Origin of the sequence: Paenibacillus agricola (genome assembly GCF_011440305.1) — a bacterium.
In the GTDB taxonomy this organism is placed as follows: Bacteria; Bacillota; Bacilli; order Paenibacillales; family NBRC-103111; genus Paenibacillus_S; species Paenibacillus_S agricola.
The window spans coordinates 115343-173013 of the sequence record NZ_JAAOIW010000003.1 but is presented as its reverse complement, the minus strand read 5'-3'; the positions used below and the strand labels follow the sequence as shown (position 1 = coordinate 173013).

The 57671-nt window shown below is 44.3% G+C and carries 46 protein-coding genes (2 of these 46 running past the window's edge); 41 read left to right on the top strand and 5 right to left on the bottom strand.

Annotation, left to right across the window (positions count from 1 at the left end):
- From G9U52_RS08765 to G9U52_RS08745, 5 genes are all read left to right on the top strand, one after another.
- A protein-coding gene (locus tag G9U52_RS08765; protein ID WP_243767234.1) for a discoidin domain-containing protein crosses the window boundary here: on the top strand, positions 1–2173 show its 3' portion. It extends 449 nt beyond the left edge of the window; only the last 2173 of its 2622 coding nucleotides appear in the window; its start codon lies beyond the left edge, outside the window; the stop codon is at positions 2171–2173.
- A 359-nt stretch (positions 2174–2532) separates the two neighbouring features.
- The gene (locus tag G9U52_RS08760) at positions 2533–3474 is read left to right on the top strand and encodes an aldo/keto reductase family protein (RefSeq protein ID WP_166148497.1); all 942 of its coding nucleotides are present in this window, start codon (positions 2533–2535) and stop codon (positions 3472–3474) included.
- Between the two features lie 129 nt (positions 3475–3603).
- Positions 3604–4584 (top strand): Ldh family oxidoreductase, encoded by a 981-nt coding sequence (locus G9U52_RS08755; RefSeq protein WP_166148495.1) that lies wholly within the window; start codon positions 3604–3606, stop codon positions 4582–4584.
- 61 nt (positions 4585–4645) lie between these two features.
- The gene (locus tag G9U52_RS08750) at positions 4646–5188 is read left to right on the top strand and encodes a hypothetical protein (RefSeq protein WP_166148493.1); all 543 of its coding nucleotides are present in this window, start codon (positions 4646–4648) and stop codon (positions 5186–5188) included.
- A gap of 38 nt (positions 5189–5226) precedes the next feature.
- Positions 5227–5601: a hypothetical protein gene (locus G9U52_RS08745; protein ID WP_166148491.1), complete on the top strand. Its 375-nt coding sequence runs from the start codon at positions 5227–5229 to the stop codon at positions 5599–5601.
- A gap of 40 nt (positions 5602–5641) precedes the next feature.
- Here G9U52_RS08745 and G9U52_RS08740 read toward each other — a convergent pair whose 3' ends face one another.
- The gene (locus G9U52_RS08740; RefSeq protein ID WP_166148488.1) at positions 5642–6484 is read right to left on the bottom strand and encodes an AraC family transcriptional regulator; all 843 of its coding nucleotides are present in this window, start codon (positions 6482–6484) and stop codon (positions 5642–5644) included.
- A 740-nt stretch (positions 6485–7224) separates the two neighbouring features.
- Between G9U52_RS08740 and G9U52_RS08735 the strand changes: the two genes are divergently transcribed.
- The 7 genes from G9U52_RS08735 to G9U52_RS08705 all read left to right on the top strand — a co-directional run bounded on the left by G9U52_RS08735 (position 7225) and on the right by G9U52_RS08705 (position 15101).
- Positions 7225–8406, top strand: coding sequence for a Gfo/Idh/MocA family protein (locus G9U52_RS08735; protein WP_166148486.1), 1182 nt, complete (start codon positions 7225–7227; stop codon positions 8404–8406).
- A 38-nt stretch (positions 8407–8444) separates the two neighbouring features.
- A complete protein-coding gene (locus G9U52_RS08730) occupies positions 8445–10124 on the top strand; it encodes a type 2 periplasmic-binding domain-containing protein (RefSeq protein ID WP_166148484.1) in 1680 nt (559 codons plus the stop codon).
- A 148-nt stretch (positions 10125–10272) separates the two neighbouring features.
- Positions 10273–11247 carry an ABC transporter permease gene (locus tag G9U52_RS08725; protein ID WP_375790240.1) on the top strand — a complete coding sequence of 325 codons (975 nt, stop codon included), beginning with the start codon at positions 10273–10275 and terminating at the stop codon, positions 11245–11247.
- Between the two features lie 12 nt (positions 11248–11259).
- A complete protein-coding gene (locus G9U52_RS08720) occupies positions 11260–12138 on the top strand; it encodes a carbohydrate ABC transporter permease (protein ID WP_166148481.1) in 879 nt (292 codons plus the stop codon).
- A 142-nt stretch (positions 12139–12280) separates the two neighbouring features.
- Entirely contained in the window at positions 12281–13075 is a 795-nt protein-coding gene (locus G9U52_RS08715) for a phytanoyl-CoA dioxygenase family protein (RefSeq protein WP_166148479.1), read from the top strand.
- Between the two features lie 80 nt (positions 13076–13155).
- Entirely contained in the window at positions 13156–14061 is a 906-nt protein-coding gene (locus G9U52_RS08710; protein ID WP_166148476.1) for a helix-turn-helix domain-containing protein, read from the top strand.
- 413 nt (positions 14062–14474) lie between these two features.
- On the top strand, positions 14475–15101 hold the full coding sequence (locus G9U52_RS08705) for a C40 family peptidase (RefSeq protein ID WP_166148474.1): 627 nt from the start codon (positions 14475–14477) through the stop codon (positions 15099–15101).
- 67 nt (positions 15102–15168) lie between these two features.
- Here the strand turns inward: G9U52_RS08705 and G9U52_RS08700 are convergent, their stop codons facing one another.
- The gene (locus G9U52_RS08700) at positions 15169–16095 is read right to left on the bottom strand and encodes a S66 peptidase family protein (RefSeq protein WP_166148472.1); all 927 of its coding nucleotides are present in this window, start codon (positions 16093–16095) and stop codon (positions 15169–15171) included.
- A gap of 194 nt (positions 16096–16289) precedes the next feature.
- On the opposite strand from G9U52_RS08700, the gene G9U52_RS08695 reads away from it, so the two are divergent.
- The 22 genes from G9U52_RS08695 (at position 16290) to G9U52_RS39175 (ending at position 43324) form a co-directional block, all read left to right on the top strand.
- Complete coding sequence (locus G9U52_RS08695) at positions 16290–18122, top strand: cache domain-containing sensor histidine kinase (protein WP_243767232.1); 1833 nt, start codon at positions 16290–16292, stop codon at positions 18120–18122.
- A complete protein-coding gene (locus G9U52_RS08690) occupies positions 18109–19392 on the top strand; it encodes an ABC transporter substrate-binding protein (RefSeq protein ID WP_311764829.1) in 1284 nt (427 codons plus the stop codon). Before G9U52_RS08695 ends, G9U52_RS08690 begins: the two co-directional genes overlap by 14 nt.
- A gap of 2 nt (positions 19393–19394) precedes the next feature.
- On the top strand, positions 19395–20573 hold the full coding sequence (locus tag G9U52_RS08685; RefSeq protein ID WP_166148468.1) for a response regulator transcription factor: 1179 nt from the start codon (positions 19395–19397) through the stop codon (positions 20571–20573).
- Between the two features lie 107 nt (positions 20574–20680).
- Entirely contained in the window at positions 20681–21991 is a 1311-nt protein-coding gene (locus G9U52_RS08680; protein WP_166148466.1) for an ABC transporter substrate-binding protein, read from the top strand.
- Positions 21992–22085: 94 nt separating this feature from the next.
- A complete protein-coding gene (locus G9U52_RS08675; protein WP_166148463.1) occupies positions 22086–22967 on the top strand; it encodes a carbohydrate ABC transporter permease in 882 nt (293 codons plus the stop codon).
- 47 nt (positions 22968–23014) lie between these two features.
- On the top strand, positions 23015–23851 hold the full coding sequence (locus G9U52_RS08670) for a carbohydrate ABC transporter permease (protein ID WP_166149430.1): 837 nt from the start codon (positions 23015–23017) through the stop codon (positions 23849–23851).
- 543 nt (positions 23852–24394) lie between these two features.
- A complete protein-coding gene (locus G9U52_RS08665) occupies positions 24395–25285 on the top strand; it encodes a carbohydrate ABC transporter permease (protein WP_166149428.1) in 891 nt (296 codons plus the stop codon).
- On the top strand, positions 25282–26106 hold the full coding sequence (locus tag G9U52_RS08660; protein WP_166148461.1) for a carbohydrate ABC transporter permease: 825 nt from the start codon (positions 25282–25284) through the stop codon (positions 26104–26106). Before G9U52_RS08665 ends, G9U52_RS08660 begins: the two co-directional genes overlap by 4 nt.
- A 76-nt stretch (positions 26107–26182) precedes the next feature.
- The gene (locus G9U52_RS08655) at positions 26183–27556 is read left to right on the top strand and encodes an ABC transporter substrate-binding protein (protein WP_166148459.1); all 1374 of its coding nucleotides are present in this window, start codon (positions 26183–26185) and stop codon (positions 27554–27556) included.
- Positions 27557–27609: 53 nt separating this feature from the next.
- A complete protein-coding gene (locus G9U52_RS08650) occupies positions 27610–28356 on the top strand; it encodes a glycerophosphodiester phosphodiesterase (RefSeq protein WP_166148456.1) in 747 nt (248 codons plus the stop codon).
- Between the two features lie 193 nt (positions 28357–28549).
- Positions 28550–29263: an MgtC/SapB family protein gene (locus G9U52_RS08645; protein ID WP_207952899.1), complete on the top strand. Its 714-nt coding sequence runs from the start codon at positions 28550–28552 to the stop codon at positions 29261–29263.
- A gap of 994 nt (positions 29264–30257) precedes the next feature.
- Entirely contained in the window at positions 30258–32447 is a 2190-nt protein-coding gene (locus tag G9U52_RS08640; RefSeq protein WP_166148451.1) for a helix-turn-helix domain-containing protein, read from the top strand.
- Positions 32448–32722: 275 nt separating this feature from the next.
- A complete protein-coding gene (locus G9U52_RS08635) occupies positions 32723–33682 on the top strand; it encodes an ABC transporter permease (protein ID WP_166149426.1) in 960 nt (319 codons plus the stop codon).
- Between the two features lie 15 nt (positions 33683–33697).
- A complete protein-coding gene (locus G9U52_RS08630) occupies positions 33698–34582 on the top strand; it encodes a carbohydrate ABC transporter permease (RefSeq protein ID WP_207952864.1) in 885 nt (294 codons plus the stop codon).
- Between the two features lie 77 nt (positions 34583–34659).
- The gene (locus tag G9U52_RS08625; protein WP_166148446.1) at positions 34660–36267 is read left to right on the top strand and encodes a type 2 periplasmic-binding domain-containing protein; all 1608 of its coding nucleotides are present in this window, start codon (positions 34660–34662) and stop codon (positions 36265–36267) included.
- A gap of 119 nt (positions 36268–36386) precedes the next feature.
- Positions 36387–37214, top strand: coding sequence for a sugar phosphate isomerase/epimerase family protein (locus G9U52_RS08620; protein WP_166148444.1), 828 nt, complete (start codon positions 36387–36389; stop codon positions 37212–37214).
- Entirely contained in the window at positions 37211–38296 is a 1086-nt protein-coding gene (locus tag G9U52_RS08615; RefSeq protein WP_166148441.1) for a Gfo/Idh/MocA family protein, read from the top strand. Before G9U52_RS08620 ends, G9U52_RS08615 begins: the two co-directional genes overlap by 4 nt.
- A 118-nt stretch (positions 38297–38414) precedes the next feature.
- Positions 38415–39599: a Gfo/Idh/MocA family protein gene (locus G9U52_RS08610; RefSeq protein ID WP_166148439.1), complete on the top strand. Its 1185-nt coding sequence runs from the start codon at positions 38415–38417 to the stop codon at positions 39597–39599.
- A 37-nt stretch (positions 39600–39636) separates the two neighbouring features.
- On the top strand, positions 39637–40695 hold the full coding sequence (locus G9U52_RS08605; RefSeq protein WP_166148437.1) for a sugar phosphate isomerase/epimerase family protein: 1059 nt from the start codon (positions 39637–39639) through the stop codon (positions 40693–40695).
- Between the two features lie 218 nt (positions 40696–40913).
- Positions 40914–42104: a Gfo/Idh/MocA family protein gene (locus tag G9U52_RS08600; protein WP_166148435.1), complete on the top strand. Its 1191-nt coding sequence runs from the start codon at positions 40914–40916 to the stop codon at positions 42102–42104.
- 18 nt (positions 42105–42122) lie between these two features.
- Positions 42123–42950, top strand: coding sequence for a sugar phosphate isomerase/epimerase family protein (locus G9U52_RS08595; RefSeq protein ID WP_166148432.1), 828 nt, complete (start codon positions 42123–42125; stop codon positions 42948–42950).
- Between the two features lie 113 nt (positions 42951–43063).
- On the top strand, positions 43064–43324 hold the full coding sequence (locus tag G9U52_RS39175) for an ABC transporter permease family protein (protein WP_207952863.1): 261 nt from the start codon (positions 43064–43066) through the stop codon (positions 43322–43324).
- A 61-nt stretch (positions 43325–43385) separates the two neighbouring features.
- On the opposite strand, the gene G9U52_RS08585 is transcribed toward G9U52_RS39175, so the two are convergent.
- Genes G9U52_RS08585 through G9U52_RS08575 form a run of 3 tightly spaced genes read right to left on the bottom strand, consistent with a single transcriptional unit; the run spans position 43386 to position 45924 of the window.
- On the bottom strand, positions 43386–44285 hold the full coding sequence (locus tag G9U52_RS08585) for a sugar phosphate isomerase/epimerase family protein (protein WP_243767231.1): 900 nt from the start codon (positions 44283–44285) through the stop codon (positions 43386–43388).
- Positions 44282–45127 carry a helix-turn-helix transcriptional regulator gene (locus G9U52_RS08580; protein WP_166148428.1) on the bottom strand — a complete coding sequence of 282 codons (846 nt, stop codon included), beginning with the start codon at positions 45125–45127 and terminating at the stop codon, positions 44282–44284. The genes G9U52_RS08585 and G9U52_RS08580 overlap by 4 nt, the downstream gene beginning before the upstream one ends.
- A 38-nt stretch (positions 45128–45165) precedes the next feature.
- Positions 45166–45924 carry a phytanoyl-CoA dioxygenase family protein gene (locus tag G9U52_RS08575; RefSeq protein ID WP_166148425.1) on the bottom strand — a complete coding sequence of 253 codons (759 nt, stop codon included), beginning with the start codon at positions 45922–45924 and terminating at the stop codon, positions 45166–45168.
- 419 nt (positions 45925–46343) lie between these two features.
- On the opposite strand from G9U52_RS08575, the gene G9U52_RS08570 reads away from it, so the two are divergent.
- From G9U52_RS08570 to G9U52_RS08540, 7 genes are all read left to right on the top strand, one after another.
- The gene (locus tag G9U52_RS08570; protein ID WP_166148422.1) at positions 46344–48131 is read left to right on the top strand and encodes a sensor histidine kinase; all 1788 of its coding nucleotides are present in this window, start codon (positions 46344–46346) and stop codon (positions 48129–48131) included.
- 17 nt (positions 48132–48148) lie between these two features.
- Complete coding sequence (locus tag G9U52_RS08565) at positions 48149–49204, top strand: response regulator transcription factor (RefSeq protein WP_166148420.1); 1056 nt, start codon at positions 48149–48151, stop codon at positions 49202–49204.
- 213 nt (positions 49205–49417) lie between these two features.
- On the top strand, positions 49418–50380 hold the full coding sequence (locus G9U52_RS08560; RefSeq protein WP_243767267.1) for an ABC transporter permease: 963 nt from the start codon (positions 49418–49420) through the stop codon (positions 50378–50380).
- A gap of 23 nt (positions 50381–50403) precedes the next feature.
- Positions 50404–51273 (top strand): carbohydrate ABC transporter permease, encoded by an 870-nt coding sequence (locus G9U52_RS08555; protein WP_243767230.1) that lies wholly within the window; start codon positions 50404–50406, stop codon positions 51271–51273.
- A 38-nt stretch (positions 51274–51311) separates the two neighbouring features.
- Complete coding sequence (locus G9U52_RS08550) at positions 51312–52868, top strand: extracellular solute-binding protein (protein WP_166148418.1); 1557 nt, start codon at positions 51312–51314, stop codon at positions 52866–52868.
- 88 nt (positions 52869–52956) lie between these two features.
- A complete protein-coding gene (locus G9U52_RS08545; RefSeq protein WP_166148416.1) occupies positions 52957–55680 on the top strand; it encodes an MGH1-like glycoside hydrolase domain-containing protein in 2724 nt (907 codons plus the stop codon).
- 496 nt (positions 55681–56176) lie between these two features.
- Positions 56177–57671 carry the 5' portion of a sensor histidine kinase gene (locus G9U52_RS08540; protein ID WP_207952862.1) on the top strand. The gene runs 206 nt beyond the window's last position, so the window shows 1495 of its 1701 coding nt (coding positions 1–1495); it begins with the start codon at positions 56177–56179; its stop codon lies beyond the right edge, outside the window.

Genomic DNA, 57671 nt, shown 5'->3' with positions numbered 1-57671 from the left:
AAGCAATTATCCCTTCAAAAAAACGTATGAGCTTTACATTCCGAAGGAGCAGTTGCAGCTCGGGAACAACGAATTGAAGCTGAATGCTATAAGCTGCTTGTATTGTTCGCCCGCCGAGGACTCGTATCTTTGGTGGAAGTGGGATTATATCGGTATGAAAGCTCTATCTGCACCTGCGGAAGAACCCATTCACGGTAGCTATGTCGCGTCGGGCACGAGTGTCAATAATATGGAATTCTACTATGATGAAGGAGCCGTTCGGCATCTTCCGTACGTCCTCAAATGGATGGGCATTGCTTACAGCGGCAACGTGATGCGGACCGGCTGTGCTACGGATGTAAAAAACGCCTGTTCAGCAATTGGGGCTTATTACGAAACGCTGCGGGACTATAACACGCAAGCCGTATCGTTCCATCTGCATACAGGCAATATCAAGCTTAAGTCGGATGGGACTCTTCCTGATGATGCCAGAGATAAATTGTATAATTACGTGAAAAATTACGGCTCTCTTTTTCAATATTATGAGATTGATAACGAGCCTGGTCTATTTAACCGTTCCAAAGCAGTGAATTTGGCCATCGCTAAATGGTTAAATACTAATATCCCTATTCTGGCGCCCCATATGAAGACGGTTGCTCCGGGGTGGGCCTATGCTCCTCAATACCAGGTAAAAGCCTGCAAAAATCAACTGCCTAATGGAAAGCTCCAATGCGGGGAACCTGACGGGTGGGAAAGCGATCCGCTCCAACGCAAGGAGTTGGAGGATGTGACCGACCTAACCAATGGGCATTCCTATGGTTCCTCATATGTGGATAATGCCGGGGGGAGCTTTGTGGAAAATTTGAAGACGTTCGGGGGAGCCGAAGATGGCTTTCCGAAGCTGATGCTGAATACCGAATATGGAACATCGGATAATCATTTTGATGACAAAAAATTCGGGGCTATGGATTCCAAAGCGGCGGTGTTTGACCGGATCGTACGCGCTCACATCGGTTCTGCGGATATGTTCACCCATCATGCTGCCTTCTATCCCGGCTACTCTTTGTTTGAAACAGGTTATAATTTGAATAATCACAATCCTTCCACAACACGGATATACGGAAATTCGTCGGAAACGGCTACTCGCGCAGGGATTATGAGAAGGCTTAATCTGACTTATGCTACCCATGGCAAGCCTTTGGTTTACCAGGTAACGAATGCCGGCGAATTGCAGGATAAGCTGGTTTACTTCCGCGGGGTGGATACCTCTTCGTTAGAGCCTTTGCCTGGTTCGGGGGGGACGTCCGACAAAATATTGCTGAATATCATCAATTTTGAAACTAGCACACAAACGATGGCGGTCAAGGTGGTGATGCCTGAGCAGACGGTCTATGAAGGGGAAAGGTTCGGATTGGGTAGGACCTATGAGGAGGCACGAACCTATGTGTCGGGATTAGAGGCTTCTCCCGATCTTGAATTGAAGGAAACGCTCGGTCCCGGAGAAGCGGTTCAATATATCCTGACACGTTCTGAGGATGTTAAACCGCAAGCGCCAGCTTGGGTGAAGGCGGAGCCTGTACAGAGGCATTCCATAGAGCTCAATTGGATGGAATCGGCGGGAGCCAAAAGCTATGAGGTTTGGCGTAGCGGCAAGACGGACGAGAGCTATGAATTAATAGCCGCCAATGTGCCCCAAACCTATTTCATTGACAGCAGCACTTTAGCTGGGTTGAAATACAGGTATGTAATTAAGGTGTCGGGAACAACCGAGCCCTCCCAGGCTGTAGAGGCAACGGCTACGGATTATATGCCTTTAGACCGCATGAATTGGACGGTCTCCGGCAGCTCTGGGGGCAAACCGGGAGCTGCGATTGATGATAACAGCAATACAAGGTGGGATACGGGCATTGCGCAAACAAAGGGGCAATATTATCAAATCGATATGAAGGCTCCCTTAACGATCAATCGAATAGAGCTCCAGACGGAAGGCTCGCCTAACGATTACCTGCGGCAGTATGAGATTTACGTATCTAACAATGGCATAACATGGACGGGGCCCATCGCGGCAGGCGCCGGAAGTAGGGTGACGGAAATCGAATTCGCCCCACAGCAGGCCAGATATGTCAAAATCGTGCAAACCGGAAAAAGCGGGAATTACTGGTCCATTCATGAGCTGCAGATTTACGGTAAGTGACGATAAAGTAACAACAGTCAAACAGTCGGTGGTTTATGGGTAGGTATCATCATCATTAGCATTGCGTAATGTATGTAGGAACCTCATCTTTTGGTTTAGTTGTAAGTTATTAAGTTTTAATGAGTCTGTCATGATGGCAGGCTCTTATTGTTGTTGTCGTCATGGCGAGCTACTCCAAGTTGTTTTTTTAGGTTAATTTTATCATGATAGGATAGGACTACATAAGATATATTTATGGTGTCCAACATAACTTACTTTAAAGTTACTAATAGAATAAATTATCAGTACTTACTTAAATACGAACTTTAAACTACAATTTATAAGTAACATAAATTTCAAAACTATGGAGGTTTTAATAAGTGAAATATCGTAGACTTGGCGGTAGTGGTTTGAAAGTAAGTGAAATTAGTCTTGGCAGTTGGATGACGTATGGTGGTTACGTGGAAAATGAAAAAGCAATTAAATCGATTGAGCAGGCCTATGACCTTGGCGTCAATTTTTTTGACACGGCCAATGCTTATGAACGTGGCGAAGCTGAAAAAGTAGTAGGGAAAATATTGAATGCATATCCGCGCGACTCCTATGTTCTTGCGACCAAAGTGTTTTGGCCGATGGGCGATGGTCCTAACGACCGCGGTTTATCCCGCAAACACTTGATGGAACAATGCCATGCGAGCTTGAAACGTATGAACATGGACTATGTTGATATTTATTATTGCCACAGGTATGATACTCAAACTCCTGTAGAAGAAACGCTGCGGGCTATTGATGACCTTATTTCTCAAGGTAAAGTTCTGTATGCCGGCATCAGCGAATGGACGGCTGCCCAGATGCAGGAAGCATTGGCGATTGCGGATAAATATTTGTTAGACCGGATTATTGTTAACCAACCTGTCTATAACATGTTTAACCGTTATATTGAAAAAGAGATTATTCCGCTCGGTACGAAATCGGGTATCGGTCAAGTTGTGTTCTCACCGCTTGCGCAAGGCATATTGACAGGCAAATATCGTTCTGGCTCAGCCATACCTTCCGACAGCCGTGCAGCGAGCAAAAATTGGGGAGAAAACAATTTAAAAGAAGATCAATTAATCAAGGTAGAGCAATTGGAGAAAATTTCTGACGAATTAGGCATAAAAATTTCACAGTTAGCTTTGGCCTGGATTTTGAGGCAGGATAATGTTTCTAGCACCCTGGTTGGTGCGAGCCGTCCGGAACAGGTTGTTGAAAACTGTGCCGCTTCCGGGATCACTTTGGAAACCGAAGTGCTTGAGAAGATTGAAGCAATTTTGAACAGCTAATCATCATAAATAACTGCTAGGAAGAGTTGAACGCTATAAAGGACAGATAAATTAAACATTCGTCTGTCCTTTATAACGCTTGAAATTTGCTTTTGAAAGTAATTCCGGATTAATGGGGGAATCAAGTCAATGAATATAGATCGCAGTGAATTTGTAAAAGTCGATAAGGGCAAGATGATAAGCTTTGTTAGCGCTCTTGCAAAAGAAGCTGGAATGCCTGAAGAAAAAGCGGAATTTCTAGCTGAGCTTTTAGTCAAAAATGACCTTCGGGGTATATTTAGTCATGGCTCCAAACAGATAGCCACTTATGCTCGTATTATGCGTGACGGATTGATTAATCCGGATCCGCAGATAAGTACGGCAAATGAATCCTCGGCGACGATTGTTATAGACGGAGATGGGGGCCTCGGATATTTCGCCGCTTGCAGAGGAGCAGAGGAGATTATTGAACGATGCCGTAACATCGGTATAGCAGCCGCTGTTACCCGCAATCACGGGCATATCGGCGCAGCGGGGATCTACTCCCGTATATTGGCCGAGAATGGCCTCATTGGTTATGTTACATCCGGACATCAGTTATCTCTTCGTCCTGAGGATTCCATCATGAGGGCAGCGGGAGGTTCTCCGATGTCATTTGCCATACCCGGCGGAGAAGAGGTTCCGATGGTGCTTGACTTTGGCGCTATGCATGACTTGTATGAAACCTCTCCTCATGTATCAGAGCTGTTCAAACTGGCTCCCGGTCTTGTTTTTCGCAGCATGGGTCTCGGTTTTATATGTCAAGCATTAGGTGGCTTTCTGGCGGGTGTTCCGGTAGAAGAAGAGAGAGCCAAACGCCGGTATCAAGGTGCGAATCAAGGTTCGTTGATCATTGCGCTGGATCCCGGCCGCTTCGTAGACATTGGAGACTTGAAAAATGAAATGGATACGTACATGAAGCTAACAAGAGAAATGCAGCCTATGCCAGGGCATGACAAGGCGAGTTTACCCGGAGTTCTGGAATCTGGGCGTGAGGTGGACTGGGGAATCTCAGGTATTCCAGTAGACGAGAATCATAGAGCTATCCTATCCGATGCGGCAGCTGAATTTGGTGTAGAGCTGCCATTTTAGGCAGGACAGACAAGAAACACCCCTGAGAAGGGACAGTATATTCACAGTGAGGAGAATGGTGATGTCGATACCCCTATTGTTCGGTCCATACGGAAACGGGGAGTTACCCGCCAACATTAAAGATTATGGCGTCAACGCCAGATGGTTTCATGGGTTTAATGAAGCAGCTTTCGATGCTTGCGCGGAGCAAAAATTGGAAGCCTGTGTAGAATTCAAAACCTTTCGCGCCGATTTCCAAAAACATCCCGAGCTCATTCCTATCGGGGTAGACGGTAAACCGATTCGATACGGCCGATTGGTACAAGGAATATGTTTATCACAAAAGGACTATTTGGTCGAAATCGAAGAGCAACTGCTAGCTGGTATGAAACAATTTAAACCAAGAGGTATATGGCTCGATTACTTGACTTATGCAGGCTGGTTCGAAACTTCTGAGCCCGATCTGCAAGAAAGCTGCTTTTGCCGGGACTGTATCGCCGATTTCTGCAATTCTTCAGCTGTGGACGCCACAGCTCCGGAAGAAATATTAGCAAGCTATTCGGAGGAATGGAAGCACTATAAATGTCGAAAAATTGCCGATTTAGCGCTTCATATTCGAGACTGATCAAAGCTCACATACCTAATTGCATAGTCGGCGCCTATATGTGTCCATGGACACCCGATGAATTCAATGGCGCGTTGACCCGAATATTCGCCCAGAATTATCAATGGTTAGCAGAAGCTATTGATGTGTATACCCCGCTTATTTATTGTTCTAAGAGCGGATGCAGCCCTAGCTGGGGGCGGGGGTGGCTCGCGGAGTCGGCTGGATTTGTTCCAGGCGACCGCAAGGTTCAGCTGATTCTGGATGCTTTGGATTATTCAGAGAGCCTGACGGATACTGCGGCATCGGATGTACCATCATGGGGCATTCAGCTGTATGCAGGTGCCCCGCTATTTCATGATTTGGACAAAGCGCTCACATTCAAGCATTCGGTTGAGGCGATCCGGAATCGTTGCAGGAATGAAGGGGCCTAATATGAATCTTTTTGAATCCTTCAAAGTCTACCAGGTTAATTTATTGTATATTACCCAAATTACCCTTGTATTTTCCGGGAGAGGTACCAACGGTTCGTTTAAACATTTTTAAAAAATTGGAATAATCATTAAATCCACATTTTCCACAGGTATCTGTGACGCTATAGCCTTCAGAAAGAATTTCTTTTGCTTTGGAAATTCTTTTGAAAAGGATATATTCATGGATGTTACTGCCGATATTTTTCTTGAAAACTCTCCCCATATAAAATCTATCCACATAGAACTTCTTAGAAAGAGATTCAAGGGTAAGATCTTTTTCTAAATTCATGTCAATATAGTCCAACAGTGAAATCAATAATTCTGGCATAGTAGAAAGACTTTCTGAGCGATTAACATCCATAAATATAATATTAATCAAGACCAACACTTCAATGAGGTAATTCAGTTTTAAAATTTCATAGCCGGCATTGTTTTTAAGTTGCTCCATTTGATTAAAAAGACGCAGTATTTCTTTAATCTGACTTGGTTTAAGTGAAATCTTGTTTTGTAGACCTTTCGGTTTGTTTAGAAAGCAGCTCAGAAGATCGAGCCGTGGAGAATTAAAAGTGCGGACGATATGCGGTGCAAACTGTAACGTTATTCTTTCGTATAACTTATCATTACGAAAAGATGGTTTATGGATTTCTTGATTATTTGTAATTATTAAATCTCCATACTTTAAGGGATACATACTTTTTTCAACGAAGTAGTTCACATCACCTGATATTAAAAAGTAAATTTCAAACTCTTCATGCAAATGAAAGTTAACGTTACATATGTTAGGATTATGGAGTTTATGTTCATAACGAATGCATTCGTCTATACTTTCATAAGCTAAGTTCATTAATATTACCTCACTTTAAAAATACGAATGTTTCAGGCTGATTATAGATGTTCTTTAATCATCTGGCGAGATTCGTCGGCAGAGCATGTTGATCCCCTTTTTGTAACCGCTTTCATTTCCTCCTTTATTCGTGGTTGCTGAACGTGTGAAATAAAGACATCAGAACGTGAACCGTTTACGGTTTAATAAGTTCTCTTCATTTATCAACAAATGGCATTCTTATAGAATAGAGTATTATATAGTTTATGCAATTTCCTTGTAAATTTTGATGATAATATGGACTAAGTTGATATTTTAGTGGCAATTTGTGGTGTATACTGCTTTTTTATACCAAATCAAACATTTCATCCAATCTTTCCATGTGTAACGGAAAAGCCCTTCATGGAAACCTACATTTAAAACGTGGTCTCAAATTCTTTAGCCACAAATGTTACCCAAATATTTCTTCTCGTTGAAAGTGCACAAAAACCTATATTTTAATCACAAAAAACTATGATATATCTTTAATTATATTTTAAAATAGCAGAGTAAGGGATTTTATACTTTATCTACCTTATTTATACTTGTTTTTTGTATGCGCTTTCGTTTCTTGTGAAACATATAACAGCTGCGCAATCAAGGTGTTCCAAACCTTAGAATATGCATTTCCAAGTAACGGAGGTGATCCAAAGCATTCTCGTTCTTTTGTTTAGTAAGTTGAGCCTACAGGTCAAACTACATTCTACATGGAGGGTTATTGTATGAGTACATTAAGTAAAGTGAAAATAGGTTTAATTGGTGTAGGTGGAATGGGAAGCAGCCATCTCAAGTATCTGACTCAAATGGAAAATGTTGAAGTCGTAGCTGTATGTGATGTTGTTAAAGAAAAGGCCGATAAAGCTGCGGCTTTATATCATACAAAAGCATATTACAGCCATACGGAGCTTTTTGACAAATCTGGCATAGAGGCAGTATTAATAGCAGTACCCCATTACGATCATACGCCTATATCGATTGATGCCTTCAATAAGGGAATCCATGTACTTTGTGAAAAGCCTATTGCAGTGCATGTAAATGATGCAAAGAAAACCATCGCCGCATATGAAAAAGCAAAGGAACACAATCCCAATATTATTTTTGGTATTATGTTTCAAGAAAGGACATATCCATCTCACAAAAAAATAAAAGACATCCTTGATGGTGGTGAGCTGGGGAAATTAATAAGAGCTACCTGGATTAATACAAAATGGTTCAGATCCCAGCTTTACTTCGACAGTGGCGATTGGCGTGCAACCTGGGCTGGAGAAGGCGGAGGTATTTTGACAAACCAGTGCCCGCATAATCTTGATCTCTACCAGTGGTTATTTGGTGTTCCGGCACGTATCAATGGTTTTGCACATATTGGCAAATACCATGATATAGAAGTTGAGGATGAAGTGACGGCTTACTTTGAGCATGAAAACGGAATGGTTGGACATTTCATAGTAACCACCGCAGAAACTCCTGGTTCAAACCGTATGGAGATTGTGGGAGAGTTCGGAAAATTGATCTATGAAGATAATAAAATTGTTTTTTATAGAACCCGCAAGTCCATGCTTCGTTATATCAAAGATTCTCAAAGTAGGATGGGGAATGTTGAAAATTGGTACACCGAAATTCCTGTAAACGTGAATGCGCCAACAGGGCATAAAGTGGTTACTGAGAAGTTTATCGAAGCTATACAAAATGGCGGAGGAGAACTTATCGCGCATGGACCGGAGGGTATCAGCGGACTAACTATTGCAAATGCGATCATGCTTTCTTCATTTAACGACCAAACTATCAAGCTTCCTATAGATGCAGACGAATATGAAAAGAAGCTTAATGAACTTGCCAAAAGCTCCAAATACGAGAAGACGGTTAAGATGGATGGAGTTATGGATATCAGCTATTCCCAGAGTTAGGTCTGGATATCTCACAAATTTATAGGGGGGGACTATCAATGAATGGTAAATTCGGTAAGGCTTCATCTTTTGCCCTTTCTTTTGCGTTACTCGCAAGTGTATTTTCAGGCTGCACTTCTAATGCTACGCAGCCAACAAGTTCGCCGCAGAAAACGGAAGCTGAAAGTATAACATCAATCCCGCTTCCCATAGTAAGTAAACCTATTACTTTAAAGATGTTTGTGGCCATGGATGCTAAAGTAGCGGCAACCATGAAAAATTATAATGAAATAGCAGTTTTCAAAGAATTAGAAAAAAGGACTGGGATACATATTGATTTCATTCATCCTGCATCGATGGATGCGGCAGCGATCAAAGAACAGTTCAACCTTATGGTTGCGTCAGGCGATTTACCTGATCTTATCTATTATAATTTTATAAACGATTTTAACGGTGGACCCAATAAGGCTATCAAGGATGGCGTTATCATGCCGCTCAATGATTTGATAGATAAATATTCACCCAATCTCAAAAAATTCATGAGTTCTGACCCAAGAGCGGATAAACAAATGCGTACAGACGATGGTACGCTTTATGTATACCCCGAAGCACAATCACCAGATCAGTTCGCAAAGGTAAACCCCAATCCTAATCCCGCTTTCCAGACATTTGGATGGCAGATCCGACAGGATTGGCTGGAGAAACTGAATCTAAAGTCACCTGAAACGATTGAGGATTGGTATGAAGTGTTAAAAGCTTTTAAAACAAAAAATCCTAGCGGCAGCGGGAAAAATGACGAGATACCTTTGGCACCTAAAGGCGCAGGAGATTTACAGAACTGGGTAAGGGCATGGGGTATCAATTATGGTTTTTATCACGATGGCAATACAGTGAAATTTGGACCCTATACACCTGAATATGTAGAAGCGCTTACAACATTAGCTAAGTGGTATAAAGAAGGTTTGATAGATCCTGATTTTGGATTAACAGATGCCAAACAATTTGATGCAAAAGTAGTGGGTAACCGTGCAGGTGCTTGGACGGGATCTACATCAGGAACATTTGGAAGATTTGTTCAGTTGATGAAAGCAAAAGATCCGACAGTAAAATTATTAGGAACGGTTCCGCCTTACGTTAAAGGCACGAAGTCATATAATTTTAATATAGATGAAATCAAGGTTGCTAATGGCGGTGGTATAGCAATATCCACCAAAAGTAAGTACGCAAAGGAAGCTGCTATGTGGTTGGACTATGGCTATAGTCCGGAAGGATCGTTGCTTCATACCTTTGGTATCGAAGGCGAGAGTTACAAGATGGTGAACGGTTCTCCTCAATTGCTCCCTGAGGTCACAAATAACCCAAAGGGCTTGTCAATTGATGAGGCATTATCTAAATATTCCAGAGGATCTGGCGGCTTAGCCTTTGTTATGACACCTGAGATTTGGCACCAGCGCATGTCCTTACCTGAACAGCAGCAAATTATTGGCTTATGGAAAGAGGGTTCATACGATAGAACAATGCCTCCAGGAGTAACGCCAACCGTTGAGGAATCGACTAAAATGGCATCCATCATGTCTTCGGTTAATACTTATAAGGATGAGCAATTCCTTAAGATCGTTATGGGACAGACGCCTATTAGTGAGTTTGATAATTATATGAAGACATTGAAGGGTATGGGCATAGAAGATGCAATAAAAATTCAGCAAGCTTCATACGACAGATATATGTCAAGAAAATAAGTGTTAACCTTCGACCAATTTTAATTGGCTATTAAAAGGGGTGCCGGCATCAGGCGGCCCCTCCTTACATGTGGAAACAAGGGCAGCCTCGAACTCCTCTTTGAAGCTAGTATATCTGTTGAAGGACTGTTAACAATGGGAGGGAACAATGGGGAATATAAAGGTCGGTGAAATGGCACTTTCCGAAAGTGTCTCTCAGACGAAGAAACAAAGCCGCTTTGTTCATAGACTTAAAAGAGATCTATTTAAAAACAAAATTATTTATTTTATGGCATTGCCGGTTATGGCTTACTACATTATTTTTCAATATGTGCCTATGTATGGAACAACGATTGCTTTTAAAGATTTTTCCCCTATGAAGGGAATTTTGGGGAGCTCTTGGGTGGGCATGCAGCATTTTACCGATTTTTTTAAGGATGTATATTTCGGAAGAATACTTATTAATACACTTCTAATCAGTTTATATAACATTATATTTGGATTTCCGGCACCTATCATTTTAGCTCTTTTATTGAATGAAGTGAGAAAAAATGTGTTTAAGAGGTTTGTACAATCGGTGACCTATTTGCCGCATTTTATTTCTGTCTTGGTTTTGTGTGGTTTAATTGTAGATTTCACTTCAAGAAACGGTATTATTAATGATTTTTTGGCCTTCATGGGAATGGAAAGAATAACAATGCTGCTTAAACCTGAATTATTTAGAACTATCTATGTAAGTTCTAATATATGGCAGGAGGTAGGATGGGGGTCTATTATATATTTGGCTGCATTAGCCGGAATAGATCAGGATCTGTACGAAGCATCAACGATTGACGGCGCGGGAAGATTTAAGCAGATGCTGCATGTTACGCTGCCTGGGATTATGCCAACCATTATCATACTTTTTATATTGAGAATGGGTAGTATGATGAATGTTGGTTTTGATAAAATATTTCTTTTATACAATCCCATTACCTATGAGACGTCAGATGTTATTTCTACTTATGTATACAGAAAAGGTATTCTGGAAGCGAACTATAGCTTCAGTGCAGCAGTTGGATTATTTAACTCGATTATCAACTTTGTGCTCTTAGTAGCTACAAACAAATTCAGCAAAAAAGTCAACGAGACAAGTCTTTGGTAGGGAGTGAGAAAAATGATAAAAAGAAGTAAAGCTGAAAACATTTTCGGTTTTTTTAATATAGGCTTCTTGTTATTCCTAACCTTAATTACATTGTATCCATTTCTATATGTTGCTTTTGCGTCATTAAGTAACCCATCTAATTTAGCAAGTCATTCCGGTTTGTTGCTTTGGCCTTTGGGATTTAACATAGACGGCTACATCAGTGTTTTTAAAAACCCTAATATTATAACGGGTTATACAAATACAATAATCTATGTTGTAGTGGGAACAAGTATCAATGTTTTTATGACTGCTCTCGGAGCCTATGTATTATCCAGAAAAGGTGTCATGCTTCGAGATACGATGATGATGATGATTGTTTTTACCATGTTTTTTAGCGGAGGTTTGATTCCCAACTATTTACTTGTGAGAAGCCTTGGTATGTTTGACACCATGTGGGCACTCATTCTGCCAGGAGCAATCAGTACCTATAATTTGATTATCATGAGAACCTCTTTTGCAGCAATCCCGGATAGCTTGGAAGAATCCGCGAGAATTGATGGAGCCAATGATATTACCATCTTGTTTAAAATCGTGTTGCCGTTATCACAAGCTGTGATATCGGTTATGATTTTGTTTTATGCCGTAGCACATTGGAATTCCTGGTTTAGCGCCATGATTTATTTGCGAAATAGAGATGCGTATCCTTTGCAGCTATTCTTGCGTGAGATTTTGATAAACAGCAGCACCGATAGTATGATCACAGGCACCAGCGGAAGTGACAAAGAGGCAGTCAGCGAAATTATTAAATATTGCACAATCATTATAGCCACTTTACCTATTATTACCGTTTACCCTTTCTTACAAAAATACTTTACTAAAGGGGTTATGATAGGAGCTGTGAAGGGATAAGATATGTCGACCCGTGAACTAATTAATGATTTGGCTTCAAAGTGCAAAAAGTTGTCCGGCTGTGAACAATACAACCGACGGATAAAGCAATACAATAAAAGGAGGCAATACGCCAAATTATTGTAGAAAAGAGGAGTCAATATTGATAACTGCGGAACAAGTGCAATTTTATCATGACAACGGTTACTTACTGGTGAAAGGTGTATATAACAAGGAAGAAGTGGAAATGTTCCGAGGATCAGTGGATACCTTTTTGAAGCGTGCAGCTGCCTCTAAATTTGACCGGAGTCACGCATGGCAGGGAGACTATATGCCCCCGGAAGAACTGAAGAAGCTGGTGCTGAAAGGCTTCCACGACGTGCAATATCATGACGCCCAATTTAGCCGAATGATAACACAGTTGAACCTGGTCGGAATATTCGCCAAACTGATTGGTGACAATGTCCAACTCCACCATACTAAAATGATGGTCAAGCCGCCAGAAAAAGGCGCAGCTTTTCCTATGCATCAGGATTATCCGTATTTCCCGCATACCAAGCATTCGATGATGCTGGCAAGTATTCATCTGGATCAAACGAATGAGGAGAACGGATGCCTACATGTCATTCCCGGATCCCACAAATTAGGTCCCCTTCCCCATATCGGCAGCTATTATTTGAATCACAAAGAATATCCAATCGCAAGCGGGATTCCTTGCTTGGCCGAAGCGGGCGACGTGTTATTCTTTAATTATTTAACGATTCATGGTTCGCCGATTAACCGAAGCGATAGGACCCGGAGAAATATACTCGTACAGGTTCGTGATCCGGAAGATCTGCCGACGAATGATAAACATGTAAACTGGGGACAGGGGCTCATGCTGAACGGTATCAATCCGGTATTCAGAAATTATAAGTACGAAGGTAAATTGGCGAATGATGAAACTATGGAGCTTTGAATTAAAATCATATTGTTTTTTGAGGCTACGAGTTTATATGTAAACTTGTAGTCTTTTTGAACAATAATGAGGTGATATAAATGGATGCTCAAACCTTGCTGGAATCAAATCACATGCTACAAGCGATTGCCAATGAGGTTAAAGGCGAGCTAGGAGAGTTCAATATACATTATTGGTCAGGTAACGAGCTGCATTTCAGCAATAAACCTCATAAACATACATTCTTTGAAATCTGTTATATAATCGCTGGTGAAGGAATATATGTTGAGGGCGATACACATAATTCTCTAACCAGTGGAACGCTTTTATGCTCACGCCCGGGGATCGTGCATCAAATAATAAGTGAAAATGGTCTATTCATGTTACATATCGGTTTTGAACTGAAGCAGTCGTCATGTTCTCATGAATTGATTTTCAAATATATGGATTTGGAAAGCTCTAATAAAGTCGTATGTTATGACTCTCACGAAACTTTAACCGCTTTAATGTGGAAAACATTACTGCATCAAGTATCCTTATATAAGGATACTGGTAACAAAATGGATATTTTTATTCGCAGCTTGGCTTATCACCTTATTTTGTCTTTTCCAGACAACTTTACAAAGCGAGAGAAAAGTGTGTCGGTGAACAGAAAGATGAAGCGTCAGAGAGACAATATTTTGGCTCAAGCTATGAAATATATTGCTGATAATATCGCATCTGATTTGAGTCTGGTCTATGTAGCCAATTACGTACATTTATCTCCAAGGCACTTAAGTCGGATATTTTTCGAAGAAAGGGAACAAAGTTTTTCCGATTTTATTCGTAAAACCCGAATGGAAAAAGCGACGCATCTTCTAGTTACAACTAATCTGTCAGTGAAATCCATTGCTGAAATAACGGGATTTAAAACGATTCATTATTTTACGCGTATTTTTTCAAAAGAAATGAAGATGTCTCCAACTTTTTTTCGAAAAAAACAAGCCGAAGTTGTTAACAATTCCTAAAGATAACCAAACATTTTGAAACGTTACTATAAACACGACACGATAACGCAGCTTTTGAAAGGGCAAAACACCCCTAACCTAATAGGTAGGGGTGTTCTTGTTTTCTAATCGCACGCAGATTCATCGAACTCCAGCTTGATCACCATGACTGAGTCGGTTAATTCATTACTGGCAGATTTCGAATCCGAAGATAAGGCTTTTCCTTCCAATAACAAGGCATAAGGTCGATGCTAAACTCCAACAAAGATAAGATGTTTTTATTCAATATTTTTATAAATAACGCGATAGGGATTGAATACCAACCTGTAAGAGTTGCGGATTGAAATTCGGTTTCCATAACTTTCTTGTTTTTTCTAATTCTTCATTTTGATAGAATGGATACGTTACCAGATATTCATATTAGGAGGAATTGCATGAAAAGGATTATTGTTTTAGCAGTATTGGGGACGAGCCTTTTGTTTGGAGGAAACTCTTTTGCAGCACCTTCCAATCAATACGTTACCACGGATTCTGACACGTTTTGGATCATTTCACAGAAGCTAAATGTTAATCTATCGGAACTGATGGCAGCTAACCCGCAAGTTAATGTACAAAACTTGTACGCCGGTATTGTTATTAATCTTCCTGGTTCCACTTCTCAAAAACAGGACTGGGAAACAAAAGCAGATGCCATCATTGCTACAGGGATGAAACAGCTTGGGACTCCCTATGTATTTGGCGGTGATACGCCGTATGTGGCTTTTGATTGCTCCGGTTTTGTGCAATATGCGTTTAATCAAAACGGGTTTAACCTTCTTCATTCTTCCAAACTGTTGAGTGAATTAGGAACGCCTGTAGATAAAAGTGATCTTCGTAAAGGAGATCTTGTATTTTTAGAAGGAACTTATACGAGCGGTGTTTCCCACGTAGGGATCTATCTTGGGAATAATCAAATTCTTCAAGCAGGAACCATGGGGACAAGGGAAGTGAAAATCAGTACCTTCTTTGGCACACCCTACTATGATTCGCATTATTGGGGTGCACGTCGTTTAATTAACTGAGTATGCAAAAAAAACCGATTAAATCGGTTTTTTTTGCATTTCACAGATAGTCTTAATGAATAAGTGATCACTTAGCGCTGACGGTTGGTTCAAGCACAGTAAGAGTGTTGTTATAAGTATTCAAGTTTACCATGGCACCTATGGGAATTGCAGCTTTATATTGACCATGGGCTGTGCTTAAGTTAGTCATAAGGGGTTTTCCTAATGGAACGATTAGGGTGTTTATCAAATCATCATAGGTTGTAGCATAAGATATGGAGCAATTCGTACATTGCCCCATTACAACGCCGATGCAATCTTGAAATTTCCCCGCCATAATTAATTGAGTTAAATACCGGTATATCATATTGGATGCTTCGTGCGTTTCTTCAATTAATAATATTTTTCCCGTTGTGTCGACCTCGTATGGAGTCCCCAAAGTATTTACAAACGAAGTAAGGTTTCCTCCAACCACGGGACCGCTAACATTTCCTTTTACAGGGCTGTATAATGGCATTCCAGGCGGATTCTGAATCACTCTTGGACTATTAAAGGTTGATATAGCGGTAAAAAATTGATTGAAGTTATAAGCTGGTGCTTTCGCGGAAAAGTCAATTAACATCAGGCTTTGGAAAGTAATTAAATCTGAAAATTGGTACAAGATATTTAATAAAATCGTTATATCGCTATACCCAGTTACTATTTTAGGATTATTTTTAATAATAGTATAGTCAAGATACGGAAGAATATCTTTTACTCCTGTTCCTCCTCTTGAAGGCAGTATCATCTTCACACTTGGATTTTCAACCATATTCATAAAGTCCTCAGCACGCTGACCAGCCGGGGCAGCCACAATACCATCAGAAGAATATACATACTTTCCCAAAACTACATTGAATCCCATATTTTCAAGTACAATAATTCTTGAGTCTATAATTGTGGCATCAAGTGGACTTCCTAAAGTAACAATGCCAATGGTATCTCCTCTTTTTAAAATGGGGGGTCTTATCGCCATAACTATGCCTCCTGCTTAGGATATAGTATGAATATGGGAAAATACTTTTAATTATGATGAATTATTTAATGTTGCTTTATATTGTCAGGTCAGCTTGGAAGGAAAAACCACTTCGGATAGCGAATATTGATTGTCGGATAGTAAAAAATTCCCAATAATAATACATGCTGGGATTTATAAAGAGGTGGGTGCCCATGCTTCGACGTCCGCTTCCAATATTCGTTCAGCTGCTGGCTGGCATGTTCGTCATAGCCGTATTAGTGATAGCGCTTACTAATATGTTTAATTATCGGCTTGCATCGCAGATGGTATTGAACCGTTCTGCAGGGTATACGCAGGAATCGGTTGAGCAGCTGTCAGCCAAGATCGACGTATTGCTTCGGCAGTATGATCAATTCTCACAGCTAATTGCTTTTGATGATCGCGTACAAAAGTCACTGAGTGAGACGTCTGATACGTCCGCTGTGTTGGATCCGATCGGGCTCAACCGTTATATGGCCGAAAAAGTGCGTTATATAGCCAATGATATGCTGATCCACTTGTTTGACAGGAATGGTAATGCCTACGCCTCGAATGACTCGCTGCAATTGTTTTGGCGCAAATATGACGAATTGGGTTCGATTACCTGGTTCAGCAAGATTAATAGATTGGACGGTCGTATGCTCTGGGTTTACGGGCCAGCTTGGCGGGATGGCGAGATACCGGCAATTATCGGAGCCAGAAAGGTAAAGAACCAGCATGATATGCAGGTGATAGGCGATCAGTTCGTGGTCTTTCCTGTGGAGAAAATTAACAGGATAATCAGCGAAACGGGACAGCGGATCGACCGCAAGGTCCAGGTGATGGATTCGTCAGGTAATATTGTCTACTCGACAGAGCCACGGGAGATCGGGACTGCCGCTGACCAAGGGCTGTTTGCCAAGTTTGGCGGCAATGCTCAGACATTCTTCGAATGGACGACACGTGAAGAACAGGAGCGGATGTATGTGACCTTTGCTACTTCCTCCTATAGCGGTTGGACAACCATTGCTTATTTCAAGCCGGAGGCGGTATACAGTGATGCGTCGCAGATCTGGATCAACGCGCTGCTGGCAATTGCGGCGGGGATTGTAGTGGCACTCATTCTGGTTGCCTATTTCACGTGGAGCTTAACGAAACCCATCCGGCATCTGGCAAGCGCAATGAACCGAATCGGACGGGAGCGGATTCTCCCCATTAATGAGCGTTTTGCAAGCAGTGAAATTTCTTTTCTATATGCTAATTTTAACCGGATGGTGAATCAGCTCGAAGAAGTCGTGGAACGGCTATCTGAGCAGCAGATGAGTGAACAGCGCGCGCAGCTTGTCGCATTAAAGGCGCAGTTTCGGCCGCATTTTTTGTACAACTCCTTGAATTTGATTTATTGGACCATTGAAGATGGGCGTCACGAGGCAGCCCAGGAAATGACAATAGCGCTTAGCGAGCTACTCCGCTACAGTGTTCATCCTTCCTCTGAGCTGGTGACGCTGAGAGAGGATTTGGCGCAGCTGGAACGTTATTTGCTGCTCCAACGCTCGCGATATGGGAGTAAATTCAGTGTACAGATGGAGATAGAGCCGGGTTTGGAGGAGCAGTGTGTCATTCGGCTCGTCCTTCAACCGCTTGTTGAAAATGCGTTTCACCACGGGCTGGAGCATAAGGCGGACGGGGATTGGCAAATCCGGGTCAGTCTTTACAGCTTTGATGGTATGCTGTATTGCACAGTTGAGGACAATGGCAAAGGGATGGATGAAACAGCGCTCTACGAATTGGAAACGCGAATTCATGTGGAGCATCTGTTGGAGGAAAAAGGCGGAGGAATCGGACTTTCTAATTTACACAAGCAAATCAGGGCATTCTTCGGTCTTCCGTATGGTCTGAAGCTTTCTCCAAGCCCACTTGGAGGCTTGATGGTTACGCTCACACTTCCGCTTCATGCAGCTGGACAGCAGGCGGGACAATCCTATCAACCACGAAACATAGGGAAAGGAGGAGGTGGCGCTGCATAATCGCCGTTGTGTACTATCGTTTGTGCTCGTCTTGTACTTCTTTATAATTTCGGCCTGTACACCGCAGCTTGCCCTTCCGAATTTAATAACATCAGTGCCGCCCAAGACGCTTCGAATCTGGTTATGGCCAGGAAGTGGGCTGGAAACATTGATTAAATCTTACTCCCTCATACGTCCCGATATCGATGTCGAGGTAGTGATAGCTCAATTTGATGATATTCTCCCAAGCTTGAAGATAGCATTCGCAACAAATGGTGATGCACCGGATATCGTGCTGTTGGAGTCGTCACAGTTAAATCAGGTCAAGCATTTTCAACCCTATTTTTACAATTTGTACGATTTTAACGACGAGAGGATCCATTACCTCGATTGGAAATGGCGTCAGGCGGAGAATAAGGACAGGACGTTTTTATACGGTATGCCTGCGGACATCGGTCCGATCGCGCTGGCTTATCGTCATGACTTGTTTAAAGCGGCCGGGTTACCCTATGGGCGCGAGGCTGTAGGGAACGCTATCCGTAGTTGGGAAGATCTAGAGCAAGCAGGAGTGCTGTTGAAAAAGAAGACGGGTGTTTTTTTATTCGACAATTTGGCCAATGTGTACTCGACGTATTTGAATCAGTTTGATGCTCCTTACCAGATATCGCAGGATTATCACGGGAGTCCCGTAAACCCGAAAGTGAAAGCAGCCTGGGATCTAGCTGTGCGCTATCACAAACTAGGTATTAATGCGGGATTAGCCTCGCAGACGCCAGGCTGGGCCGAGGGGGCTGTAAACGGACAATTTGCTGCTGTGCTGGCCCCCTCCTGGGTACATGGGGTCATGAAGAAAAACGCGCCGGCGACCAGCGGAAAATGGGATTTGGCGCGTGCCCCAGGTCTGCCTTCCAATTGGAAAGGCAGCTTTCTGGCTGTACCGAAATTAAGCCGTTATCCGAAGGAGGCCTATGAGTTGGCTCATTGGTTGACAGCTCCGCAGCAACAGCTGACTAACTTTTTGACTAACGGTAATTTCCCCTCCACACCGGAATCCTACGCATCGGCCAGCTTTCTGGAGGTTCGCGATCCCTTTTTTAATGGGGCGCCTGTGGGACAGCTGTATTCGTATCCTGCGCTTCGTTATCAAGCCGAATATGAGGAAGTTGAGTTCAGCCGAATGGATCGAATTGTTCGGGACGGACTTCGCAGAGTAGAGGTGGAGGGTGCTGACCCGGAGAAGGTTTGGGCCGCTGTCGTTATGCAAATCCAAGAGCATGAAGGAGGGGATTAATTATGTTTAGCATTTTGGTGGTGGATGATGAACCAAATGTACGGCAACCGATGTGCAGGCTGCTGGCTTCAATGGAGGGTGTGGAGATGGTACTTGAAGCTGAGGATGGCTTGCGAGCGATGACTCTGCTGAAGAAGCATGAGGTGCAACTGGTTATTACAGATATTCGTATGCCTGCTGCAGATGGGCTGCAGCTTGCCAGCCATATCAGGATCCATTATCCGCAGGTCGATGTCTATGTGTTAACGGGACATGCCGAGTTTGAGTATGCGCTTCAAGCGGTCCAGCATCAGGTAACGGAATATTTGCTAAAGCCGCTCTCTAAGGACAAGCTGAAGGAAGTCCATGCTGCAGCCTACTTGAAATATCGGCAGCGCCGTGAGGTGCGTCAGGTAAGTGAAATACGCGACCAAGCACTGTTGGAAAAGCGGGTCCATGATCTACTGCACGATGTGCCGCTTCCTACCTTTGATGAGTTCCTAATCCCACCTCATGATGCGATCAAGCTCATTTCTTTTTCGACCAAGGATTTACGGTCGCTCGGAGAAGCGAGTGTACGTTATTTTATTCGCGGGTGTGCACACGAAGCGTTCAGCAAGCTGGGTACAGCCGTGGTTTGTATGGAGGATCGCTTGATCACGATTGTCCTGTTCTCCGAGCAAGCTGACAAGGGGGCGTGGGAGCGGCAGGTAACCGAAACGGCAGGATGGATGGAAGAGAAACTTCGGCTGCCCGTGAAGACCGGTTTTGGGGGCTGTGTGAAGGATATCAAAGATTTGAGTCTGATGTATATCCGCAGCATGATCTCCTTGGGATTTACCGAATTGTCACGCAGCCTGGGTGCAGCTGAAACCATCGTTCCAATTGTACGTGCACTGCTTGCCTATGTGCACAAGGAATATACGGGTGGCGGGCAGCTTGCCGACTTCGCCCATATTCATCAAATAAACGCCAATTATTTAAGCAATTTGTTTCATCAGGAAATAGGCTTGACCTATTCTCAGTATTTGACGCAATACCGTTTATCCGAAGCCAAACGTTTGCTGAGGGAAACCCATCTGAAGATGTATGAGATTTGCGAACGAGTAGGCTATAAGGATCCTGCCTATTTTAGCCGTATCTTCAAAATGGTCGAAGGAATGGCTCCTAACGATTACCGCACAGTTAGCACAAGTTCCTAACAATACTCCAAGAAATCGAAGAATGGTCTCTATACGTAGCAAAACCTGCATTTTATAATATGTGTAAGGGCTTTCTTGAAGCTCGAATTAGCGAAAGGGGCGTTTTCATGAAAAAGGTGCTGAACGGTAAATCATTTAGTCTGGTCCTGCTGTCTCTCGGGCTGCTTTTGAGCGCGTGTGGAGTGGATGGCGGTAGTGCCGCAAAACCTGAAAGCGAGATGAAGGGCAACGATGGTAAAAAGGTCCAACTGCAGATGTGGTTTTGGCAGGGGGCTACTTTTGAGAAAATCATACCTGAATTTAACAAGACACACCCCAACATCGAGATCATTCCGCAAATTTACAAGTGGGAGGATGCCCACAGCAAGCTGCTCACCGCCATGTCGGCCGGTTCGGGAGCGCCGGATATTGCGATGGTGGACATTTCACAGATTGACCAATTTTTGAAGTACCCGGATAAATTTCAAGAGATGAACGAATTGGGTGCGAAAAACATCGCCAAAGACTATTTGGAATGGAAATGGAAGCAAGCTATGGTAGGAGACAAGCTGTTGGGTCTGCCTACCGATATCGGACCGATGGTTCTCTACTACCGACAGGATTTGTTTCAGCAGGCAGGGCTTCCGTTTGAACCTAATGATGTTAGCGCCAAAATCAAAAACTGGGATGATTTCTTGGCAGCGGGGAAGGTATTGAAGGACAAGACGGGGACGGATATTTTATCGAATCCTTATGAGCTGTATGGTGCGATTCGAGATCAGGGTAATGAGCTTTATTTCGACAAGGATGACAAGCTGATTATTGATACGAACACACAGCTTAAGAAGGCCGTCGATTACTATAACAAAGCGCGTCAAATGGGGATAGCAGGCAGCTACGATCAGAAAAATGCGCTGCAGGAGTATTCCGCTGCTCTGAATTCCGGCAAAATAGGCACTTACATTTCGGCAGCCTGGGGTCGTGGCCATGTGGAAACGCGGGCTCCCGATACGAAAGGAAAGTGGCGTGCGGCCAAAATACCGGAAGGTACGGGCAACATGGGTGGTTCCTTCCTGATGATTCCGAAGCAGGGCAAGTACGCTAAAGAAGCTTATACCGCAATCAGTTGGCTGGTTTCACCTCCGCAGCAGCTGGAAGTATTCAAGCTGTCGGGTAACTTCCCATCAACCCCTTCGATCTATGGAGACAAGGCGATTACCGAGCAAGGCTATGATTTCTGGGGCGGCCAGAAGCTGGGTGTGCTGTTCTCGGAAGTGGCCAAGGATGTGAAGGTGCAGCGTAAAGGACCTGATTATCAAACCGTAGAAACGATTATAAGCGACGGTATGCAGGCTGTTGCGGTGGATAAGAATAAGGATCCGGAGAAAGAGTTTTCAGCACTGGTCGAGAAGGCTAAGGCCAAGCTGAAAAACAAGTAGCCGGTATGTAAGGGATAGCTACGGGCAGGGTGAGAGGCAGGAATCTCTGCGGTTTCACACTGCTTTTTTTTTGAAATATAGGAGGTTATCAAACATGAAGGCTCTAAGGCAGTATGCGGCTCCTTACCTAATGATTTCGCCGTTTTATATTTTATTTATCGCATTCGGTCTGTTTCCGATCTTATTCTCGCTGTACTTGGCTTTTCATGCGTGGGACGGTTTAGGAGAAATGGAGTTTGTCGGGCTGCGCAATTTCCGTAATTTGTTGACGGATGACCCCGATTTTTGGACATCGGTGGCCAATACTTTTGTGATTTGGTTCCTTTCCACCTTACCGCAGTTATTTTTGGCGCTTGTGATTGCTTTTTTGTTAAATGCGGCTTTTATGAGATTTAAACATACATTTCGGGCAATTTTTTTTCTGCCCAATATTACTTCGATTGTGGCGGTTGCCATTATTTTCGGATCATTCTTTGGTGCCCAGTTCGGCTTGTTCAATGGATTATTTACCGCGCTGGGGCTACCAAAGATCGATTGGATCAATGATACGTTCTGGGTAAAGGTAGCTATTTCGCTCATGGTAGTTTGGCGCTGGACGGGCTATAACGCGATTATTTATTTGGCGGGGCTACAGAGCATACCAGTCGATCTATATGAAGCGGCAACGATTGACGGAGCGAGCCGACCACAGCAATTTTTCTTCATTACTCTTCCGCTGCTGCGTCCGATCATTTTGTTTACTGTTATTTTGTCAACAATAGGCGGTATGCAGCTTTTTACAGAACCGCTGATTCTGGTTGGAGGCTCAGGCGGCGCAACGAAGGGCGGTCTTACTCTGGTGCTGTACTTGTATAATCAGGCGTTTGGCAATCACCTGTTCGGCTATGCTTCGGCTATCGCTTGGATGCTGTTTCTGATTATCGCCGTATTTTCGTTTCTGAATTGGAAATTTGTTTCGAAAGGGGATAGTATGTAGTGGCTTCGATTCAAACCAAAGCAGATTCGTCCCTGAAAATTCCCTCGATGACTGCAAGGCTCTCCTTCCGACTAGGCAGTTTTATCGTTTATGTGGGCATGTGCTTGGGCGCGCTAGTTTCGTTGTTTCCCTTTTACTGGCTGTTCGTGATGTCGACGTCCAAGACGTCGGATATGTTTCGATTTCCACCCCGAATGGTTCCCAGCAATCAATTGCTGATCAATATCGACAAGGTGCTGGACCATGTAGGTTTTTTTCAGTCATTTGGCAACAGCCTGCTGGTGGCTGGGATGCATACACTGATCGTGCTGTTTTTTTGTTCGATGGCGGGCTTTGCTTTTGCCAAGTTCTCTTTCCCCGCAAAAGGGCCGCTGTTTCTGTTTCTGCTGATGACCATGATGGTCCCGCAGCAGCTGGGGCTGATCCCGCAGTTTATCATTATGCAAAAGCTAGGTTGGATTAATGAGCTGAAAGCGTTGATCATACCAGGAGCCGCAAATGCATTTGGTATATTCTGGATGCGGCAGTATACCCAATCCGTCATTCATGACGAGCTGATCAATGCCGGAAGAATGGATGGCTGCAACTCGTTCGATCTGTTCTGGCGCATCGCGCTGCCGATATTAAAGCCGGCGTTGGCAACGTTGGGTATTATCACGTTCTTGAACTCATGGAACGATTATTTATGGCCGTTGGTGGTCATTTCTGTGCAAAATAAGTTTACGATTCAAATGCTGATTGCTTCCATGAACGGCGTTTACAGCACCGATTATTCCATGGTTATGGCGGCAACGCTGATGGCGACAGTTCCGCTTATCATTGTATTTATCATATTCAGCCGCCAGTTTATTTCGGGTCTCATGCAGGGCGCTGTCAAAGATTAGCTGGAATTATAAAAGTGGTCGAACAATGATTTGGCACGAAATCGAATTGCGGAAAATGAACCATCTCAAAGCAAGGCAACGGAGTACAAGTGTTACTCCGTTGCCTTTATTTGTATTCTTGATTCCTTTCTTAATTCCCTCTTCTTCTTTCATTTGCAAGTTTTTCTTATATTCAGACGGATAACATCCTGAAAGCTCTTTAAATAACTAGCAGAAGCAGAAGGCGGAGAATTTAAACCATGTAGGATTGTAATCTTTAGTTGACAAAACCAACGAATAGCGATTATGATGTGAACAAGTTAATAAACGTGATGGAGACAAAGAGACTCACATAGACCTCATGCCATAGGCATGTTGATTTATGTGTTTTTTTATCCCCATTTTTCACACAGCTTCTATAAAAAGAGTAAGACAGAAAGGTGGTAGGGGGTCAATTTGGCTTTAAGATTAAGCGCTTTACCAATCAAGAATGTAACTTTTAGAAAGAAAGGGGTATGCTGAGTGGCAGTTAATGAAAGCGCTTTAAACAAGGATATAAATCAAATGGTTCCAGTAAAGAAAAGTAAGGGAGGGGAGAACGCGTTAGCATATTTATTCTTAGCCCCTTCTTTGATCTTATTTATTATGTTTCTTTTTTATCCAATGGCCAAGTCACTCTACTTAAGTATGACGCTTACGGATCCACGTGGCAGGGTCGTCGAATTTGTGGGTCTCGATAATTTTATCGATTTGCTTGGATCCGGACAGTTCTATTCGAATTTGAAAGTGACTCTTCTGTTTATCTTACTAACTGTACCCACTTCGATCGTATGGTCCCTGCTTTTAGCGGCGATCACACATAACAAACTACGGGGAATGAAAGTATTTCAGTTCGTATTTTCCTTACCGATCGTCATTTCGGTAAGTACAGGATCGATTATCTGGTTTTTGCTATTCCATCCGACGGCAGGTATGTTCAATTACTTTCTAAGCCTCGTACATATAGATCCGATCCCTTGGTTAACGAGCCCTTCCTGGGCACTGGTATCGATCTCTCTATTAACAATATGGATGAATATGGGCTTTCTGTTCATTGTACTTTCTAGTGGCCTTCAAGGGGTGCCGGAAGAAATTTATGAAAGTGCTAAAATCGACGGTTCCAGTGCGGTTCGTACCTTTATCCAAATCGTTTTGCCGCTTCTGTCGCCTACCATCTTTTTTGCCCTCATAGTGTCTGTGATTGGTGCCTTTCAGGCTTTCGGACAAATTCACATATTAACCAAAGGCGGTCCAATGAATTCAACGAATGTAATCGTGTATTCCATTTACCAGGACGCTTTCGTCAATTTCCGTTTCGGGATTGGCAGCGCACAGGCTTTGATTCTCTTCGTAATTATCATGATCTTAACTGTGGTGCAGTTTAAAGTATTGGAAAAGAGGGTGCATTATCAATGATAACGAGAAGGATTGTCCCCACCCTAAATTACTTGTTGCTAATCGTGCTGTCCCTAGTAGTTTTGTATCCGCTTATATTTACGGTGTTCTCATCGTTTATGACGGATAAGGAAGTATCGAACTTTCCACCGCCATTATTTCCTTCTCAGTTATATCTGGAAAATTTCAAGAATGCAGTTTCCGGGTTTCCAATCATCCGTTTTATCCTGAATAGCGTTATTGTCTCTTCGGGGATCACATTGAGCCAAGTTATCACTTCAAGTTTGGCTGCTTACGCCTTTTCATTCCTCACTTTCAGGGGAAAGAAAATTTTGTTCGCCGTCTTTCTTTCGACCATGATGATACCTTGGGAAGTTACCATCATTCCGAATTACCTGACTATTAAAGGATGGGGATGGATGGACAGCTATCAGGGGCTGATCGTTCCCTTTATGGCCGGTGCCTTCGGGGTATTTATGCTTCGCCAGTTTTTCCTGCAGCTTCCAAATGAATTGTTTGATGCGGCAAAAATTGACGGATGTGGGCACCTTCGGAACTTTTTCTCCATTGTGCTTCCGCTTTCCCGACCAGCCCTTGCCACGTTAGCCGTTTATATTTTCCTTACGCATTGGAACCACTATTTATGGCCTCTTTTGATTACAAACCGGGCCTCCATGAGAACCGTACAAATTGGTGTTGCCATGCTGCAGCATGCCGAAGTGATGTCGTGGAATCTTATTTTGGCGGGAGTCACGGTGGTACTGCTTCCTTCATTCCTATTGTTGGCCTTTGGCGTGAAACAACTAGTACGGGGAATTACCGCAGGAGCATTAAAAGGATAAATTTGTGTTGATCCGTCTGTTACTTAACAGGCTTATCATATAGGTCATTTACTTTGAGCGAGGAGAGGGTTAGACAATGGCGAAAAAAGGGTTAGCAAGTTTATTTATGGCAGTCATCATGGTTTTCATAACAGCATGCAGCGTAAATATGGGGGAAGGCACGGAAAGCAAAAAAGCAGAGCCGGCCAAATCAGGAACAGCACCAGCAGCAAGCGGACCTAAGAAAGTGGTTTTCTGGCACGCGATGGGTGGCGCAAATACGAAAGTCGTTGAACAATTGGCGACGAATTTTAACGCTTCTCAGGATAAAATTAAAGTAGAAGCTGTTTATCAAGGAAGCTACGACGAGCTGCTTAGCAAATTGAAGGCAACGATGGGTACAAGCGAAGGGCCTTCAGTGGTACAGATGTATGAGATTGGCAGCCGCTTCATGATCGATTCCAAAGCGATTACGCCTATGCAAAACTTCATCGATGCAGATAAGTGGGATGCGTCACAGTTAGAACCGAATATCGCTGGGTACTATACCCTGGGTGGCAAACTGTACTCTATGCCGTTTAACACATCCAATCCTGTTCTTTATTACAATAAAGATTTGTTTAAAGCAGCTGGTCTTGATCCGGCAAAACCTCCAAAAACTTTCGAGGAATTAAAGACTGCAGCTGATACCATTACTAAATCTGGTAAAGCCACTGGAGCAAACTTTGCCATTTATGGTTGGTTCGTGGAGCAGCTACTGGCCAACCAAGGCGCGGAATTCGTAAACAACGGAAACGGTCGGACCGCTGCGGCCACCGAATCAACGGTGAACTCAGAAGAGGGAGTGAAAGTGTTAACCTGGTGGAAGGACTTGGTGGACACAAAAGCCGCAAACAATCTAGGACGCAAAACAGACGATTCCAAGAAGGCATTTTCTACTGGGCAGGTTGCTATGATCCTGGAGTCCACGGCAGCGCTTAAAGGGCTTGTGGATAGCTCAGGCGGAAAATTCGAAGTTGGCACCGGTTTCTTGCCGAAACCTGCGGACGGGAAAGAAGGTGGCGTCGTCGTCGGAGGAGCCAGCTTATGGATGATGAACAATCGCCCGGATGATGAACAAAAAGCGACTTGGGAGTTTATCAAATTCTTGACTACGCCCAAGGAGCAAGCCTACTGGAGCGTCAATACCGGATACTTCCCGATCACCAAAAAAGCCTATGACGAAGAGCTGATAAAGACAAACCTAAAACAGTTCCCTCAGTTCCAGACTGCGATTGACCAACTGCACCAAACAAAGCTGAACACAGCAACGCAAGGCGCGGTTATGGGTGTATTCCCGGAAGCAAGACAAATTGTTGAAGGTGCGATCGAAGAAGTGCTCAACAACAAGAAGTCGCCGAAGGAAGCTTTGGATGCAGCGGCAAAAGAAATAACTTCAAAGATTCAAACGTACAATAAAACAGTGAAATAATAATAGGCTAGGGCTTGCATCCACTGGCTGGAAAGGAACTGGAGGAAACAAATATGTCCAATAAGAACCCGATGATAATTGCTCACCGTGGAGCCAAAGGGATGGCCCCAGAAAATACGCTTGCTGCCTTCCGGCTCGGTTTAAGCCAGGGATGCGAAGGTATCGAGCTTGATGTTCATTTGACTGCTGACGAGGTAATCGTCGTATGCCATGACTTGACATTAGACCGGACAACTAACGGAAAAGGCCTGATTGTGGAGAAAGGCTTGTCGGAAATTAAGAATTATGATGCGGGTTCTTGGTTTGGTGATGATTTTAAAGGGGAGACTATCCCGACCTTGGATGAGGTCTTTAAGCTGGTACCCGATACCATTATGATTAATGTGGAAGTGAAATATTCATACGAAGGCAGAATGGAGCGTAAGTTAGTTGAAATGCTGCGTAGAAGTAACCGTTTGAATAACGTCATCATTTCCTCCTTCGATCATAAGTGTGTTAGAAGGATCAAGCAAATGGAACCGGAAGCGAAGATCGGGCTTTTGTATCAATCCAATTTACTAGACCCGACCGCTTACGCGCATAGTTTTGATGTGGAGGTGTATTCACTCCACCCTTACTTTCAATTGTTAGATATCGAGGATGTGCGGAAGGCGACAGAGAACGGGCTTTATGTCTACCCTTATACGGCCAACGAAGAAAAGGATCTGCTGCAGTTATCTGATTTTGGGGTTTCGGGCATCATTACGGACTTTCCTGGAAGGTTGAAAGCTTTGTTGAAAGACAGGGATTCTTCCAAATAAATAAAAAACTCTATTTAAGAAGCTTCGGTAGAAGTGTGGCTTGGTAAAAAGGCATCGAGCCGAGAGCAGGTGCCTTTTTACATTTATATAGTTAAGCAGCACATGATGAATTTCAAAGGATGGGAGGCTGGCTGCATTGACATTTGCTACGGCTAGCGTCTGGGAAATAACGCATCTGGAGCTGACGGTTAGGATGATTCTAGCGGTTATACTTGGCGGATTAATCGGGATTGAACGGGAATGGAGCAACCATGCTGCAGGCTTTCGCACTCATATTTTGGTATGTCTCGGATCGGCAACGATTATGCTGCTATCCAGCTATGGGTTCTCGCAATTCGTCAATGAAGGCAATGTACGGATGGATCCCGCTCGTTTGGCGGCTCAAGTCATTAGCGGTATCGGATTTTTGGGAGCAGGGGCTATTCTGCGCAATGGCAACATGATTAAGGGTTTAACCACAGCGGCTTCGGTCTGGGTTGTGGCTGCTATCGGACTGAGCGTGGGAGCCGGCTTCTATGTGGGTGCCATGCTGTGTACCTTCCTTGTGTTAATCAGCTTGTTTTTACTGAATAAATGGGAACGGCATTTGCTTAGACACCGGCGATACTATGAGGTGGACATTCAAATCATCGATAATCCCGGATCACTAGGCATGATCGCTACGATATTTGGAAATTATGATTTGCAAATTATCAATTTGAAAATGATCCCGAAAGAGAACTTAACAGCTCTGGATTCTTCGGCACCATCCATGCATATGCTATTCAGTCTTAAAATCCAAAAACAGGAAAAACTTATCATAGCACTCGAGCAAATCGCTGCGATGGATGTGGTTCTTTCATTAGAATCCCAACATATATCGACCATGAAAAATTATGCCTCCAAAGAGGAGCGATTACCGGAATAACATGATCATGCAAACCCATACATGGTTGAGTTCCATAATAAGGAGCTTAAGCTTTTATGGGTTTTTGATTCACAGCGCTGAGAAGAAGTCCTTAAATCCCAAGGACTTTTTCGATATATAAGAATTTATATGTGGCTCAACGCTCACAACAGTGCTTGACGAAGTAAAGTCTAATGAAGTAGACAAGAAGTCAGGAACAGGTTGAGAAAAATGAGCAATACACGAACAGTATGGAGCCCCTGGCCATTCCGTGGATGAATGAACTGGAAAAGATCCAGTTCATTCATTTATAAGACCCTTTTTTAACAAATAAAGGGAAAAATTGCCGTTATCTCGAGGTAATAGGCTCGAATTGAAAAAAGAGGCTCATTAGCTGGAGTTTTTCCAGTAAAATGAATTATTAGTGCAGTTCCAGCACAATTAGCGGGAGAAATTCCAGCTCATTCATTTCATGGATTGTAAATTCGTTAAGCACTGGTTTGGGCATAGAGCCTTATATGTTTTTGGGTATTAGGGCAGCCGAAGGGTTAGCCCTTATATGAATTTTTGATAAAAGACCCAACGTCATCAAAGAAGTACAGAAATTTCGTGGCTCTGCGAATACGGGCTTTCAGACCGGTTTAGGAAGTAAAGAAGCAGCGACAAGCAGGGAGTAGAAGGAAGAGGACATGGGTATGGGGTGGAGGAGCGATAGCGTTCGCCTTTGAAGTTCGTGTTCCAACCACTGTAAGCCAAAATTCAAGGAATACGAACTTCAACAGCGAGTGGAACCGCATATCCATGTCCTCGCCCAACGTACAAAGGTATGGGTTTGCACAACAAAGGACCGTCCGATCGCTTCGGACGGTTTTTCTTATTTTGGAATGGTAAAATGTTAAAATTAAAATTAAAAGGTGAAATTGTGAAGTTACAGTGTATGTATTATGAGGTATAATAAGGTTGCAAATATGAATGCGTTTCCATCGATAGTGCTAACTATAGAGGAGGCTTTAGAATGCGGCAAAAAAAGTTTTTCTTCCGATTGTTTATCGCCTACGTCTCTATTGTGTTTGTTTATACTTTAATCGTCTCCTGTACGTTTTTTTACAAAAATAATGAAATCATGCAGTTGGATTTGAAGCATAGACAGGATACCTTTTTAAGGGAAGCTAAAAACAAGATCGATACCCAATTAAACATCGTCTCCAATCTCATTAACCAACTAAAGGTCAATGTGCAAGTTTTAGAATACGCTTACAATGGGGAACGTAACTATTATTTAGTCACCAGTATTTATAATGAACTAAGCAAAAACTTCGATGCTTTCTCCAATTTTGGCTTCACGATAGGGATCGGCAAGCTTGAGGATGACTTGATCATCACTCCCAAAAATACAATAAACAAAGCAAGCTTTTATAAAGAAATTGGTTTGGCTCCCGAGCTTATGGACTCTTTTTCCAAAGGAACATTTTCAAAATCGCTTATACTACATACGACTACGGTTTCTGGAGACCGGAAGGTTACCTTGGTAAAAAAGGAGCCAAGCTTGGATTTATTGTTTTATATTTCATTTTACGAAGGCTATTTGCTTCCGGCGATGTCCGATCGAGCCGAAGCCTTTGCGCTGATCAAGAACGGACAGCTTGTCGCTTTGAACGGCATGCTTGACGTAAAGACGGTGGATGCTTGGCTGAAGCATCCGGGGGAGTTAATTGAAAGCGGTTACACGATACAGGAAACGGCTTCGCAAGTATTTAACGATCTGAAGTTCAGTTATATTGTCAGAAAAAACACGTTGAAACCTCAGTTGGAATCACTAATTAAGGAATCCGCAATTATTTATTTGGTGCTTGCTTTGGTCGGATTGCTGATGGCTTTGTTCGTCGCAAACCGTACTTATCGACCGATTCAAAAAACAGTCAATCAGTTTAAGGGATATGCCCAGCCAGTAGGTAAAGACGAGATAGCCTTTATCCAGTCCACAGCGGACGGCATTCTCCAAATAAATGAAAGCTTGAGGCAGACGATCCACTGCAATAAGCTGCCGCTCAAGAAGAAATGGATCCGTGATTTGTTGTTCGGATTAGTTCCCAAGAGCCATATTCGCCATGAATTGGATACTTACGGGCTGACCGGTATTTCGGGACCCCTGACAGTGGCAATCGTCCAAGTCGTCAACGAAGTTGATTGGGAGGAAAAATATTCCAAGACGCCTCTTTTTGAAATCATGTCTCAGGTATCACAGCTGATGGAACAACTGCTTCCCAGTGAAATGACGTGTGAAACGCTCGATTTGGATTATAGAAGGTTTGTTTTGCTTTTTTGTGAAAATGATATTCGGAAGACAAAACTGCTATTGACCAACATCCTTGGGGACATCGGTCAAAATTTCGGGATTGATCTGGTCGCTGCAGTCGGGGGGCCTGTGAACCGAATTGAGGATGCGGAAAAATCTTTCAACGAAGCGCTGAATATTATGGAATACCGTTACGTGCTGGACCGCAGGGCAGTCATTACCGCTGACGAGCTGAAGGATCTTCGCAATACCGGATATTACTATCCGTTGGAATTGGAACGGGACCTCATTGCTGGTGTCGTTGCCGGGAACACAGACAAGACTTTGTCTGTTCTGAATAAGCTGCTTGAGGAAAATCTGGACATTCGCCGTCTTAGCATCGAAAAACGTTCTCAATTTATTATTGCAATCGTTTCCACGGTAAACCGGATCAACCAGCAGGCTCGCATGCTTAAATCTGGACTTTCCGCGGCAGATGAAAAATTATATCCAAAGTTGATGCGTTGCTCCGATTTGCAGCAACTGAAGCACGCTATTTTCGGATTATTCACAGGCATGATTGAACGTATCATAAACGAAAATGGAGAAATAGATGAGTCCACAGCATCCCAGATGCTCAAATTTATTCACCAATATTACAACAAGGATTTATCCCTAAACGACATTGCGCAGCAATTTAATTTCTCGCCGAGCTACGTCAGCACACTGTTTAAAAATTATACAGGAGAAAATTTCAGGGATTACCTAAACAATTACCGTGTAAAAAAGGCAAAGGAAATTATGAATGGCAAACCCAACATCAAAATTCAAGATGTCGCATTGATGGTCGGATGCAATAACGCGAATACATTTATCCGGATGTTTAAGCGGTATGAGGGAGTATCCCCTGGTCAATATGGCAAAGTCTAAACTAATATTTCCTGTGAAAGCCCCTTAATCGAAGGGGCTTTTATTGCAGTTAAAGAAAAGGCGATAGCCAAAGAAAAGACGATTATTTTCAGAAAAACCGTATCACACCAAGGGTTTGGGAGAGGAGGAGAAGAAATGACGATTCTTAATAAAGCGATGATTTACAAGTCGACTGGCCGATTGTATAATCGGTCACAAGCTTGAAATGGATACTTCAAACGCTTATAAAAACAGAGCTTGGGGGTGAACATGGAGTAATGCCCAAAGAAACAGTAATGACAAACACCGTACTAAGAAAGATACAACGTGTAAAAGGAGGAACTTCGTGGAAGGAAAATAGAAAGCGCATTCTTGGTGACAAGCACTTGTACCTCATGCTTCTTCCATTTATACTCTGGTATCTTATTTTTCTGTATAAACCGATGTATGGACTGCAAATTGCTTTTAAAGACTACAGTCTGTTCAAGGGGATATCGGGAAGCCCGTGGATCGGTACAGAAAATTTTAGGGAGTTCTTCGCAAGCCCTTATTTTTTCCGGAACCTGAAAAACACGGTTGTGATCAGTTTATACAGCTTAATTTTTGCTTTTCCTATTCCGATTATTTTTGCACTGATGTTTAACGAAGTGAAAAATGCGCTTTTCCGCAAATCTGTGCAAACGTTTACTTATTTACCTCATTTCATTTCGTCTGTAGTTGTAGCTGGTATCGTTACCAATATTTTGGCACCGAACAGTGGGGTAGCCAATATTATTCTTGATAAGCTGGGGTTCGCAAAGATTTATTTTTTGACGATCCCGGAATATTTTCGCCCCATCTATATCGGCGCATTCGACATCTGGAAGGAAGCAGGCTTCAATTCGATTATTTATATAGCCGCAGTTGCCGGAGTTAACCCATCGCTGTACGAAGCAGCGGTATTAGACGGTGCAAACCGCTGGCAGCAAACCTTATACGTCACACTGCCGGCAATATTGCCGACGATTGCCATCATGCTCATTTTGAAGGTGGGGCAAATGATGGATGTAAGCTTCGAAAATATTATTCTTATGTACCAACCGGCAACCTACGAAACCTCCGATATTATTAGCACTTACGTATATCGTGCGGGCCTGCTTGAAGGAAGGTATGATTTGGCGACAGCAGTGGGCTTGTTCAATGCCACAGTATCCTTGGTGCTCGTGTTCATTGCCAACCGTATTAGTAAAAAATTGACCCAAACTGGACTTTGGTAAAGGCAGGTGGATGCGTTGAAACAGACAGCAGGTGAACTATGGTTTGGTAAGTTTAATTACGTCTTGCTCAGTGTAATTGCCGTGCTGACCCTATTTCCGTTTGTGTATGTGCTCTCTGCATCGATAAGCTCGTCTGATGCGGTAATTTCGGGGAGAGTGATATTACTTCCCAAGGAAATCACGTTCTCAGCATATGAGAAGGTATTTGGTATGGCAGGACTTTGGAGAGCTTATGGCAACACAATTTTTTACACAGTATTCGGGACGCTTGTCAATTTGCTCTTTATTACCTTGGGGGCGTATCCACTTTCCAAGAGAAGATTAGTAGGCGCATCATTCCTCAGTTTTTTTATTGCACTGACCATGTTCATCAACATGAGCGGTACGGCGGGAATGATTCCATTCTACTTAAACCTACGTGATTTGGGGCTTCTAGATAGTAGGTTTACGATCATTTTCGGTTTTGCCGTCATTACATTTTATGTGTTTTTGATGAGGACCTTTTTTCAGAGTGTTCCCGACGAAATCGAGGAATCCGCAAAAATGGATGGAGCAAACGATTGGCAAATCCTGCTACGTATTTACTTGCCGCTGTCATTGCCTGCGTTCGCCAGCATTGGCCTGTTCTGCGCGGTTAGCCGATGGAACGGATATTTCTGGACCATGGTCATCCTTCGGGATGAAAGTAAAATACCACTTCAGGTGCTGCTCCGAAAGCTGATTGTGGAGATGAATCTGACTGCGGACATGATGAGCGCAGCCGATATCTCGTCAGGTCTTTCCAAGGAAACGGTTATTTATGCCACGATTGTCATTTCCATCGTACCCATTATCGCGATATATCCGTTTATTCAGAAATTTTTCGTTAAAGGTATGATGCTGGGTGCCATTAAGGACTAGTTCTTTCTTCCGGCAACGAGGGTGTATAAAGCCTTCATTGCTGTAAGTATAAGTAAATTAAAATGGGAGGTTTCACAATGAGACAAGGAAAAAGTCGGAAAGCTGCTCTGGTCGCAATGCTTCTTGTATGCGCTCAAATTGCTGCGTGTTCAAGCGATACAGGAACAGAAAGCCAGGCTGAATCGAAGCCGGCGGAAGCCGGCAAGACAGGGACAGGTAACGCTGCATCTAAGTCCTTTGCTTCGGAAAAGCCGCTTGAGCTGACGATTCATTACCACGACGGAGATATCTGGGTATTTAAGGATGATTGGCCGGTATTTAAAAAAGCCGCAGAATTGACTAACATCAAGCTGCACGGAGTCGCGCCGCCAAGCGCCACAAACAGCAAAGAAGTTTTTAATATGATGCTGGCGTCCGGGAAATTGCCTGATATCATTGCCGGACAAAAGCTGGATTTGAACAAAGCGGCACTGGATGGTGCACTGGAGCCATTGGACGATTTGATCGACAAGCATGCACCTAATATCAAGAAGTTTTTACAGGATAACAGCTGGGCAAAGGCAGGTTCAATCGCAAGTGACGGTAAGCTGTATTATATCCCTTATATGGTTGAGGGTGAAGCTTCGGAAGGCTGGTACATGCGTAAGGACTGGTTAACTAAGTTAGGTATCCCCGCCCCCAAAACGAAAGACGAATTTTATGAAACGTTGAAGGCGTTCCGTGAGAAGGATGCTAACGGTAACGGCAAGAAAGATGAGGTTCCTTATTTCTCCCGTGATAATAAAGAAGGCATAAGTGATTTGTTGGCTGTGTTCGGTGTACGCCCCGATTGGCATGTGGTCGATGGCAAGGTGCAGTACGGCAAATATTTGCCGGAATATAAGGACGCAATCCTTAATATTTCTAAATGGTACAAAGAAGATTTGATTGACAAAGAAATTTATACGAGAGGTCCGAAATCGAGGGAAGTATTATTAGGGGATAACTTAGGTGGAACCACACACGATTGGTTCCCAAGCACCGCTACGTATAATGTTACATTAAAGGATAAGGTGCCTGGAATCTTGTTTGCGCCGATTGCTCCACCGAATGCTGTAAACGGCAAGCCTTGGGAGGAAAACAGTAGAACGCTATTGTATCCAAAAGGCTGGTCGATCGCTTCTTCCAACAAAAATAAGATAGAAACGATCAAATACTTTGATTTCTGGTTCACGCCTGAAGGCAGAAGATTGGAAAATTTTGCTATAGAAGGTGCCCAATACGATGTAAAAGACGGCAAACCGATTTTTAAACCCGAGATTCTTAATGGTAAAGATCCGGTGAATGTGCAGCTAAGGGCATTCGGAGCTCAGCTTGAATTCGGCCACCAACAGGATCTATTTTATGAAGAGCAATGGACGAATCCGATAGCTAACGAAGGAATCAAGATGTATATCGATAATAAGTACTTTGCACCGCAGTTCCCCTCGGTTTCCTTTATGCCTCAAGAAGAGAAGCTGCTTGGAGAAAAATGGCCGGCCATCGACACTTTCGTCAGAGAAATGCAGCAAAAGTGGGTTTTGGGCGCGGAGCAGGTGGAACCGAACTACGTTAAGTATTTAGCGCGTTTAAAAGAAATGGGCATGGATGATGTGATAAAAATTTATCAAGCTGCCTATGACCGCTATCAAAAAAGTGTGAAATAGGTAGGGGTTAGGGAATGTAGCAGAGGCAACCGCTGCTTCGCCAAGCGACGGGGGAGCGGTTATGGAGGATTAACTGGCAGTAGTGGGTACATATTTCAATTACAAAGGAGATAAACCAAATGAAGCTTTCGTTTACTACGTTAGGTTGTCCCGATTGGCCACTTGACTTGATCGTTGAGAGATCTGTGGAGTATGGTTTTGACGCTATCGACTTTCGTGGTTTGACTGGAGAAATGAATATATGGAAGCTGCCTGAGTTCTCGAGTAGCATCGAGGAAACTCGCAATAAAATTACCGCTGCGGGACTGAGTGTTTCCTGCTTTTCCAGCTCGGTCCATGTGTTCTCTACGGAGAATTTCGAGAAGAACATGAATGAAGTGAAAGAATACGCTAAGCTTTGCGAGTTTTTCGGAACGCGATATATTCGTGTATTCGGCGGTAAAATTGGCGACACCGACAGAGAGCAGGCGATCCAAACGGTCGTTACCCACCTGAGGGAAATGGCCGCAGTAGCCAAAAACCACGGTATTAAAATATTAATTGAAACTCACGACGACTGGATTTCTTGCGACAATGTACGTAAGGTAATGGAGCAAGTAGATTCGGAAAACGTTGGAGTGCTGTGGGATGTTCACCACCCTTACCGGGTGACTGGCGAACAACCGGAGGATACTTTGAAAGCGCTCGCCCCTTGGATTGAATATACGCATGTGAAGGACTCCCGCATCACTGGAAGCAATCCACATAGCGATTTCACATATTGCCTAGTTGGAGAAGGTGATATCCCGATCATGCACGTTTATGAGCTGCTCAAAAGCAACGGTTACGAGGGTTATTACACATTGGAATGGGAAAAGAAATGGCATCCTGAAATCGAGGATGCGAACATAGCGTTTCCACATTATGTCCAATCCATGAAGAAAATCGCAATGGAGGTACAAATATGAGTAAAATTCGGGTTGCCATCTTAGGACAGGGGCGCAGCGGGCGCAATATTCATACCATTTCGTTGAACCAAGCGAAGGCGCATTACGAAATTGTGGCGATTGTTGACCAATTGCCGGAAAGACAAGAACGTGCCAAACGCGAGGCCGGCTGTGATGTGTACGGAGATTACCGTGAATTGTTGAAAAGAAGCGATATTGATTTAGTTATAAACGCTTTCCCAAGCAATCTGCATTATCCGATTACCAAGGAGTTTTTGGACAATGGTTTTAATGTTCTTTGTGAGAAGCCCTTGGCCAGAACTCCGGAGGAAGTAGACATACTTATTGATTCGGCGCAACGCTCTGGCAAACTGCTGGCTATTTATCAGCAGTCACGGTTTGCCCCTGCCTTTATGAAAGCGCGAGAGATTATCGAATCTGGAGCTATCGGCAGAGTTGTTCAGGTCAGCATCGCCTATAATAATTTCGCGAGAAGATGGGATTGGCAGACCCTGCAGTCCAACAACGGAGGCAACTTGCTGAATACGGGCCCTCATCCGGTGGATCAAGCACTTCAATTTTTCGGTGCCGATGCGATACCGAATGTTACCTGCATCTTGGATCGCGCCAATACGGCGGGGGATGCCGATGATTACGTCAAGCTGCTGCTGCACGGGCCAGGACGGCCTGTCGTCGAGGTGGAGATTTCCTCTTGCTGTGCCTACCCAAGCTTTACCTACAACGTGCAGGGTACAAAAGGCGGAATCAAAGGCAGTACATCCCATCTGGATTGGAAATATTTCAAGCCGGAGGAACAGCCGCTCCCTCAGCTCGTAACCACGCCGATTGTGAATGAAAAGGGCGATCCGGCCTACTGCCGCGAATCTCTCAAGTGGTATGAGGACAGCTGGGATTTGCCGGAGGCTCAGGCGAAAGAGCTATTCTCCCTAATGGCCGAAAGCTTTTACTCCATGTTGTACGATACGATGGTGAATGGCAAACCGCTTGAAATCACTCCACAGCATGTCCGACAGCAGATCGCCGTAATGGATGAATGCCACCGACAAAATCCGCTTAGCAAATTAAGCGAATTAACATCTTAACACTAAAAGGGGGCAGGCAAATTAAAAATTTGTCTGCCCCTACTAACAACAGCATGTTGATATTTCGTTACGCCAAGGCAGCAGCGTAGATGAATAAATGGACAACAGGGGGCATTAAATGAAAAAGGTTATCATAGGCATAATCGGAAGTGGATTTTCCGCTTCATTGCATGCAGAAGCTTTTCACAAGGTTTACGGTATTGATGTCACCATTAAAGCGATAGCGGGTACTAATAAAGAAAGAGCGGATGCTTTTGCCAAGAAGCATCATATTCCAGTTGTTTATTCCAATTATCAGGAATTGCTGGAGGACGAAGATATTGATGTGGTTGATTTATGTGTACCTAACGTAATGCACGCCCAAATCGCTATTGAAGCGGCGCAAGCCGGCAAACATATCATATGTGAAAAACCGATTACCGGTTTTTTTGGTTCACCTGACGCTTCGTCGGAGCAGGAAGGTGTTTATTCCAGTATTGCTTTAGCGGGTGCACTGAAATCTACGGACGAAATTCTTAAAGCAGTTGAACAGAATAAGGTCAAATTCATGTATGCCGAGAACTGGATTTATGCACCCGCTGTTCTTAAAGCGAAGAGGCTGCTGCAAGCTGCCGGTGGGACTATTCTCGACATTCGTGCCGAGGAAAGCCATAGTGGTTCGCATGCGAAGGCTTCCAAACGAGTAGAAACGGCCGGGGGAGGTTCTCTGCTTATTCTTGGTTCACACCCTATTGCAGCAGCGATCCACCTCAAGCATTTTGAGGGCATGTTGAAAAATGGAAAACCGATCAGGGTTCAGTCGGTTACGGCGGATACGGCTCCGATTACCAAAACCCCTGCATTCCAGGCGGAGCACCAAAGTTGGATGGTTACCGATTGGGTCAATGTTGAAACATGGGCTAGCCTCATCATGACCTTTACAGACGGAACCAAAGCCGTCATATTGGCGTCCTTTGCCGTACTGGGCGGGATCAGGAATAAGCTGGATATTTATACCACCAATTCAGTCATTACATGCAATATGACACCTAATGATGGCTGTATGGTTTATGCACCTCATCCCGATATCTTCGCGCAAGAATACATAGCGGAAAAGCTGGAGACGAAGGCCGGCTGGAACTACACGTCTCCTGACGAAGATTGGATCAGGGGATATCCGCAAGAGATGCAGGATTTTGTGGAATGTATAGTCGAGAGTCGGGAGCCGATATCGGACGGACGGCTGGCGAGGGATGTGATTGAGGTCATTTATTCGGCATATGTATCAGCGGAAACTGGCGCAAGAGTGGAAATTCCTCAATAATGGGGATAGCCTAGGATTCATGAAAGGGAGAATAGCCATGAGTACGGTTCCATCTACAGAAGAATCATTTGCAAAGGTTTACGAACAAATTCCAACTAGCCATTATTTGATTGACAATCGCAAAGGGCCTTATTATACAGGTGATTACAAGATAGGTCTTAACCTTTACAGCTTCAATCATAATTTGAATTCATGGTTGCAGGGAAGTACCGAAGGAGCACCTCCAGTCGATACGATGCAGCTCATCCGATTTGCCAAAGAAGCGGGTTTTGACTCTTTAGACATAACTGCTTATTATATCCCAGGCTACCAAAAATTCGCAATGCCAACCAAGCCGGACGAAGAAATATTGGAATATGCTAGGAACATGAAGAGACTCAGTGATGAATTGGGAATAGCCATCAGTTGTACAGGGGTCAAGAATGATTTTGCCGACCCGAGTGATGAAAGACGCGCACTAGACGTAAAGCATGTAAAATATTGGATCGATGTGGCAGTCGCGATGGGAGCACCTCTAATGCGTGTGTTTAGTGCTGAAATTCCCAATGATCTTCTGAGCTCCGATTGGGAAACGATAGCTAAACAGCGGATCGTACCTGCCTTAAGGGAATGTGCTGAATATGGTGCGGCCAAAGGGGTCAAGATCGGCATGCAAAACCATGGTGACATGACTTCAACGGCCGATCAGGTGATTCGCATTCTACAGTGGGTAGACCACCCCAATCTTGGAGTAGTTAATGATATGGGTAGTTACAGGAGGTTTCAAGCAAAGACCGGTGAAGGCTATGATTGGTATGATGATATTGAGGCCGTTTTTCCGTATTCACTGGGTTTTCAACTCAAGACTAAACCTGCCGGTCCAAATACCGAGACTCTGACAGATCTCGAACAATTCTTTACCCGACTCCGCTACAGTAATTATAGAGGTTATATTCCGATAGAAACACTGTGGGGGGACGCTGATAAGAACCATCCTAAACACCTGTCCGATCCGCCCTACGACCAAATTACCGATTTTCTTGCCTTAATTAGAGCGGCATCTGAAAGTACGAAAGTAAAGATGCCTTCCTCTATCGATCCTACTTCTGCGGTTTAGACCTCTCATAGGGGTTTCCGTGTTGTTCGAAGCCATAAAGATTTTGCTTAAGACGAAAGGTGACTTGTGGAACCTCATAATGAGATTGCTGCATGTTTGTCTTGATTAAGTCAATAATTCCCACTTATTCATCAAATAATACAAGGAAGTTGCATTTGTAATGTCCTACACTAAGATAGAGCCGTATATCATAGCACTAACTGAAGGAGATAAAGGATATGAGTGAACGTAAAATAAGTATTGGTTTGGTCGGGTTAGGCAACATTGGATCCACACACGCAAAAATTTTGAAGGAGATGGACAATGTTCACGTAGCAGGTGTTTGTGATCTTGTACAAGAGAAAGCGGATACATATGCTAAAGAGCTAAATACGCAAGCCTATTACAATTACAAAGATTTGCTGGAGCAATCGGGGTTAGATGCTATCATTATTGCAGTTCCGCATTATGATCATCCTACCATTGCATTGGCTGCCTTTGAACGTGGGATTCATGTCATGTGCGAAAAGCCGATCGCCGTTCATTTGAATGATGCCAAGCGTATGGTCGATGCGTATGAAAATGCCAGAAAGCTGCACCCGGACTTACAATTCGCACTCATGTTTCAAGAGAGAACCCTTCCTTTCTACCGTAAAGTGAAGAGCATTGTAGAAAGTGGCCAGTTAGGTAAGCTCACGCGAGTTACTTGGATAAACACCGCATGGTTCCGTTCTCAAGCCTATTACAATAGTGGAGATTGGCGTGCTACCTGGGCTGGTGAGGGCGGGGGCATTCTAACTAACCAATGTCCGCATACTCTTGACATGTATCAATGGTTGTTTGGAGTGCCTGCCAGCATAACCGGACATGCGCATATTGGTAAATATCATGATATCGAAGTGGAAGACGAAGTCACTGCATATTTCGAGCATACTAACGGTATGATCGGGCATTTAATTGTAACAACCGGCGAATCACCGGGAACTAACAGAATGGAAATTATTGGTGAGCACGGTAAGCTTGTGCTGGAGGAAGGCGAGCTGGTTTTTTACAAAAACCCGATATCTATGCTGAAATATTCCAATGAAACGGATCAGAAATTTAGCAAAATGGAAGTTGAAAGAGTGGAAATTACTGTTGATATCAATGAGCCTTCTGGACATAAGGTGGTGACAACCAAGTTTGTTGATCGGTTGCTTAATGGGACCGGCGAGCTAATCGCGAATGGTATTGAGGGCATAGGTGCCCTAACTTTAGCCAATGGAATCATGCTTTCTTCGTTTCAAAAGCAGACGGTTGCAGTGCCTATTGATGCAAATGCATTTGAAGCAAAACTGAAGGAGTTAATTGCTGGCTCCCGATTCGTTAAGAAAGCGCCTGTAGCCTCAGCGGATAAAGAAGATATGTCTAAATCCTTTGGTAGCCATTAATAGAGAGGAGAATGCACGGTGAGTAAAGTGAAACTTACTTGTTTTGCCGATGAAATTTCCTCAGAGCTGGATGAACAGTTGGATATTCTGGAGCAGGAAGGCTTAAAGTATTTGGAATTACGTGGAGTTTGGGACAAAAATGTACTCGATCTTAATGATGATGAGCTGGACCGTATTCAAACCCTTATACAAAAAAGAGGCTTTCGTATTTCTTCGATTGCTTCACCGGTCGGTAAGTACTTAATTACGGATCCGTTTGAACCCCAGCTTCACGATCTTGACAAGGCCATTCTTGTAGCGCATTATTTTGGAACCCCATATATTCGTATTTTCTCTTATCGGTTACCGGAAAATGAGCCAGTCGAGAAGCACCGTCATGAAGTGCTGCATAGGCTGAAGCTTCTGACGGAAGCTGCCAGTCGCAATCATGTAATTTTGATTCTGGAAAATGACAGCAATTTATACGGTTCAACCGATGATCGCTGTCTGGAGATTCTCACGCATTGCGATTCTAAACATATGCGCGCTGCGTTTGACTCGGGAAATTATGTAATGAACGGTGTTCAACCTATGAATGAAGCCTACCCCAAGATTTCACCTTACTTGGATTATGTTCATATCAAGGACGCTATCCAGGAGCCACGTCAATTCGTACCCGCTGGAGTTGGTGAGGGTTGTATAGAGGAATTGCTCATTGAATTGAAAAAAAGTAAGTTCGATGGATTTCTTTCGGTAGAGCCTCATTTGAAACCTTACCTGCCTGAAGCCAGTAATCCAGAACGCGTTATCACTGCAATACGAGCATTAAAAGTATTACTTGAAAAGGTAGATCAGGAATGGGAATAGTATAGCGAGGAATCAAACAAACAGGCTCTCAACTCGAATCATTCGGGAGAGAGCCTGTTTGTTTAGTCTAAGATATTGCTGCGACATCATCTTCGATTGCTGTTCCTCTTTCGATGAGTGGGATTGGAATCGTAGGTCTTTTACAATTCATGGGGTCATGGAATGATTATTTAAGCCCGCTTATCTTTTTAATATCGGAGAGTAAGATGACTTTGGCTGTAGGGATCACGACAATGAACAATCCATATAAAGAGGACTATGCCACACCGATTACAGGGGCTTGTCTGATGGCCATTCCCGTACTTATTTTGTTAAATGTCGTCGGGCGCAAATACTTTGTCAGCGGGCTCGCTGCCGGGGCAATTAAGGGCTAATACAAAATAACCCAAAAAATCCGTGAAGGTTGTTAATCCAACCAACACGGGATTTCCTGCCTTAATTAAACGATTGCGCCTGTGCCTGATGCCAAGCCTTTTCGGCTATACTTTTTAGAACAAGGGCTTGCTGCCAGCGATCTGATATTTCTTGTTTATTAGAATGAAAGTTATTCGTAGTAATCGAATAGGAAGGAGGTCCCAGCTCGATTACGAATGGGAGTATATCACTGGTCTTAGCCTGCTGCAGCCAGTAGGTGATTCCTTGTATCCACCAGCGCATAAAGCTCGGAACCATGGGATGCTCGCCATTCGGTCCAATATCTACTTGAACCTGCTCGCCATTCGATACTCTTGCATGGATAGACGAAGTGCGCCGAAGCAGTGAATCAAATAACGGTTCCACTTTTTCCAAACTGCCAACCATTTCTCCGGCAACTACATAGTGGGATAGGTCTATAGTCAAACGTAGATCTGGAATGGCTTTCACGTATTCTACGGTTCGGAGTAAATCCTGTGTTACACGGCCTCGATGCGTTTCAACGAAATAGGGAACCCCTTGGGCTGCCGCTTCTTCTGTAAGCTCCTTCAATAGAGTAACCGCTTCTTCATCGATAACAAAAGAATCCATCACTTGCGAATTTATATACTGTACGCCAAAGTCCTTCGCATGCTTCAGGATAGGGATCAGATCCTCGCGTTTATACGGAAAGCTGGTAATACCAAAGCTGAGGTTGTATTGATCCAGGAGCTTGCGCCATTGTGCTGCTTCATGCGGCTGTGGAAGCGCGCCAAGAATACCAGTAAATCCGGCCTCGGCGATTTTTTCGAATTTCTCCTCCATAGTCCATTCACGCTGTCCGTTACCAAGCCCGTTCATGCCCCACCAGGATTGTTGAATAGAGATTTTTGGTGATGCGCCGGAACGATCATTAATTGGATGATAAGTGCTTTCTATCAATTGAGTTCACTCCTTATTAAATGTGTCCTAATATTAGTATAGCTTTCTTTGCGGATTTCACTAGGGGTTTTTCCAGAATGGCGTTTGATCGTCCGGGCAAAGTGATAGGAGGTTTTGAATCCTACCTGTTCAGCGACTTCCCCAATCTGCAAGCCGGTGCTGCGCAGTAAATCAATGCCCTGTTTTACACGATAGTTCCATAAATATTGTATAGGCGTCATATCTTCATCACGTCGGAATAGTCGAATAAGATGCTCAGGTGTATTTTTAGTAACCTTCGATAAGACGCTTAGTGTTAACTCCTCAGCATATCGCTTGTGAATTTCCTCCTTGGCGAGCAGTACAGCGGGATGCTTCCTATCATTGATATGTCCTTGGTTGCATGCTGTCAAATATAATAAAATAGATGCTCGTCCTAAGGTTCTTGCCAACTCTTCGTTTTTTTGCACCTCATCCCTTTGCAGAGATTGTATAATGTCCGTCATCTGATTGATCTTATCTGTTAAGGGAATAAAGAGAGGGAGAGAATCGAAGAAGTCTATCGCCATCTTATCAAGCGGTTCAACTGAAACTGCGATCCATCGATGCCAGGTTTCTCGTTTATCCGCGAAAACAAAGCTTTCGATATGTCCGGGTTTAAGAAGCACCACATTTCCGGTAGGCACTGCATGCTTTTCTTTGTCGATTTCAACGGTCATGGCACCGGAATGCAGGAGTACAAGCTGCAAATCTGCTTGAAGACGTGGACCGTATGTCCCACCGGGGCCGTAAATAACACTGCCGCTAACAGCTTCAGTAACACTAAAGGACGGAATGGCTTCCGTCCCTAATTGTTCGATCATCCTTATCCCCTACCCTTGCAAAGTGAATATATCCACTATTATACAAGAGATACTTTGCGTTTTAAATCCTCTCTTTCAATTTTTGAATCCTGTCGAATATAATGGCATACATAAGAACGCCTCCAACGGTTTGAGCGATTGCGTGTAGAGGAATGAATGAGTAAGCTGTCAAAGATAAGGATATCGCCCTGATCTAGGATGACGGGAATTTCTTTGCTTAAATCAACGCCCTCGACCTCATCGGTCCAAGCCTCGTGTTCCTTAAGATTTTTCACGGCTCCATGAGGTAGGATTCCAAGCTTATGTGACCCGGGTATGACCCATAAGCAGCCATTTTCTTCATTGACCAGCTCCATGGCAATCCAAGTTGCGGTTAAAGTGTTTGGCTCGTTACGAATATAATAATAATCCTGGTGTGCCGCTTGCCCAGGAGAGTCCGGTTCCTTGTAGAAATACATACTTTGAACGCCAGTGGCTTCGTCTCCCAACAGCTGAGCGAGCGACCCGCGGACGATGGGGAGCTTCATCATCTGAAGCGAGAATCCATCATGAAGATGGGGATTAAATAAACGAACGGAGAAGCGCTCTACTTCGTTGATCGTTTCTTTGCCTTTTTTGGGCTTGGCCCAATCCGGCATCTCATCAGATGATCGGATAGCATGAATGTGAGCATTGAAAGTGTGTATCAAATCGTCGGAGCAGCCACCTTTGATAATGATAAATCCATCTTCCTTGTACTTTGCAATTTGAGCTTCGGTAAGAGGATTGGTTCTTTCGACTTGAGCTTGAGCAGGCATGAGTAACGCCCTCCTTAGTTGTTAGGATACTCCAAGTGTAAAGCATGGGGAGATAAAACAAAATGCTTGAGAATAATCGTTTGTGTCTATAATTGATATCATCAAAAATTTGCAATAACACAAACATTCTTCCATAATCTATTGTGCAAAAGCTTGAGCAATCTCTCACACGGAGGAAGAAAATGTATGCAAAAAGAGGTTTTTATTCGAGCTGTTCGATTATTAAATCGGCAAGCAATTGAGTTCGAAGGCGGCGTGGATGCATTGTTCCATGTCCATTATTGGGGGGCATCCGAAGCATTATGATAACCCCGTGCTCAGACATTCTTCAAATAATTAACTTCCCTCCCGGTACATTTCATGTTAATTTAGATTATACATTACAGGGCGCAGAAGAGTGGAGTGTGGGGGTTGATTTTATGAAAGCGCAATCAATAAAAACAAAGCTCGTGCTTCTCATTCTTTTCTTTTTGTGTGTTCCGTTGCTTGTGTTTGGTACATTGTGGTACGACAAAGCTTCGGAGAGCATTGAACATAACGCGATCAATTACAGCGAACAGCTCATCGGCCAAATCAATTCCCAACTGGACGGATACTTTACGGATTTGGAGCGGATAACCTATCCGCTGTTGCTTCATCCGCAAATCCAATCCTTCATGAAGCTGACAACGGATGACCAAGATCAATACGACCGATTTCTGATCAGCAAAAAAATTTCCGACGAGCTTTTTCCAAGCATTACTTTTGGGCGCCCTGATATTTATGGATTGTCCATTGTGTCCAAAAACGGAATTGCAACGGCCAGCTACAGCGCCTCAGCCGGCAAAGAAAGCTATGAGCTGTATAAGGATACGCTGCTTGGAGAGCGCAACTATCGAATTGTCGGAAACCGGTACTTGGAGTCGATTCCAATGCTGACGATCGCACGTAGGTTTTTGGATACGGTCTCCTATCAATCGAGTGGAATGCTGATCGTATATGTCAGGCTCAATGAAATTATTAAAATTTGCGAAAAAATAAAGCTGGGTGAAACTGGATTCGTATGGATTATGGATGAGGCAGGAAGGATTATATATCATCCTCAGCGAGACAAATGGGGGAAGTCGGCGCTTACACCCGAGCTTAGCCAAAAGCTGCAAAGTCAGAATGGCTACTATGTGGAGAAAGTAAAGCTGGACAACCGACTCATTATTTATGAACGCTCTACGATGACCGGATGGACGCTAATTTCAGAAGTATCGCTGAAGGAATTGAACGGGGAAATGATTAGCTTAAGAAATATTACCGTATGGGTCGGTCTTATGCTGGTCAGTCTTGCTTTATTCCTGGTTGGAGGCTTTTCCTTTAATTTGACACGTTCGTTGACCCATCTGCAGCGACTTATGCGCCGGGCTGAGGAGGGGGATTTAAGCGTCAAAGCTCCCGAATGGAGGAACGATGAACTGGGGGGCTTAAACAGAGGCTTTAATCGAATGGTCGGAGAAATCGGCCGTCTTCTCGAAGAGGTGCAGACCTCCCGGATGAAGGAGCAAGAGATGGAAATTCGTCAACGTGAATCGGCACTTCGGGTCATGCAATCGCAAATTAATCCGCATTTTCTTTACAATACGTTGGAGATTATTAATTCTTACGCGATAATCGAGGATATTCAGCCGATTAGCAGGATGACCACTTCGCTGGCTGATATTTTCCGTTATAGCGTCGGTAATCCGGGGCAGGCGGTGACACTACTGGACGAAATCCGTTACATTCGCACCTATCTGGGGATCCAACAAGAGCGCTTTAACATTTTACAGGTGGACATTAGTACGGATGACGAGATGATCCCCAAAGTAAATGCGGTGCGATTAATGATTCAGCCTCTGGTAGAAAATGCGTTTAAGCACGGCTATCAGGCACATAAGCAAAAACCAAGCTATATCGGCATTTCCGGGGTACAGCAGGATGGTGGCTATATCCTGCGGATAGAGGACCGGGGGCAAGGGATGGATAACCGGCTGATGGAACGTTACAATATGGCATTTGCAACCAACGACTACAAGGAGCTTGCGCAAAGCGGAAATGTTAGCGGCGGCTTCGATACCATTGGTCTCTGGAACGTACATCAGCGCATTAGAATCAACTACGGACAGCCTTACGGATTGTACATCTCCAAATCGGATCAGACGGGAACCATTATCGAAATGCGGTTGAAAACAGTAATCTGAAGAGAGAGTGGTGTCTTATGTATAACGTATTGATAGTGGATGATGAAGTGATGATTAAGCGCAGCTTGACCAAGCTCATTAACGGAAGCCGGCATGGGTTTCATGTAGGTGGAGAAGCGGAAGACGGCAGCGAGGCGCTGGCGCTTTGGGAGCGACTAAAGCCGGACCTGATTGTTACCGATATCAGCATGCCTGTCATGGATGGGCTGGAACTGATTAAGGAAATCAGGAGTCGAGGGCAGGAGACGGAAATCGTGATTTTATCCGGTTATGATGATTTCGGATATGCGCAGCAGGCGATGCGCTATGGGATTATGGATTATGTACTGAAACCGCTTCGGCAGGAGCAACTGGAGGAAATTCTAGAGAAATCGGCGATTAGATTAGACAACAAGGGCAGAAGCCAGCAGGAGCGGGGTAAGAGGCTATGGGAATGTCGGGGTACAGCTTCCTTAGTTGCGGAGCACCTCTGGATGGTTAGGGAGCCGGAGGCATTGGGGTTGTTGACCCATTATTGCCATCAGCTGCTGGGAAACGGGTTGACCTTGGCTGCGTGCACGGAGCAGTTGGAGAATACGCTCGCTCTGGCGGAGACAGAGCTTGTTGTTCAAAGCTGTGGGAAATTCACCGAGCTTCCGAAGCCTCTATTATCGGCTTCCGAAGCATTGGATGAACTGCTGCTGCGGGCGGGAGAACTTACATCCGCGTATGTAGAGCAAATACGCCGGATGCGAAACTGGGGGCAGCATCAGGTCATCCACAAGGCCATGGAATATATGGAGGCTCATTATGCCAACGAACATTTGTCTCTTTCCCACGTGGCTGATGAAGCCAGGATGTCCGAATCCTATTTCAGCAGGTGCTTCAAGGAGGAACTCGGGGTAAGCTTTATCGATTACATAATCAAGCTTAGGATGGAGAAAGCCAAGGAACTTCTGCAGGCGGCGGATAGTAAAACGTATGAGGTGGCCCACGCTGTAGGTTACAGCGACTACCCACATTTTTCCAAGTCATTTAAAAAATACAGCGGCCTATCCCCCAACGAATATAAGAAACGGCTTACCGGCGGTTGATGAGATTGCCGCTTGTGGGTAATGAATGGTCATGTGAGTTGCAAACGGGAATGGTAGCAGATGGCTGGCAGTTGGCAGTGTAAATAAGTAAGACGTGGCAGTCGGCACGTCTTTTTGTTTGGTCAAAAAAGCACAACAAGCCGCATGATAACACATGGCTAATCAAAATGATGGCGGTTACAATAAAGCTGTGAAAGGGGAAGGAGAGATATGATGGAGTTAAGAAGTAAAGGCACCGTACCACAGCGATCAGCCTCCACTCCGACCGCAGCCGTCAAGCGGACGCCTTACTTGTTAAAGCACTGGCAGATCTATACGATGGTGCTTCCGGGGTTGATTTTTTTTATTGTATTCAAATATATCCCACTTGCCGGGGTAGTCATTGCTTTTCAGGATTATAACGTGTTCAACGGCATATTCGGCAGCAAATTTGTGGGATTCAAACATTTTTACAATCTGTTCACTTATCCCGAATTTCTGCGTGTCTTAAAAAACACGGTGTTGATCAGTATTTATCAAATTGTACTGGGATTCCCCGCTCCAATTGTTTTGGCGATGCTGATGAACGAAGTACGCAGGATATTTTTTAAACGCACGGTCCAGACCATCCTGTACCTTCCGCATTTTCTGTCATGGGTCATAGTTGGAGGGCTTGTTATTAACTTCTTGTCCCCGAGCTCGGGAATGATGAACGATGTGCTCAGATGGCTGGGCAAGGAGCCGGTGTTTTTTATGCAGGAGCCGGGCTACTTCCGGTCAATCATCGTCATTTCAGGGATATGGAAGGAAGTCGGTTGGGGGACAATCATTTATCTCGCCGCTTTGGCGGGCATCAACCCGGAGTTGTATGAAGCCGCCGAAGTGGATGGAGCGGGAAAGCTCAAGCAAGCGATCAGCATTACGCTGCCTTCGCTGCTGCCTACGATTATGGTGCTGCTGCTGCTGCGTATCGGTAACGTGCTCGACCTCGGCTTTGAGCAGGTCTACATGCTGCTCAACCCTCTTGTGACGGAAACGGGCGAGATCATCGACACTTACATTTACCGAATCGGACTCCTAGGCGGGCAGTACGGATATACGACGGCTATCGGATTGTTCAAATCGCTTATCGGCGTCATTCTGGTCGTTGGAGCCAACCAATTAAGCAAAAAAACGACGGGCAATTCGATTTACTGAGTGCAGAAAGGAGAGCGGTTGCTTTGATCAGGGAAAATGCTTCTCGACGTGCTTTTATTTATAGCAATTATTTCTTTTTGACCTTTACCGGGCTGGTTATGCTGCTTCCTTTTTTGCATATTTTTGCGGGCTCACTCAGCAGTGGAGGCGCGATTTCCCAAGGGAGGGTCGGTATTATTCCAGTTGAATGGACCTGGATCAATTATGAAGCTGTTCTCCGGAATGCGGCTATATGGAAATCGTTCAGTGTAACGGTCTTCCTGACGGTGGCCGGAACACTATTCAATCTGTTGTTTACCTCATTAATGGCCTATGGATTATCCAAAAATGAACTGAAAGGACGATCCTTGATCCTGCTGCTGATTGTGTTCACGATGATTTTTCAAGTGCCGTTAATTCCCGGTTATTTACTGGTTAAATCTTTAGGGCTGCTGAATTCATTATGGGCTCTTATTATCCCTGGAACGATCAGCGCATTTAATTTGATTATTATGGTTTCCTTTTTCCGGGAAATTCCCGAGGGGCTTGTGGATGCTGCGCGTATTGACGGCTGCGGAGAATACCGCACCTGGTGGAGCATCGTATTACCGCTGTCGCTCCCTTCTATGAGTACTATCGGACTGTTCTATGCGGTTGGCCATTGGAACGGATACTTCAACGCGATGATGTATATCCGCGATCCGGGGCTGTTTCCCCTCCAAGTCAAGCTTCGCCAGCTGCTGGTGGATAGTGATACGGAAGCGCTGATGCAAAGCGTGAATGTGACGCTGCAATCGATGGAAGGCATCAAGATGGCGACGATTATGGTCGCAACTGTACCAATCCTGTTGGTTTACCCGCTGATCCAGAAGCACTTTATTAAAGGCGCTATGCTGGGATCGGTGAAGGGTTAACATATTTTCATTACGTATATAAAGGAGAAGGGTTCAACATGAGAAAAAAAATGACAGTTCTAGCATTATCCGCAGCTTTGGCTGCCGGAGCCTTGGCTGGTTGTTCTTCTGACGCGGGTACGAAGGGCCAAGCCGATTCACAGGGGAAAACCGACAACAAGCCGGTGAAGCTAAAGGTCGGGATAGGTACGGAAGGGCTTCAATATATCGAGGGTTCCCCGAATATCAACGAGGACAAGTATACGAAAAAGCTGCGTGAACTTTCCAAAACCGATGTGACGCTGGATTTGATCCCACACCGCGAGTTTGATCAGAAGCTGACGCTGCTGTTTGCCGGGGGCGAGCTGCCGGATCTGCTGCAAACGCATGGCATCAACAGACCGGAGGTGGCTCCCGCTGTCGATACCGGTGTATTGATTCCGTTGAATGAGCTGATCGACAAGTACGGACCCAATTTGAAGAAGAATATTCCGAAGGAATCATGGGATTTTGCAGCGGTAAGTAAGGACGGGAAAATTTACGGCATACCAACCGTTAATGCCACACCTAATGGTACCGTTATGATGGTTCGTAAGGATTGGCTGGATAAGGTTGGGATGAAGCCGCCGAAAACAGTCGATGAGTATATCGAAATGTTGAAAGCGTTTAAAGATAAAGATCCTAACGGCAACGGTAAGGCGGATGAAATTCCATACTCTGGGCGGGAAAAGCTGGCGTTCACCGAAGCGTTCTTTGGGGCCTATGATGTGCTTCCAGCCGATTGGAAATTTGAAAATGGCCAGTTGATTCCGAATATGATCCGACCGGCGATGAAAGAAGCTTTAACGGTTCACCGGAAGCTGTATGAGCAAAAGCTGTTGGACAATGAAGTCTTCGTCCAAAAAGCGAAGGATTGGGATGCCAAAATCAAAGGTCAAGGCGTTGTCGGCTTATGGTCACACGGCCCAAGACTTGCAGATAAGTGGGCGGCTGAGGTGAAGACAGGCACGCCTTCATCCCAACTGGAAGTTATCCCGGCACCGGTCGGTCCCGATGGCAAAGGCGGTTTAAGTATCACCTCTGCGGTTGGTGGCAGCGTTTGGGTTATTCCAAAAACTACGAAAAACCCGGAAAATGCGATTAAATTCCTGGATTGGTTCTACTCCGATGAAGCTCAGAAATTCCTTACCTACGGCTTGGAGGGTGAAGATTACACAGTTGACGGAGGTAAGATTAAGTACAAATATCCGGAGAAGCAGGAGGAAATCTATAAAGAAGAAATGCATTTGGTCTGGCTTCGTATGGTAGGGCCAACGCATCTAAGTGACACGGAATTTATGAAAAATCGTCCATCCGGCGACCTCGTGCTGCGGGCAATGGATGTAGCAGCGAAGGAAGGCCGCAAAAATGACGGCTTGGGCATGCCGGCGCTGCCGACGATGCAGGCTCGTCCTGAGCTGGCCAGAGACGGACTTTGGCTGGAGCTTGCCGCCAAAATTATTACAGGCAAGGAAGCCCCAGATGCCTTCGACAAATTCGTCGAAGATTGGAAAAAACGCGGTGGAGATCAGGTCATTAAAGAAGCGACAGACTGGTACAAAAGCAATCAGAAGTAAAAATCAGCTAGGATAGAAAAAGAGGCTGTATCTCCCGTAGTAAGGCTGCGGATGAACAGCCTCTATTCCCTTGTGAGGAGTGGAGCATTTGGAACACATAGAGCATTTGATTGGAACGCATGATTTGAAGCAACTCCCATTATGGGGCCCTTATACAAAAAAATATATTGGAATCTCCCATATTGCCGATGCGCAAAAAGGGCTTCGTTTCGATCTTAGTGTGTTTCCCGGATTTTACCGCAGAAAAGTCGATGTGCCAAACACGATGTGGGAGTCGGGTTATCATCCGTGGGAAGCATCGCCCGATTTGAGCTGGTTCACGCACCGGCATGAGCTGGAGTGGAAGGATCAAGTGTATACGGACATTTCCTACGTGGAAATGTCCGATCGGGCAAGGTTGGTCCGCTGTGAGTTCGTAAACAGGACCGATGTCGAGCAGAATGTCGTGTTGCACTACATGGCATCTCTGCATTTCCCGCAAGTGCGCGGTCATGGAGATAAGCTGCGAGTGTGCCGGTTGGAGCTCCCGACTCCGGCCTTGTGGACGGATGCGTTGGATTATAAGGCCTTGTCATTTGCAGCGCCGCGGCCGAGCGATACGCTCGTATACGACGGCTTTTATCGCGGGGAAGAGAGAGGGCAGGGGCTGGTAGGGGGCTCGGCGCTTCGATTCGGACGGGAGTCCGGGGATCGGGTTGCCTACATCTGTGAGGTTGCAGAGCCGATGGAGCATGCTGTACTCCTGCTACGCTGCAGACTGCTGGAAGGACAGCGATTGCTGCTGCGGATTAGCGGAGCAGCGGATGCAACGCTTGAGCTTAATGGAACGGGAGAGCTGGGCAAAGTCAGCATAAGTCTGGGGGCACTGCCTGCGGGACAGCACGAGATCGTGTTCACCTCCTTGGAATGGGTAAGTGAATCTGCCATAAGTTCTGCCGAGCTGGACGGGTTTGTTATCACGGAACAACATCTGTTAAGTCAAGTGCGCTTTGTGCCGGAGGAAGCTAATGCGCATCCGCAAATCATACCGGGGCCGGTTCCGAATAGCTTACTTCTGAAATACGATGGCATTGACGGCTATTACGGATTGCTCTGGGTTTTTGATGATTACGAGGTGCGAGAGTTCCACTGTGATGAGCTGGATCGGTTTATGCGTCACAATGTGCATCATCATGTGGATTCTGTGTTTAAGGGTCCGGGAGACGGTCATTTTACGAATGTTTATTTGAGGCCGATTCCTCTGTCTGCGCAGTCGAGGACGATCATTCATGGAATGGTTTGCTCCGGTAGTAAGGAAGACGTAGAGGAGCAGCTTGCTTCTTTTAATACGGATGCCGAGCGGTGCGAGACCGTCTTTGCTGCAGTGAAGCGGAGCTCAGAAGCCAAGACTCAGCCGTTTAACCCGTCGGGCGAGCCGTACCGCTTCAGTCAGCAGCTGATGGAGGCGACTTTGGCGATGAATGTCGTCTACCCGGTATATACGAAGCGGTCCTATATCCGTCATAACACGCCTGGCCGTTGGTGGGACAGCTTGTACACCTGGGACTCTGGATTTATCGGGATCGGGTTGGCGGAGCTCGATATGGAGCGATCAGTGGAATGCCTGAATGCTTACGTTACCGAACCCGGAGATCCTCATGCGGCTTTTATTCATCACGGCAGTATGGTTCCTGTGCAGCATTATTTGTTTCTGGAGATTTGGAATAAAACCCGATCGAAGGAGCTGCTGAACTATTTTTACCCGCGGCTTCGGCAGTATTATTTATTTTATACGGGCAAGCAAGGGAGCTCGACAACGAGGAAGCTATCCTCGAATTTACTGAAGACATGGGATTATTTCTACAACTCCGGCGGCTGGGATGATTATCCTCCGCAGGTCGAGGTTCACCGTAGCGGGCTGACGGATGAAACGGCACCCGTCTCCAATACCTGCCATGCCATTAGAATCGCTAAAATATTGAAAATGGCAGCAACCGCTATAGGCGGTCTGGAAGGGGACATTACAGGATACAAGGAAGACATAGACGTATTCGGCAGAGCGGTTCAGGACTATGCTTGGGATGAGCAAAGCGGCTATTTCGGCTATGTCCGGCATGATGCGCAGGGCCGTCCGAACGGCTTGCTCCGCCATGAGAGCGGGCAAAATTATAATATGGGACTCGACGGAGCCTACCCGCTTGTCGCCGGTATTTGCACGCCCGAGCAGGAACGGCGTTTACTCGGCTATATATCCGACCCCAGTCGGTTGAAGACAGAGATCGGCTTGACCGCCATCGACCAGAGTGCCGCCTATTATAAGAAGGATGGCTACTGGAACGGAGCCATATGGATGGCCCATCAGTGGTTTTATTGGAAAATGCTGCTCAGTCTCGGATGTAGTGATCAGGCCCATATTATTGCCCACACAGCGTTGGAGCTATGGAAAAAGGAGACCGAACAGACCTATAACTGCTATGAGCATTTTATTGTGCAGTCCGGAAGAGGAGCCGGCTGGCATCACTTCGGCGGGCTGTCAGCCCCGGTGCTGAGCTGGTTTGCTGCTTATTACCGACCGGGTACAGTCACCTTCGGCTATGATGTTTGGGCGGTGCTGACAGAGTTCAGCATGGACAACACCGAGCTTTTGGTCGATCTGCTTTATTATGGGGCGGAAGACCATGGTCATACGCTTCTTGTATGCATGAAGGCGGGGCAATCTTACCGTGTCACTTGGAATGGGCGGATTATGGAGGCTGGGACGAATGATGACGGCCTGCTGGATATATGTCTTCCCGGAGATTGCAAGGGAGTACTGACCGTCTGTCCAGCTTAATAGAATTGCCGAGGTGAACGATCGTTTTCCTCGGACACTTCCCGTCGCTGCTTTGTAAAAACCATTATGTACCCAAGTTCTTGTCAATTAGCGATGACAAGAACTTGGGTACTTTCCTGTTTGTTTACAAGAACCTGTATACTCTACTTAACGATTATAAAATATAAGTTGGAGATCGCTTTTTGCCATGCCCATAGAAACCGTTATTAAGTATAATAAAGGGAATTGCGCTTCTTTAAAGAATATTACATGTTAATCCGAACACTTTATTAATAGTAGAAGAGGAGTTGAAATCGTGGTTAACCTAAGAATCCGTATATGGCAATGGGCATTTACTGCGCTAAACCGCCATATAAGACAGGTAAAGATTCAGAATAGATTGGTTGCCTCCTTTGCTACTTTTTCATTAGTTCCCTTACTGATAACGGGAATTTTTGCCTATTTTCAATCAAGCGAAGCTATGAAAACAAAGATAAGCACTTATTCCATCCAGGTGATGAATCAAGTCAGTGAAAATATTAAAAATGAACTTGTCCAGATTGAAAATGACAGCGTTAACATTGCGTTTTCAGATATGATCCAAAATACGCTGGATTCCTTTAATACCTTGAATGAATGGGAAAAAAACGAGGTGGAATTAAAAATGCACAGTATGCTAGTCAAAAGATTTTCATTCTTTCCCAGTGTTACGGATGTACTTGTATTTACGAGAAATAAAGAAAAAATAATTGCCTATGGAGATGTGCACTTTAAATTTAAGCTGAAATCTGACTATTTAAATAGCATTCTTGAAGAAACGACGACTAATAATGGTGTTCCCTTATGGACAATTCAGGATAAAGCTAACGAGGAAGATTCAAATAATTCAAGCTTTAGAATCGAAAATTATGGAAAACGCGGAATTCTGCTGTATAGAAGCTTTAAATCACTGCAGCATGGGACTCCACTTGGTTATATACTTATAAGAGTGGATGAGAAGTACATTTTGAATAAGTTTAAACATATTGACCTTGGCCACGGTGCGGATATTTTCATATTAAACAGTAATGGAATGGTAATGTCAGGTCGAAGTGCGGAAGTTAAAGCTGCTAAGATGTATCCCGACAGTGAGCTTATTCAAGAGATTAAAACCAATAAAGAGAATGAAATCTATTCATTCAATCGAACAATCTCAGGGAAACGTAATCTAATTGCCTATACGTATATACCAAGTGCTGACTGGTATGTGGTTAGTACGATCCCGTTTTCCTATATAAACGATGAGTCGATTCGAATTGGCATCTATATTGCCATTTTAGGAGTTGTATGTTTTGTACTTGCACTACTTCTGTCTTTCATCGTATCGAGAAGCATCTCCAATCCTTTAAAACAACTATTGGATTCTATGAATAATGTAAAAAAAGGAAAATTTGTTGTACAGATCGAGGATCGAAGCAGTGACGAGTTAGGGGTAGTGATTACAAATTTCAATACCATGGTTAGTGAGCTTCAATTCCTTATTGATGAAGTAAAGAGCAAAGAAGCTTTGAAAAGGCGCGCAGAGCTCAGCACTCTTCAAGCACAGATTAATCCGCATTTTCTTTCTAATACTTTAAATACCGTAAGGTGGCTTGCAAATGTACAGAAGGCGGAGAACATATCGAGTTTAATCACTTCGCTAATACAGCTGCTGCACGTATGTATGGGAAAAGGAGGGGAGCTGATCAACATAAGGGAAGAAATCGAATATGTCAAAAACTACTTAAATATAATGACATACAGGTATTATGACAAGTTCAGGGTGCATTTTGAAATGGAGGAAGGCGTACTGGATTTAAAAATACTGAAGTTTATCATGCAGCCAATCGTGGAAAATTCACTGTTGCATGGGATTGAGCCTATGGAGGGACAGGGCCTGATTATCATAAAAGGTTACAGGGCTGAGGATCAATTGATAATTACCATAACCGATAATGGTGTCGGTATTCCTAGTTATAAGATGAACAATCTGC

Excerpts from the sequence above, each read along its gene's own strand:
- G9U52_RS08610 (WP_166148439.1), top strand. The coding sequence starts at position 38,415 with ATGAAAAAGGTTATCATAGGCATAATCGGAAGTGGATTTTCCGCTTCA.
- G9U52_RS08740 (WP_166148488.1), bottom strand. The coding sequence starts at position 6,484 with ATGAACTTAGCTTATGAAAGTATAGACGAATGCATTCGTTATGAACAT.
- G9U52_RS08645 (WP_207952899.1), top strand. The coding sequence starts at position 28,550 with ATGATTCTAGCGGTTATACTTGGCGGATTAATCGGGATTGAACGGGAA.
- G9U52_RS08755 (WP_166148495.1), top strand. The coding sequence starts at position 3,604 with ATGAATATAGATCGCAGTGAATTTGTAAAAGTCGATAAGGGCAAGATG.
- G9U52_RS08665 (WP_166149428.1), top strand. The coding sequence starts at position 24,395 with ATGGTTCCAGTAAAGAAAAGTAAGGGAGGGGAGAACGCGTTAGCATAT.
- G9U52_RS08725 (WP_375790240.1), top strand. The coding sequence starts at position 10,273 with ATGGGGAATATAAAGGTCGGTGAAATGGCACTTTCCGAAAGTGTCTCT.
- G9U52_RS08705 (WP_166148474.1), top strand. The coding sequence starts at position 14,475 with ATGAAAAGGATTATTGTTTTAGCAGTATTGGGGACGAGCCTTTTGTTT.
- G9U52_RS08680 (WP_166148466.1), top strand. The coding sequence starts at position 20,681 with ATGAAAAAGGTGCTGAACGGTAAATCATTTAGTCTGGTCCTGCTGTCT.
- G9U52_RS08635 (WP_166149426.1), top strand. The coding sequence starts at position 32,723 with ATGACAAACACCGTACTAAGAAAGATACAACGTGTAAAAGGAGGAACT.
- G9U52_RS08615 (WP_166148441.1), top strand. The coding sequence starts at position 37,211 with ATGAGTAAAATTCGGGTTGCCATCTTAGGACAGGGGCGCAGCGGGCGC.
- G9U52_RS39175 (WP_207952863.1), top strand. The coding sequence starts at position 43,064 with ATGAGTGGGATTGGAATCGTAGGTCTTTTACAATTCATGGGGTCATGG.
- G9U52_RS08735 (WP_166148486.1), top strand. The coding sequence starts at position 7,225 with ATGAGTACATTAAGTAAAGTGAAAATAGGTTTAATTGGTGTAGGTGGA.
- G9U52_RS08675 (WP_166148463.1), top strand. The coding sequence starts at position 22,086 with ATGAAGGCTCTAAGGCAGTATGCGGCTCCTTACCTAATGATTTCGCCG.
- G9U52_RS08640 (WP_166148451.1), top strand. The coding sequence starts at position 30,258 with ATGCGGCAAAAAAAGTTTTTCTTCCGATTGTTTATCGCCTACGTCTCT.
- G9U52_RS08655 (WP_166148459.1), top strand. The coding sequence starts at position 26,183 with ATGGCGAAAAAAGGGTTAGCAAGTTTATTTATGGCAGTCATCATGGTT.
- G9U52_RS08745 (WP_166148491.1), top strand. The coding sequence starts at position 5,227 with ATGTGTCCATGGACACCCGATGAATTCAATGGCGCGTTGACCCGAATA.
- G9U52_RS08720 (WP_166148481.1), top strand. The coding sequence starts at position 11,260 with ATGATAAAAAGAAGTAAAGCTGAAAACATTTTCGGTTTTTTTAATATA.
- G9U52_RS08575 (WP_166148425.1), bottom strand. The coding sequence starts at position 45,924 with ATGCCTGCTCAAGCTCAAGTCGAAAGAACCAATCCTCTTACCGAAGCT.
- G9U52_RS08730 (WP_166148484.1), top strand. The coding sequence starts at position 8,445 with ATGAATGGTAAATTCGGTAAGGCTTCATCTTTTGCCCTTTCTTTTGCG.
- G9U52_RS08700 (WP_166148472.1), bottom strand. The coding sequence starts at position 16,095 with ATGGCGATAAGACCCCCCATTTTAAAAAGAGGAGATACCATTGGCATT.
- G9U52_RS08605 (WP_166148437.1), top strand. The coding sequence starts at position 39,637 with ATGAGTACGGTTCCATCTACAGAAGAATCATTTGCAAAGGTTTACGAA.
- G9U52_RS08565 (WP_166148420.1), top strand. The coding sequence starts at position 48,149 with ATGTATAACGTATTGATAGTGGATGATGAAGTGATGATTAAGCGCAGC.
- G9U52_RS08650 (WP_166148456.1), top strand. The coding sequence starts at position 27,610 with ATGTCCAATAAGAACCCGATGATAATTGCTCACCGTGGAGCCAAAGGG.
- G9U52_RS08710 (WP_166148476.1), top strand. The coding sequence starts at position 13,156 with ATGGATGCTCAAACCTTGCTGGAATCAAATCACATGCTACAAGCGATT.
- G9U52_RS08660 (WP_166148461.1), top strand. The coding sequence starts at position 25,282 with ATGATAACGAGAAGGATTGTCCCCACCCTAAATTACTTGTTGCTAATC.
- G9U52_RS08580 (WP_166148428.1), bottom strand. The coding sequence starts at position 45,127 with ATGATCGAACAATTAGGGACGGAAGCCATTCCGTCCTTTAGTGTTACT.
- G9U52_RS08560 (WP_243767267.1), top strand. The coding sequence starts at position 49,418 with ATGGAGTTAAGAAGTAAAGGCACCGTACCACAGCGATCAGCCTCCACT.
- G9U52_RS08625 (WP_166148446.1), top strand. The coding sequence starts at position 34,660 with ATGAGACAAGGAAAAAGTCGGAAAGCTGCTCTGGTCGCAATGCTTCTT.
- G9U52_RS08695 (WP_243767232.1), top strand. The coding sequence starts at position 16,290 with ATGCTTCGACGTCCGCTTCCAATATTCGTTCAGCTGCTGGCTGGCATG.
- G9U52_RS08670 (WP_166149430.1), top strand. The coding sequence starts at position 23,015 with ATGACTGCAAGGCTCTCCTTCCGACTAGGCAGTTTTATCGTTTATGTG.
- G9U52_RS08685 (WP_166148468.1), top strand. The coding sequence starts at position 19,395 with ATGTTTAGCATTTTGGTGGTGGATGATGAACCAAATGTACGGCAACCG.
- G9U52_RS08620 (WP_166148444.1), top strand. The coding sequence starts at position 36,387 with ATGAAGCTTTCGTTTACTACGTTAGGTTGTCCCGATTGGCCACTTGAC.
- G9U52_RS08550 (WP_166148418.1), top strand. The coding sequence starts at position 51,312 with ATGAGAAAAAAAATGACAGTTCTAGCATTATCCGCAGCTTTGGCTGCC.
- G9U52_RS08750 (WP_166148493.1), top strand. The coding sequence starts at position 4,646 with ATGTCGATACCCCTATTGTTCGGTCCATACGGAAACGGGGAGTTACCC.
- G9U52_RS08600 (WP_166148435.1), top strand. The coding sequence starts at position 40,914 with ATGAGTGAACGTAAAATAAGTATTGGTTTGGTCGGGTTAGGCAACATT.
- G9U52_RS08570 (WP_166148422.1), top strand. The coding sequence starts at position 46,344 with ATGAAAGCGCAATCAATAAAAACAAAGCTCGTGCTTCTCATTCTTTTC.